We start from the raw sequence: 57,671 nt of genomic DNA, 5'->3' as shown, positions 1-57,671 counted from the left end.
GTAAGCTGATTACTGTTTTTATTGTAGGTCGCCATCTCTCCAGGCTTCAAAAAACGTTTCTCTATACTCGTCTCTAAAGCCACTGAGCCTTCAACCAGGCTGACAAATGTGTTTCCAGAGTCAGGGAATGATTCTATGTTGAACTTTGTACCATGAACGATTACCTTCATTCCTTCTGTCTGAATAATAAAAGGTTTATCTTTGTTATGTGCGACATCAAAATAAGCTTCTCCTGTCAAATGGATCTGTCGGTATTTCCAATCATAATATGTGTCACAAGTCAAAGACGTTTTCGAATGTAACCAAACTTCTGTTCCATCCGGAAGAGTCATTCTAGATTTTCCGATAAGGTTGTTATAAACCAATTCTTCAACTTTCGGTTGACCGACTTTAATTCCTAGGTAGAATGAAATAGAAAAAATTACAACTAACGCAATGCACGCAACTGCTGCATATCGGCGAATGAAACTGATAAATGAAAGAGGTTTGGTGTTCGGTTTAGGTCTAACTCCATTATCAGTTGCCCCCATGCGTTTAGACAGCTCTTTCCAGTAGCGATTGCTGTCGGGCACATAACTCGAGGCATTATTTTGTACTTTTTGCCATACTTGCTGCAATTCATCAAAGACTTCCTTATTTCGGTTATCGTCCGTCCACCTCATAAGTTGCCTATCTTCTTCAATCGTTATTCGTTGCTGAAGCTTCAAGATTATCAAGTCCCAAGGAATTCCTTTTTTCATATAATATGCGCCATTTAACGTTCTATACTACTATGACACAAAAACTAAGGCTACCCCTTACTGAATCTAACAATAATTTTTCTTTTTCTCTCAATATCATCAATTGGGACTTTCTTTCTCACCATTGGCAGAACATGTGTTGGTCCATTTTATCTCATACAAAAGTCGGTCGTTTCCCTATCAATGAATGCACACTCATTGATAGGGAAACGACCGATTTAACCTGTTCTTAGATTTGTTTTTTATATGCAGAAAGAAGTTATGCCACGTCTGTTTGAAAGGGATACTCTAGAAAGAAACACTATAATATTCTATCTTCATTATTAATGTTCTAACGACATCAAAATTTAGTGACATGGCATCTGGGCTTGCTTTGTAAGCATTAAAAAAGATATGTATACTGTTCACCCAGAAACTCTTTAATACGCTTCAAGGCTTTTGTGATCTGTCCTTCTACTGTTTTTATGGAAATTTGCATCTCGTTGGCTATATGCTGATTCGAAAGGTTTTCCTCCCGGCTCTTTCTAAAAACCTCCTGACACCGGTCGGGAAGTGAACAAATAGCTTCTTCTATCAAGTGAGTCAGTTCTTCCATCTCTAGAGATGAAGGATCTACAGCGATCTGCCCTTGGTCATTTAGTTCATCTAGCGAAAGATTTGTTCTCCGATCGCGTAAGCAGTTTAAGCATTTATTGCGAGCGGCACGAAACAAATAAGCTTTTAGAGATATTTTCACTTCTATTTCTTGGCGATGCTCCCATACATACAAAAAAATATCCAAAGCTAACTCTTCCGACTCTTGTCTATCGTTTAAATATACATTCATAAAACGACACAAAGAAGAAAAATAAGTATCAAACAGATACTTAAAAGCATGTTCATCGCCGGATTGAATTAACTTCAAAAGCAGTATGTCGTCAGTCGTGTTCATAGTGTAGATTAATCCTTCAAATGCAAAATTAGAATATTAATTTTAGTAAAAGAATGTTTTCCGGGAATTTTGAATATGGAGTGTTGGTGGTTTTACTCTTGAATCTGTAGTTTAAGGATTTTCGGCTAGCACTTTAACGTTCATAGAGTGGACGCACTAAATTGTTTTTATAATTATCGGAAAAGGCTTATAATGTAAGGTAACAAGGATGCATCGAAAACGAACTGATTACTTCATCGTTCATTCATTCATTTATTTATTTATTTATTTATTTATTTATTCGTAGGCGGATCATAATCTCTTCTCTTCTCCTGGTTTTTTTTGAATATGATCTGCCATCTGCCATAAGATGATTATTAATATGTTGATTTACAGGTATTAAATGGTGTTGTGGATAGGTGTTGCAGATGGGTGGCAGATCAATGATCTGCCACCTAGTGGGCGTATGTTTCTTGACAATAATCAAAGCCTTCTGATAGGCAATTAAAAAGGAAAAGGAGGTATTTTTTCTCCTATCTTCCTTTTAACGTGATTTAGTCAACCCGATTTAGTACGTATGCTAAAAAAGGTCAACCTGATTGGTTCTTCTTCAATTTAGTTGAAAAAGATATGCTCCATAACCATTTTTCTCTTTAATAACTCAAGTCCTGACTTTCCATACATTATGCGCTTTATGGCTTTTAGTTTGTTGACAAATCCTTCAGTTATACCATTAGTGATATTGTATCTAATTGTATTCTTAACAGCTTTATAATCCCTTTTTATACCTATTAGAAAGGTTTTTAGCATAGGATTCCCAGTCTTCCAATACCTCTTCATCCATTTTATTAATCTGTCAGATTCGGAACCAGTAATGATTGTATAGAAAGATTTGGCTGCATCATATATCTGGGTAAACCAGTCAAATTGTAGCAAAGTATCTATCAGTTGCTGTTCAGACGAATTGATAACCTTGTTGTATATAGAGCGGTCTATTACTGATGATATTACTTTTAGTGGTACTAGTTTGGATCTTTCATCCACAGGTTTTGCCGCCTTTTCCGTTTTATTCTTGGAGGATTTACGTCCTCTATGTCCATCACTTAAATATGCATAATGAGTATAAAATGGAGTTCGTGCACCTTTAAATCCACTATTAGATATTTCTTCATAGGCACTCTTAAGCGTATTACCATAAGCAATATGCTCTTCTACATATTTGTCGTAAATGTGATATTCATTTCTTTCTTTACTATTGCGTTTGGGCAGTTCAGTAATATTATAATATTTTGTTGCTGTCTGGCGCGCTATACCTAATTTTTTTGAGATTGTAGTAGGCTTAAATCCTTTTGTTTGAAGTTCTTTTACCTCTCTAAACATGATTATTCTAAAATCCACCTTTTGCTTTTTATGAGATGGAATAAATGTAATAACTTTTTCTTCTGGGACATTCTCAATTGTAGGCTCATTCTTTCTAATAACCTCACGATAATCAGCATAGTGTGCACTAATCGTTTTCAGAAGACGGTCTGACATATTCTTGATTAGATGAAATTTATCAGCTATTTCAGTGATAGGTCGCCCAATAGCTTTTACAGCAGAGCTATAATCGGTTGATCTATCCCGACTTACCATGTTTACCTGCTTATGGTTTTCAATCCAACTTTTAAAGCTCTCTTCGGCTCTATTTCCCAATAGATCTACTGGGTATTTGCTATGCATATCAATAATAATAGTACCATAATTAACCCCCTTGCGCCATGCCCAATCATCTACTCCAACTGTTTTAATATCGTCAAATTGAGAGGGAGTTAGACGATGTATATTGCGAAGAACAGTGGAGTAACTTAAATTAATGCCTAAATGGAATAGCAAATTGCTAGCAGATATAGAAGAAGTCTTTAACCCATGTCGTGTTATAGTTAATTCAAGTCTACGTGTATTACGTCTATAGCGAAAAATCTCATTACCTGGTTGCTCTGCAAATGTTCGCTTGATACACTCTTCGGTGTTACAGAAAAATTTACGTATTTCAAAAACTAGGATGACTCCCCTCCCCAATATAGATAAATCTTTAATTGTTCTTGTGTATTTACTATGAACACGTTTGCTTTCATGGTTACAATAGGGACAAGTACCACTATTTTTAGAAGAACGAGCATATAGAAACATCATATTGTCTTTATGCTCTATATTTTCAATAATAATTTCTGAGGATAAGTATATAGAGGATATCTCGTTGATTTTACTAGTATTGGTTGTAGAATTTTGAAGGCGCAATATATTTTTTGTAACTTTGTTACGGTTAGGCTTATTTGTCATTAGTATTTCTTTGTGTTTGGCGATATAAAGATACTAAATATTTGACAAAAAGCCTAGCCTTTTTACATATAAAATACTGTATATTAATCGATTATATGTATATGAAAGTGTGTCAATTCTCCAATCAGTAAGTAATCTATCAAACCTTACTACAACTTACGCATAAGAAATCAATTCAACTAAATTGAAGAAGAACCACCTGATTTAGGGATAATAAATAATATTGGCAACTAAATACCGTCTAGAGAATATAAAACGTCAACCATTTCCAGGATAAGACATTGCCATTTTAGTTTCCTCATTTGGAAAAATATTTTCATACGTCGAAACTGACGGTTTGAGCGTATGAAACTTTTGCTTTGTCAGTACGAAACTAGAACTTCATTGGGATGAAACTTTTTTGCTCGCTGTATTAAACTTAGATCGTAATGTATTCCTATGACTTTTACTGAATTGAGTAGACAGTTTTTATTCTTTCAAACTTAAAAGGTAGACTGTTTTGTTTTTCCTTGCCTGATTTCATTTACAGTTTTAATCTTTAGGATCTGAAAAGCTAGACAGCTCCTTTTCTTTTACACTGGTTTTGTTTACACAATTAGATTTCAATCTCTAAAAGTATGGACAATCCAGAGCTGGGCTTGTTGTTGGGTAAGAATGAGAGGTATTCGATGTACCTCTCGTTCTTGCTCTACTGATGGTTTAAACCGTCACTAGAGCTTGTTGTTGGGTTTGCAAATCTATAAAAATGTCAGGGTTTTCAGTTACCTTTTTCTTATAAATTTTATTCTTCCACATTTTATATTGTGATCCGGATTGTTCATGTGTGCAATTTGGCGTTTGCATACCTATGCTCATATGCGGTCTCTTTTCATTATAAAAGCGTATAAATTTACCGATAAGTTCTTCTGCTTCTTTGTCATTCTTAAAACGGTCTATTCTATAAATTAATTCTTGCTTAATGATGCCGTTCATACGCTCAGCAATAGCATTGTCGGTCGGTTTGTAATCTTCCGTCATACTAATACTGATATTTCTGCATTTAAGCTCTTCTACATAAGCATTGCAGCAGTATTGACTACCGCGGTCTGAATGATGAATCAGTCCTTTGAGATCTTCTTTCCCCGTACCTTTAATTGCTTCTTGTAAAGCACCCAATGTATGAATGGCTTTAAGTGAATTAGACAATTTCCATCCGATTATTTTATGGGAATATGCATCGGTTATCAGGTGAAGATAAAGGCATCCCACTTGGGTGTCTATGTAAGTGATATCACTCACCCACAACTGATTGGGCGCACTGGGTACAAATCCACGTATGAGATTCTTATATTTATGATAACGATGATTAGAGTTGGTCGTATGACGAGTCCTGGGCACAGGAAGCATCAACCTTTTTCTACGTAATAAATAGAGGAAGCGATCTCGACCTGGCATGTTTTCCCGACCGAAAATTGAAACTAACATAATATAAAGTTTAAGGCCACCGATACCAGGGTCTTCAGTACGCTGTTCTTTGACAGCAGAAAGAATACGTTCTTGTTGACTACATTCCTCTATATAGTTGGTTTTTAGTTGATAATAAGCCTGTCTACAATGGCCAAACAGTCTACAAGCAGTACTAACGGACAGGCCATGCTGCTTGCAAAGTGTAGTTACTGCTTGGCCCCAGATTTTTTTCTGATGGGAATGCCTACTTCTTTTTCTGCTATATCAATCAAAACATTTAAAGCACGAGTTTCTAACTGAGAGTAAGCAAGAGCTTTCTCTAAAGCTTTAATGCGCTTTTCTAAAGCTTCTTTTGAATCAATAGAGGATAAATCATCCGGTTTTTTTTCGGTCATAAGCAAGTCGGTATGTAAATTGTCCAAATATACCGAATACTCTTCAATTGGGTAACTTTTTATCCAACGATTTAATAAAGCAGTACCGCAAAGAAAATACTTCTTTACAATGAAACTTTTTGACTCACAACTGCTGTAATAATCACGAAGAATAGATAACTTTTCACTCTCTGTGTAACGACGAATTTGTTGATCTCTCATAAAACACTATTTTTTAGTTACTAATAGTGTCTACCTATATCAGTTTAAGTCACTATAAGACACACTAATGAAATATAATCTATACCGAATGATTTCATTGATAATGTTTACACTTTACTTTGCATACTAATGATATTTTGAAATACAGACAATGGAAATAGAGAACGAAGAGAAAATACTAATTTTGTGCTAAAATCCGAAGTATATCTCATTCTCTTGCTACAGCTGTTTGCAGCTTTATAAATTGTTTCAGCATCTAATCTTGGAGAATATCCCTTTTTGTAATTTTTCATCAAATAACTATGCCATTTTTTGAACTTAGTCTGGTATTCAATCGAATAATTTTCAATTGGCAATTCAAATACGGAATTATAGATATTTGTTCTGACCATTCCAGGTTCAACGATTTTTACTTTTATATTGAATGGCTTTAGTTCGTAATAAAGACTCTCACTGAATCCCTCTATTGCCCATTTAGATGTATGATAGATAGATTGGAATGGAAATGTAACACGTCCGGCAATGGAAGAAATATTCACTATCGTTCCTGATTTATTTCCTCTGAAATGCTCTAATACTAATTTAGTGGTATATAAAACCCCTTTGATATTTGTGTCAATAATATCTTCGATAGTTTCATTCGATGTTAATTCAAGTGGGTTAGTTGTATATATCCCAGCATTGTTTACAATAACATCAATTTTTGAGAAATCAGTTATAACCTGTGTTATGCAGAGTTTAATGGACTTTAGGTCTTTTACATCTAGAAAATAGGCTTTTATGTTTTTATTGCCAGCAAACATTGATAAATTCTTTGGATTTCTCATAGTTGCTGCTACGTTCCAACCCCTATCTGCAAATAGGATAGCAGTTTCTTTACCTATTCCGCTTGATGCACCCGTTATTAAGACTGTTTTCATATTTTTCGTTGTTTTCCGGCAAATATAGGCAAGGCGGAGCATTTAACTCCCTAACAAATGTTAGTTAATAGGTTTTCCTTATACGACTTAATGATTCCGGTTGTATGCCAATGTATGAAGCTATATATTTTACTGGTACATTCTGAATAATATCCGGTTTGTTTTCTAGTAGTTTCTGGTATCTCTTTTGAGCACTTAATGATAGTTGCTCAATGATACGTTCTTCTTTCTCAATTAGGAAACTTTCCATCAATTTTCGTCCAAAGCTTTGCCATTCTGGACTAGTGGAATATAAACTGTCTAAATCCGACCTTGAGATATATAGTAACTCACAATCTGTAATAGCTTGCAACTCTTCTTCGGATTTTGTGCCAAGAAAGAAACTATTTAAGGAAGTTGCAAAATTATTGGGAGCATATAAATGAATAATTAATTCTTCTCCTGAATCTGCTATTTTTGAATATTTTAAATATCCAGAATTTATAAAGAATACCTTATCTGTTCGTTTTCCTATCTCAATCAACGATGTGCCTTTAGAGGTAAACTGATATTTAAAAAGGGACTTTAGTAGTTCTGTATCGGATTGTTCCGGTGACAGAAAATTGAATATTTTATCATTAAGTTTTGAATACATATACGATTTAAGAGTTACTTTTATTTTTGCAAAGATACAGAGAATAGCAGCTATATTAAATAATAACCGGTATAAATTCAAAATTTGTACCGGTTAAACTCAAACAATACATTTTTTCCAGAACGGATTAATAACATAAGCTCATTAGTGTCCCGTTAAAATCAGGACAAGTTAAACATTAATCAAATGACCCCGAAAGAGGGAATTATCGAGTCTTTTGAGATCGACGGAATTAGTCTTTTCAAACAGGCCTTTATTAGGTTTGTAAATCTGTAAAATAGTCTGGATTTTGCAAATAGAAACATTGAATCCCCTAACTCCATACTATGAAGTTAGGGGATTCAATGTTTAATTGATCTTTGTCTTTAGTTGTTTCTATCGTCGTCGATCTTTTTCCTCCTTACGAGCGGTTCTTCAAGAATAGTTTCTTGAATTCACCCGGGTACGGAGTTTCAAACTCCATCACCTGACCGGTTACCGGATGATAGAAGCAAAGCTTGAAGGCATGTAACGCCAATCGGTTGATGGGGTTGGGGTTGCCTTCGCCGCCGTATCTACCATCTCCAATGATCGGGTGTCCTAACTCTTGCATGTGTACACGAATCTGATTCTTACGTCCGGTTTCCAGATCAAGCTCAAGCAAAGAATAACCATTTGCTCGTTTGATGGTCCGGTAGTGAGTGATCGATTTCGATCCACCATCGTCCACGGGGCTAGAGCTGACATAAAGCGTACGGTCGGTTAGCCATGAGGTAACTGTACCATAGTCTTTTTCCATCTCGCCTGTGACTACGGCTACGTATCTGCGGTCGGTCACAATCTCTTGCCAGTTGTCGCGTAAGGTATGCTGTGTCTTTTCGTCTTTGGCAAACATCATGATGCCCGAAGTGTCTCTGTCTAGGCGATGTACGGTGTAGACTCTGCGATTTCTAGCAGAACGACCAACGTACTCATTCAAAATGCTATAGGCTGTACGCTCTTTTTGGCGCTCGGTGTTGACCGATAATAAGCCTTGCATCTTATTGATGACAATGATATATGCATCTTCGTAAACGATCTGCATCAATCGGTTACTGAATTCTTTCTTGCCTTTTTCTTTGCTAATCTGAACTTTCATGCCCGGTTTGAGGAGAAAGTTGAATTGTGTGGTGATCACGTTATCGACCAATACGATTCGTTTGCTTAGCAAGGCTTTTAGTTTCGTACGACTAGCATCCGGCATCTTGGCAGCCAAGAAGGCCATGAGCTCCATGGGCTCTTTAACAGCGTAGTCGGTATATTGAGCACGAGCTTTCTCAGCCGGTGTTCTTCTCATTTTCTTTGCCATAATCTTTTTTAAATTTCATTAGTTTCTGGTCTGAGCTCAAGCAAGACCACGTTTTCCACATGGTGAGTATGTGGGAACATATCCACCGGTTGTACAGCCAGAACCTTGTATTTACCATCGAGCAGTTGTAGGTCGCGAGCTTGTGTAGCCGGGTTACAGCTGACATAAACAATGCGTTTAGGCTCTGCGAATAGGATCACATCAACCACGTCTTGGTGCATACCTGCACGAGGAGGGTCGGTGATGATGACGTCGGGACGTCCATGCTCGTTGATGAAGTCCTGAGTGAGGATATCTTTCATGTCTCCTGCATAGAACAAGGTGTTCTTGATGCCGTTGATCTCAGCGTTGATCTTGGCATCTTCGATGGCTTCGGGCACATATTCGATGCCGATCACCTGACGGGCTTGACGAGAGACGAAGTTGGCGATTGTTCCGGTTCCTGTGTATAGGTCGTATACGAGTTCTTCGCCGGTTAACCCTGCAAATTCGCGTGCGATCTTATAGAGGTTATAGGCTTGATCGGAATTGGTCTGATAGAACGACTTTGGTCCGATCTTGAAACGAAGACCTTCCATCTCTTCGAAGATGTGATCATTTCCCTTGAAGACATGGACATCAAGATCGTTGATCGTATCGTTGCATTTATTATTAACGATATAGAGTAAAGAGGTGATTTCAGGGAAGGTATCGGCTATGTATTGTAGAAGTTGTTTGAACAGCTCCATCTCTTGATCTTCTACGATCTTACAAATCACGATAACCATCAGTTCGCCGGTCGATGAGGTGCGTACGATCATGTTACGCAACATACCTTCTTGTGAACGGAGGTTGATGAAGGAGTAATCGTGTTCGTAGGCGTAGTCGCGTACAGCGTTACGGATGCGATTGGAGATGTCGTCCTGAAGCCAACATTTTTCGATGGCCAACACTTTGTCGAATGCACCAGGAATATGGAAGCCAACAGCGTTCATCTGGTCGTATTTCACATCTTGACGAACTTCTTCGGTGGTCAGCCAACGTTTATTGGAAAAGGTGAACTCTAGCTTGTTGCGATAGAACTGCGTTTTCTCTGATCCTAAGATTGGAGAGATTTCCGGAAGATCGATCTTGCCAATGCGTTTTAGATTGTTCTCAACCTCTTGTTGCTTATATCTGATTTGTTCCGAATAGGGGAGGACTTGCCACTTGCATCCACCGCAAACCCCATAGTGCTGACAGAAGGGGACAGCGCGTACTGCTGAATATTCATGGAAGTGAACAGCCTCGGCTTCGGCATATTTGTTTTTCTTACGTTTAATCTGGAGATCGACTACATCACCGGGTACCACATAGGGTACAAAAACCACTAAGTCATTTACTTTTGCAATGGCCTTGCCTTCTGCAGCCACATCTGTTATTGTTACCTTCTCTAATAAAGGAAGCTCTTTCTTCTTTCTTGCCACTTTTACACCAATCTAATATTAATGCTGCAAAATTAGGTATTTTTTTTAGAATATTTTCGTGTATCTAAAAATATTCGTAATTGTAAAGTCGAAATTACATTTTAGGTCATTTTTTTTATCACAAAAGTTTTCAAGTTTCCGAAATATCTTTAGATTTGCGAATGGAAATACAAATCTAATGCAACTTTAAAATCAATATTATGAATAAAAAAAGAGTTTATACCTTTGGAAATGGCCAAGCTGAAGGCAAGGCCGATATGAAGAATTTATTGGGAGGTAAAGGAGCCAATCTTGCTGAAATGAATTTGATTGGCGTGCCCGTTCCTCCCGGATTTACGATCACGACAGACGTTTGCACCGAATATTATGAATTAGGACAAGATAAAGTGGTTTCTCTATTAGGCGATGAAGTTAAAAAAGCTGTTGCTAATGTGGAAAGCCTAATGAAATCGAAATTCGGAGATGTTGAAAATCCATTATTACTTTCTGTACGTTCGGGTGCCCGTGCTTCAATGCCGGGAATGATGGACACCATTCTAAACTTAGGTTTGAATGACGAAGTGGTTGAGGGGTTGACCCGTAAAACCGGTAATGCACGTTTTGCATGGGACTCTTATCGTCGTTTCGTACAGATGTATGGCGATGTGGTACTTGGCATGAAACCGGTCAACAAGGAAGATATTGATCCGTTCGAGGCGATTATCGAGGAAGTAAAACACGCTAAAGGTGTGAAGCTGGATAATGAGCTTGAGGTGGCTGACTTGAAAGATCTAGTGAAGAAATTTAAATTGGCTGTCAAAGAGCAAACCGGACATGATTTCCCAACGTCTGCAGAAGAACAACTTTGGGGAGCGGTTTGTGCGGTATTCAACTCTTGGATGAACGATCGTGCAATCCTTTATCGTAAGATGGAGGGAATTCCTGATGAATGGGGTACAGCGGTTACTGTGCAAGCGATGGTCTTTGGTAACATGGGCGACCATTCGGCTACAGGAGTTTGTTTCTCGCGTGATGCCGGAACAGGTGAAGATTTGTTCAATGGGGAGTATCTGATTAATGCTCAGGGTGAAGATGTGGTAGCTGGTATCCGTACACCGCAACAGATCACCAAGATCGGTTCTCAACGTTGGGCTGAATTGGCCGGAGTAAGTGAAGAGGAACGTGCAGGTAAATACCCTTCAATGGAAGAAGCAATGCCTGAGATTTATAAAGAACTCGATGCTTTGCAAACCAAACTTGAAAACCATTATAAAGATATGCAAGATATGGAATTTACCGTTCAAGAAGGTAAACTTTGGTTCTTGCAGACGCGTAACGGTAAACGTACCGGTGCGGCGATGGTTAAGATTGCTGTCGACTTGTTACATCAAGGTATGATTGACGAGAAAACGGCTGTGATGCGCGTTGAACCCAATAAATTGGATGAACTTCTTCATCCGGTATTCGATAAAGAAGCCTTAAAACAGGCTAAAGTGTTAACTCGTGGATTACCGGCTTCTCCCGGAGCAGCAACGGGTCAGATTGTTTTCTTTGCTGATGATGCTGCGGAATGGGCAGCTGCGAAGAAGGATGTGATTATGGTCCGTGTGGAGACTTCGCCGGAAGACTTAGCCGGTATGGCAGTGGCGCAAGGTATCTTGACTGCACGTGGCGGGATGACTTCTCATGCTGCGGTTGTGGCTCGTGGTATGGGTAAATGTTGTGTTTCCGGTGCCGGTGCATTGAATATCGACTATAAGAATCGTACGGTAGAAATTGATGGTATTACTTTGAAAGAAGGGGATTATATCTCATTGAATGGTAGTACAGGAGAAGTTTATCATGGTATGGTGGAAACAAGAGCTGCTGAGTTATCGGGCGATTTTTCCGAACTGATGAGCTTGGCGGATAAATATACGCGTTTGACGGTTCGTACAAATGCAGATACGCCTCATGATGCTGAGGTGGCTCGTAACTTTGGGGCAGTCGGCATCGGACTTTGTCGTACGGAGCATATGTTCTTTGAAGGTGAAAAGATTAAGGCAATGCGTGAGATGATCTTGGCTGAGAATGCTGAAGGTCGCCGGAAGGCATTGGCGAAGATTTTACCTTATCAACAAGAGGACTTTAAAGGTATTTTCAAGGCAATGGAAGGTTGTCCGGTAACGGTTCGTTTGCTTGATCCTCCTTTGCATGAGTTTGTTCCTCACGATTTGAAGGGTCAACAAGAGATGGCCGACACCATGGGCGTTAGCTTGCAATATATCCAACAACGTGTAGAATCATTGTGTGAGCATAATCCGATGCTGGGTCACCGTGGTTGTCGTCTTGGAAACACTTATCCGGAAATCACTCAGATGCAGACTAGAGCAATCTTAGGTGCAGCTTTAGAGTTGAAGAGAGAGGGTGTAGAGACTCATCCGGAAATCATGGTGCCGTTGACTGGTATCGTTCATGAGTTTAAAGAGCAAGAAAATATCATTCGTGCTGAAGCTAAAGTGTTGTTTGCCGAATTTAATGATAGCATCGACTATAAGGTCGGTACAATGATCGAAATACCTCGTGCGGCTTTAACTGCCGACCGGATCGCCTCTTCGGCTGAGTTCTTCTCTTTTGGAACGAACGACTTGACGCAGATGACTTTCGGTTATTCACGTGATGATATTGCTTCATTCCTTCCGGTTTATCTAGAGAAGAAGATCTTAAAGGTCGATCCATTCCAAGTGCTCGATCAAAAAGGCGTTGGACAGTTGGTGCGTATGGCTACTGAAAAGGGTCGCGCTAGTCGTCCGGACTTGAAATGTGGTATTTGTGGCGAACATGGTGGTGAACCATCTTCTGTGAAGTTCTGTCATCAGGTTGGTTTGAACTACGTGAGCTGTTCTCCGTTCCGTGTACCTATTGCACGTTTAGCAGCAGCGCAAGCAGCGATTGAAGAGATGAAATAAGCTGATTGTTAAGTTGGATACAAAATAAGCTGTTTCAATAATCAATTTGAGACAGCTTATTTTGTATCTCCTCTTTTTTATATTAGGATGCAAAGTCTTATTTATAGGATTATAAACGATTTAGAATTTAATTTATGAAGATAGATCATTTAGCGATATGGTGCGACGACTTGGAGGTCGTGCGTGCATTTTATATGAAATATTTTGATTGCACATCCAATGAGATGTATTTTAATCCGATAAAACAATTCAAATCTTACTTTTTGTCTTTTCCTGATGGAGGAAGTCAAATTGAGTTGATGAGTCGTCCTATTATCACAGAGGAACCTTCTTCACGAGGATTTATAAAAGGAATTGCTCATTTCGATATTGAAATCGGTACTGAGAGGGATGTGGATGCATTAGTAGACCTTTTGCGAAAGGATGGTTATACTATAGCTTCTGATACAAGGCGTACCGGTGACGGGTGTTACGAGGCCGCTATTATTGATCCGGAAGGTAACTACGTGGAATTATCTGCAATCAAGGAATAAATATAGCTATTGGAATATTAATCAATGAAATATTCTGATGGTGTTTTTCCGGTGTATTGCTTGAAATTTCGAAGTGCAGTAGCTCTCGAACGAAACCCAACGGCATAGAACGTATCCTGATAATTTGTTGATTCCTTGTTTTGTATACGTCTTATGAAGTCTTCGATGCGCAACGTGTTAATATAAGCGCTGAAGCTAGCATATCCCAATTCGTGCAGGGCATTTGACAGGGTGGTACGATTGGTACACAATGCGCTGGCCAAAGTATTTAGTGAAAGATCGGGATCTCGATAGTCGTTAGTACAGTTCATGTGCGAGATGATCTTTTCGCATAGAGGATGTTGCTTTGTAATCGGTTGTTCTATAACAACCGTTTTGTCAATTGAGTGAGGAACCACTTCGGTCATGGCTACCGGATGTTTTCTTATAAGCCTTTCGAAGAGTTCCATATAGGCAATGTAAAGACTGCATCCTACGCTGATGTAATAATATAAGGTTCTGACTATTAGTGAATCGGATATGAGCAAAGTTATATAGGCCATGATGTTTACTGTGAGGCATAGGGTATATTTTAAAATCCATGTCTTATTGGTGTTGTTATAGCGTCGCGTATAAGGAATAGTAAATACGAATAGTACCGGGGCAAAAATCAACATCGCAAGCAAAAGACGAAACCAAACATGGAACATTGTAAATTGAGGGAGCATGTCGAGTAATGAATGGTATGGTGGAAATTTTACGCCTAGTTGCAGACAGAGCCCATAAATTGCGGCTAGTAGTATACAAGGGCTATAGAGTTTAAGGATTCGTCTGAAATTGAGATAGTTTGGCGAGATGACCTCAATGGGATACATGATGTAAGAAATTACCATGAATAGAGCGAGGACTAACATGGGAACCGAGATCACCAAATTGGGTTCTTCGTCGTGGCATAAAGCTATAAACCGTGGAATATAATTGAATACTGAAAATAAGACAATGCAAGCAAGGATCACACGTGAGCGCTCTCCACTCTTTCTACGGGCAAAGATTAATAGAGAGGTGAGTAGGCAGGTTATTGCACCTGCAAATATTGTGGCTAAATATAGGCTTTTCATAATGGGTACAAATGTAAGACTAATTTAGATATGGTATTCAGATTATAATAATAAATCACGATCTTTTGTCATTATGATAAATCGATGCTGTTATTATGGAACATGGCTTTATTAAAGGTTAGCCGCTTCTTTCTTTGCTCGCTTTGAGTTTCTGGTTTTGTCTTAATCTAGAGGTGAATGAGTCTTTTTAGAAATAAACTCTATTGTAAATAAATTTATTTTTTTGTTTCTAAGTAGAAAAAAGCATATATCTTTGTCTCGGTTTTTTTAAGAAATAGTCGTGTCAAAAACGACTTTAGTGTTAATTTAAAATAGGATTAAAAATGAAAAAGATTGGATTAGTATTTGTGATGGTCATGTTTTCTTTTGTGGCTAAAGCTCAAGTGTATGTTGCAGGAAGTACTTCATTATGGAGTAATGATGATGAAAACACAACGACATTCTCAATTGCTCCTGAAGTTGGATATAATTTAAATGAAAAATGGGCTGTCGGTGCTTCTTTTGGTTTTGTACACTCTTCTTTTGATGATTCTGACGTTTCTACTAACGCTGTCGTGTTCAATCCGTATGCTCGATATTCTTTCTATGAAAACAAAATTGTTCGTTTGTTCGTCGACGGTGGTCTTGGAATTTCTTCTGTAAAAGTGAAGGGTCACGATTCTGAAGCTGGTTTTGAGTTTGGACTTAAACCGGGCATTGCGATAAAACTAAGTAAGCATTTTAGTGTTTTAGCTAAATGTGGATTTGTTGGCTATAGAGATGATTACGCTTTAGGAGATAATGGCTACGGCTTTGCTTTAACTAGTGAAGACTTATCGTTTGGTGTTCATTACGAATTTTAACGCCGATTTCAGCTTTTTATAATAAGACTTTAAGTCTTAAGACTTAAGTGTATTTTAGGCCATCGCCCCTTTCGAATAGATTTGATCGAAAGGGGCGATGATTTTTTTATAGTCGTATTTGAGTTGTCTTGATGGATGAAATTATTTCGATAGTTCTACTTTGTTTTCCTTTTCTTTTTTCTGTTTTGCTTCGCGACGCTGCTTGTTTCTGATTTTCCAATTGTTCCAGAAGAATAGGTCGCTCCATTTATTGAAATCTTTTTTATAAATGATTCCTATACCCTGAGTCGTTAAATTGGTTTTAGTATAATATCGATCGTTGGTTTCGTTATAAGCTTTTAGACGAAAATCGCCTGAGCGGGTCATTAACCATTCAGCTTGGAAGTCTCCAACAAAGTTTGTATTAGCCAATGGATTGTCTCGATAACCAAAGTTACCGTTAATCAGGAGTCTATTATTGAGCAATTGTCCCGATAAGATGCCTTGTACTTCCACATCAGTCCATCCTTTTTCGCCTGTGCTTAGATTGGTACCGAAGTTCCAGGTGTTGCTATTCAATATCTGCGATAAAGCATTGTTTAGTTGTCCCGATAGCGTTGAAGAGATCACGGAAGGCATTAAGTTCGAGTTCTGAGTTTTATTGATCGAGTTATCGGTATAGAACTTACCTATACCGAGTAAATATAGAATCTGCATATTTATCTGCTCGTCGGTACTGATGTAGTTGCGTACGAGAGTTTGAATCTCATCTCGTTCGTTGGGAAGTTCAATACCTAGCTTAATGGAGGGGTGAGGCAATAGCCCTGTAAGATCCATGATACAATTTACCCGAACGTTTGGTTGCTGGATGAAAGTCGACGCTTCAGGAATGAGGTCATTGAGTGAAGCGGAGTTGACTGTATGAGAAGCTTTAATGTTTAATATGGCTTCAAGTGGAGCGCCATTGAACATGATACTACTTCCTTCCCGTATCTGAAAATCTTTTCGAATGACTTCTTGTAAGCTGAATTTGTAAACTCCTTGTGTGATCTGATAGTTTCCAAACATTTTGACGTCACCTTTATTATAAAACTCGGTACGGATATTGCCGTAACCTCTAGCGGTAATGTTATCTCCGGCTATAGGATCCATAAGGATTTTCATTGTGGCATCCGGAGTAGCATCGACTAAGATATTGAGGCGGATGTCGCTTGTAAACTCGTCCTCTTCTTTGGATTGTGCTTTTTCTCTAAACTTATCGTAGTAGAAAGGAGTGGAAAGGGTATCTTGCAGAATACGTTTCGGCGTTTTATCTACAAATTTGATAAATTGGCTGTTGGTTGCAGAAGCAACGCTGCTGTTGATATAAGTGAAGGTGCTATTACGGTTGGTGGTCATAGCGATGTTTACATCGAGCCCTTGTATGGCATTCCCACTTAATACGGCGTTGCCTGTACCATACATGGTTCCGTAGAAAGGCAAATCGGTCGATTCTTTCGTATTCATCACTAGCATGTTTTTGGTTTGCACTTCAAAGAAGTATTTCATGTCCTTGAAATGTTTGAAATGCAAATAACCATTTAAGGTTCCTTCATGCTTTTCTGCATCCTCTATCTTGGCATTATTGAAGGTAAGTCCGGTAGGAGCAAGATGTATCGTATCTTTAATAGCAAAACGCGTGTTAAGAATGTCGAATCGCATAGAAGCATCTGTCTTAACTTGGCCGTCAAGGTTTAAGGCATTAAATTTGCCGTACAGACGCACTTTGCCGGTACCTCGTCCCTCAATATCTTTGGCAATTGAACTCATGTATTCTTCTAAAAACTTAATATTTAGACCACCTGCAGTGATATGTAAGTCGAGTCCACTTTCCGGTTTTAATGGGAAGATGTAACCCACCACATCCGACTGGTAGATTTCGCCATCTTCTATATGGCCATTAAGAAGAATGCCTCGTTTCTCGTTATCCCACATCCCATAAATATTTAAGTCTCCGAATCGTCCGTTGTTGAGAGCAAAGTCTGTTACATGCAACTTGGTTTCCATGATTGGAGTTTTAAGCATTCCACTAGCGTAGGCTGTCCCTGTTGCATCACCTGAAAAATGTATGTCATCCGATATTTTTACGATGTCGAAGACGTATTTTACGTTAATCCTTTTTAAATCGACCTTCACTGTGTCTTGGTCGCTTTTCGATATGCGTCCATTTATGCGAATGTAACGGTCGTGATTATTAAATAAAAAATTGTCAATGGAGATATTACCCGATTCAAGAGTGACTCTGGATGGATTTAAGTTCCAAACACTGTCATTTAGAATAATAGTTGTTGGATGGATGTCGACCACTGTTTTTAGAATTGGCTTTTCATCTGCTGTTTTTAGAAATTGAACTATAGCATCGAGTTTGCCACTATAGGTTACAGATGAGTTATTGCCCCAATTTACGATGGTACTTATCTTGTCTTCTTTGGCTTTGATATCTAAAGCATAATTGATGGCATCTTCTTTTTGAAGGGTGGTGAATCGAATCTTAGAATGTAAACAATCGGACGAATTGTCGAGTGTGAACATGCCTGATTCGACAAAATCATCTTTATATTGCAACTGCGGGAAGTATCCTTCGATCCGTAATTGGCCGGTTTTTTCATAAAAATAACCTTCTAGCGCGGAGGGACTATAGAATGTTACGGGGATTTTAAACACAGTATTTAGTAAATCTGTATTTAAGACCTTTATTTTGAAGGTAAAGGCGTTGTTGGTCTCTACCGCTTTTTTCTTTGATGGTGAGATCAATGATGGTAAATAACGTTGAGCGACCTTCATAATACTTGCCGGTAAGGTATGATAGCGGAAATTGCCATTTAAGTCGGCCGTCATAAAATCGGAATTAACTTTTAAGTGATTTCCTTCGGCATCTTTATATGTTTTGAGGACAAAGTTATCCATAAAGTAATTCTTCTCGGAGGATTGGAATTTCAGACTATCAATATTGATTTCACCAACTAAATTGTCAGGTTTGTCGCCTCGAAAGTCAGCTTTTAAGCTTAGAGAGACTTCGGCATCTTTATAATCTGGAGTTAGCTTTAATTGGTAGGGGCGAATGTTCGATAGTTGTGCCGTTAACTTGACAATTGGTGTTCGGGCTGCAAGATCAATAGAGCCGTTAATGGCTAGTTGTCCGTTTGGATCGTTCATGTTTAATTTTCCTTCGAATCCTTTTGGCGAATATTTCCCGTCGACGGTGATGTTTTCGTAAGTGTAGTGGTTGTAGTCGATAGCACTTAATTGTCCCTTCACTTCACTTGCTATTGTTGCAGCATCACTGTAAGTACCATTGAGGTCAAAGTTAAAAGAAGCCATGCCAAGCTTATTGTTTCCGGTCAATAGACCTAGATTTAAACGTTCACTTTTGATTGCTCCCGAATAGCCTAATATCTTTTTTTCTTTTTGCGTTGTTAGTTTCAAATCTGTTCTGATGGTACCAACGTCAGTGCGCAATATTCCGTAAGTAACCAAGTCGGTGAAATATCCCGAAACTTCTCCTTTAAATGAAATGTCACCTAGATGTTCTAAGATGGGAGGAATGCCGTTATAATCATGACTTAAATTACGCACCAAGAATCCTGTACCTCGCTTACTGATGTTCAATTCGGATAGCTTGCCGAAGATATAGGTTTCTTCGGGATGTGTTAGGTTTTGACCGCTTCCTTCAGCGGATAGGCTAAAGGTGCGATCTTCGGTCGATAAAGCGAATCGAGGACAACTCAACTGGTTTATGGTTCCTCTGGCTTGTAGATCCAACCAAATTGGTTCTTTGAAGTTCTTTAATGCCGGAACAAAAGAAGAAATGTCTTTTAATGTCACATATGAGGTGGGTAATATGCGCATCGAGAAAGCGACTTTGTCGGCTATATGTTCAAAAGCATCCGGTGCAGAGTACATTAAACTGATGTTACCCATCTGAATCGAACTTTCAGGGAAATCGATCGTGAAATGTTCTATTTGTGCTTTTTTACGGTTGGCTATGAGTTTTAATTTGAGCTTTTTTAAACTAAAGCCGGATTGCTCGTCAAAACTGAGGCGTTTAATGCCCATATTCAGAGAATCGGGCGTTAGAGCTTTAAGCGAGAGGTTGGCTATAATATTGTGGACTTCGAGGTGGTTCGGGTTGAAGGTGCCCGGAGTTTCCTCTTCTGATAACACGTCGTAGGAAACTTTACCTCGTCTGATCAATATTGAATTAATGCGTAGATTGATATTCGACTCCGTCTTGATCGTGTCTTTTGGAGCGAAAGCATCTATAACAAATTTAAAATTCGAAGCGGATTGTGGAGTTTGCTTATTTAATTGTGCCGTGAATCCAAAGAGCTGCACGCTGTTGATAGAAATTTTACCTTCTAATATTGATTTTAATTCGAACTTAGCCGATAAACGGGTCACCTTTAAGAGCTGCTTTCCACTTTGATCATCGATTAACATGTCGTCAACAATGATGCGGTTGAGTAAACCTAGATTAACTTTACCAATGCGAACGTTGGTATGGAGCATCTGGGATAGCTCTTTTGATATGACAACTGTCATTTTTTGCTGAACATAGGGGATGTTTAGCAAGATGATAGTTCCGATATACCCTCCAAGTATGATGTAAACTATCCAGCGTAAGGTGTTTTTTATTGTTTTAATAGGGGATGTTGTTATTTTGAGAACAAAAATATAAAATACTTCGTTATGAATCCTACTTTTATGATTACTTTTGTATCGTTTTATAGTTTATAAGAATTATGAGTATAATAATATTAGGTATAGAGTCTTCTTGTGATGATACTTCGGCAGCAGTCATCAAAGATGGATATTTGCTGTCGAATGTGGTTTCTAGCCAGGCTGTACATGAGGCCTATGGCGGAGTGGTGCCTGAATTAGCATCGCGTGCACATCAACAAAATATTGTTCCGACAGTGCATGAGGCGCTTAAGAGAGCAGGGGTATCTAAAGAAGAATTGAATGCTATTGCTTTTACTCGTGGTCCTGGATTAATGGGGTCTTTATTGGTTGGTGTTTCTTTTGCTAAGGGTTTGGCACGTTCGCTTAATATACCAATGATTGATGTTAATCACTTGACAGGGCATGTTTTAGCTCATTTTATTAAATCGGAAGATGAGGAAAATGTTCAACCTAATTATCCCTTCCTGTGTTTGCTCGTTTCCGGAGGAAATTCTCAGATCATTTTGGTCAAGGGGTATAATGATATGGAAATCCTTGGACAGACGATTGATGATGCTGCTGGCGAAGCGATTGATAAATGTTCTAAAGTGATGGGACTTGGTTATCCAGGTGGACCGATTATTGATAAATTGGCTCGTCAAGGAAATCCTAAGGCGTTCTCATTTAGTAAACCTCATATTCAAGGGCTGGATTATAGCTTCAGTGGATTGAAAACTTCGTTTTTGTATTCCCTCCGCGATTGGTTGAAAGAGGACCCTGACTTTATAGAAAAAAATAAAAATGATCTTGCTGCTTCGTTGGAAGCAACGGTTGTAGACATTTTAATGGATAAGTTAAGAAAGGCGGCTAAACAATATCATATTAATGAGGTTGCTGTAGCTGGTGGTGTGTCGGCCAATAATGGCTTACGTAATGCTTTTCGTGAACATGCCGAAAAGTACGGTTGGAAAATTTTTATTCCGAAGTTTAGTTATACAACGGATAATGCGGCAATGATTGCAATTACGGGTTATTTTAAGTATCTTGATCAAGATTTTTGTTCGATAGATTTGCCCGCTTACTCGCGTGTAACCCTAAAATAGGGTGTAACTCATCTTTTTTATCGATGAAAACGATGCTTTTATGTGATTAAAGCATGTGCTCGTTTGTTTTTTTATTCTTAGACAGAAAGGTAATGATCGTATGTTTGCAGAAATAATAACCATTGGTGATGAGCTCTTAATAGGGCAGGTAACGGATACGAATTCGGCTTGGATGGGCGTAGAATTAAATAAAATCGGCATCGAAGTGATTCGTAAGGTCTCTGTTCGTGATCGCGAAGAAGAAATTTTAGAAGCGGTGACCGAAGCGATGAAAAGGGTGGATTTGGTTCTAGTTACCGGTGGATTGGGTCCAACTAAGGATGATATAACTAAACTAACGCTTTGTCGGTTCTTTAATACCGACTTGGTTTTCAGTCAGGAGGTGTACGACAATATAAAAACAGTTTTGGGCGATCGATTATCGATGAACGGCTTGAATAGAAGTCAAGCGATGGTGCCACGTGATTGTGTGGTTATAAATAACACAGTGGGTACGGCATCTGTTAGTTGGTTTGAACGTGGTAAAAAAGTTCTCGTTTCTATGCCGGGGGTGCCCCTGGAAATGATGACCGTTATGAATTTAGAGATCTTACCTCGATTGCATGCCACTTTTCGTTCGGATTATATTCTGCATCGGACGATTTGGGTAAAGAATTACCCAGAATCAGTCTTGGCGGAGAAATTGGAAACGTTTGAAGGGGCTTTGCCGGAGTGGATTAAATTGGCTTATTTGCCTAAGCTTGGAATTATTCGTCTGCGGTTGACAGGACGCGGACAGGATGAAGCAGGGATCAAGGCGGAGTTGTCTGCTCGGGTCGATCATCTTAAATTGATTTTGGGTGATGCTGTTTATGCTGAAGATGATACGCCTCTTGAGGTTATTCTAGGTGAGAAGCTTAAGGAAAAGGGGCTGACGGTTTCTACAGCCGAAAGTTGTACTGGAGGAGGCCTTGCTGCATGTATTACCTCTATTGCCGGGGCTTCTGAGTATTATAAAGGCAGCGTGGTCGCTTATTCAAATGAAATTAAATCTCAGGTCCTGGGAGTTTCGACTGATACGTTAGCCAAGTTTGGCGCAGTTAGTGAACAGACGGTAGTGGAAATGGTGAATGGAGTGAAGTGCTTGTTGGGTACCGATTGTGCTATGGCGACCTCTGGAATTGTTGGCCCTGGAGGGGGTACGGTAGATAAGCCGGTAGGCACGGTTTGGATTGCTGTTGCCTATAAAAATGAAATCCAAACTTTGAAGCAGGAAATAAACCGAGGACGTCTGATGAATATTGAGAGAGCGTGTAATAATGCCTTATTGTTGCTTATTGATAAGATTGGATAAGGAAAAATTGATGCTTTGGGGAGAATTAATTAAAAAAAACCTTGTTTTATACGGATAAAAGTGCTTACTTTGCGCTCTGTTTGGAATAAGTAAGGATAAAAACTATAAAAATAAGATAGAAATGTCGAAGATTTGTCAAATTACCGGAAAGAAAGCCATGATTGGCAACAACGTTTCACACTCAAAGAGAAGAACTAAAAGAAGCTTTGATGTAAACTTGTTTAATAAAAAGTTCTATTATGTAGAACAAGATTGTTGGATCAACCTTAGCATTAGTGCTAACGGATTGCGTGTAATCAACAAAAAAGGACTGGATGCTGCTTTAAAAGATGCTGTAGCAAAAGGTTTCTGTGAATGGAAAAGCATTAAAATAATCGGCTAAACGTAGAGGAGAAAACTTACAATGGCAAAAAAAGCAAAAGGTAACAGAGTGCAGGTGATTCTTGAATGCACAGAGCACAAGGATAGCGGAATGCCGGGAACATCTCGTTATATCACTACTAAGAATAGAAAAAATACAACTGAAAGATTGGAGTTGAAAAAATACAATCCAATTTTGAAGAGAGTAACAGTTCACAAAGAAATTAAATAATAAAGACGTATAACCCATGGCTAAGAAAGTAGTAGCAAGTTTGCACGACGGAACTAAAGAGGGTCGTGCTTATACAAAAGTTATCAAAATGGTAAAATCAGCTAAAACTGGTGCTTACACATTTGATGAACAAATGGTTCTTAATGAAAAAGTTCAAGACTTTTTTAAGAAATAATTAATTAGCCTTTGTGGCTATTATAAATATAAAAGCCTCTCATCGTGTGATGGGAGGTTTTTTTTTGCTTCTTTTTTTACTTTTACAATCCTTTATTATATCTTTGTGAAATAATATATGATGCAAATAACGTAAATATGGGATTTTTTAGTTTTTTTTCCAAAGAAAAGAAGGAGACTTTAGATAAGGGATTATCTAAAACCAAAGAGAGCGTTTTCGGAAAGATCGCTCGTGCTGTTGCCGGAAAAACAAAAATAGACGATGAAGTTTTGGATAACCTTGAAGAGGTTCTGATCACTTCTGATGTTGGTGTTGAAACGACGTTGAATATTATCAAAAGAATCGAAAAACGTGCAGCAACAGACAAGTATGTTAACACTCAGGAACTAAATCATATTTTACGTGATGAGATCGCTGCGTTGCTTACTGAAAACAACTCTGATGATGTTACTGATTTTGATGTGGATACATCAAAGTCTCCTTATGTCATTATGGTAGTCGGCGTCAATGGAGTTGGAAAAACGACAACGATCGGTAAATTGGCTTATCAATTTAAGAAAGCCGGAAAATCTGTTTATTTAGGAGCTGCAGATACGTTTAGAGCAGCTGCTGTTGAACAATTGGTGATCTGGGGAGAAAGAGTAGGGGTACCTGTCGTTAAACAGAAAATGGGCGCAGATCCAGCCTCTGTAGCTTATGATACACTAAGCTCGGCAGTCGTTAATGGAGCTGATGTTGTTATCATTGATACAGCAGGACGTTTGCATAATAAAGTGGGCTTAATGAACGAATTAACCAAGATCAAGAACGTGATGAAGAAAGTGTTACCTAATGCGCCAAGCGAGGTATTGCTTGTTCTTGATGGTTCTACTGGACAAAATGCATTTGAACAAGCTAAACAATTTACGTTAGCGACTGAAGTTACTTCTTTGGCCATTACGAAATTAGATGGTACAGCAAAGGGTGGAGTTGTCATTGGCATATCTGATCAGTTTAAAATACCGGTTAAATATATTGGTTTAGGAGAAGGTATTGAGGATTTACAAGTCTTCCGCAAGAATGAATTTGTGGATTCTTTATTTGGAGATAACGCATGAAAAGAAAAAATATAGATATTATTAGCTTAGGATGCTCTAAGAATTTGGTGGATTCTGAAAAATTAATTTTTCAGCTTGAAAAGTATGGATATAAGGTTAATCATGATCCCGAAAATCCAAAAGGAGAGATCGTTGTGGTCAATACTTGTGGGTTTATCAATGATGCCAAAGAAGAATCTATTAATACAATTTTGGAATTTGCTCAAGCTAAGGAAGAAGGCTCAATTGAGAAGCTCTTTGTAATGGGATGTTTGTCTGAAAGATACCTTAAAGAGTTGTCTTTGGAGATTCCACAGATTGATAAGATATATGGTAAGTTTAATTGGAGCCAACTCATTAATGATCTAGGGGAAGTTTATAATGATGAGTCTGTTTATAAACGGACGTTGACGACTCCAAAACATTATGCCTATTTAAAGATCTCTGAAGGATGCGACCGGAAATGTGCTTATTGTGCTATTCCTATCATGACCGGAAGCCATGTTTCTAAGCCAATGGATGAAATTCTCAATGAGGTGAAATATTTGGTTAGTCAAGGTGTGAAAGAGTTTCAGGTGATTGCTCAGGAGTTAACTTATTATGGAGTTGATTTGTATAAAAAACAAATGTTGCCTGAACTGATCGAGAGAATTTCTGATATACCTGGAGTGGAATGGATTAGACTACATTATGCTTATCCTGCTCATTTCCCAACCGATTTGTTCCGAGTGATGAGAGAACGTAATAACGTTTGTAAATACATGGATATTGCATTACAGCATATCAGTGATAGCGTTTTGCAACGTATGCGTCGAAACGTGTCTAAAGATGAAACTTATCATTTGATGGAGCAATTCCGTAAAGAGGTGCCTGGCATTCATCTTCGAACAACTTTGATGGTTGGTTATCCAGGGGAGACAGAGGAAGATTTTGAGGAGCTTAAAACATTCGTGAGAACGGTTAAATTTGATCGTATGGGAGCTTTTGCTTATTCAGAAGAAGATGGAACCTATGCGGCTGATCAACATGAAGATAATGTACCGGAAGAGGTTAAGCAGAAAAGACTAGCTGAATTGATGGACATTCAACAAGGTATCTCTGCAGAATTGAATGCGGCTAAGGTGGGTCGTCAATTTAAAGTGATTATTGATCGCCTTGAAGGTGAATATTATATTGGACGTACGGAGTTTGACTCTCCGGAGGTCGATCCGGAAGTTTTGATTAAACAGGAAGACCAGGAGCTTACTTTTGGTGAATTTTATACCGTTGAAATATTGGACTCTGACGACTTTGATCTTTATGGAAAAGTAGTTGTGTAATGAATAATAAAGAATTTACATCAGAATTATCTAATAGGTTGGGATATACAGTGAAAGACACTTCTGAACTTATATCTTCTTTGTTGTCTGGTATGGTACAAGGATTTCAAGAAGGGAATTCTGTGTCTATACAGGGGTTCGGTTCTTTTGAGGTAAAGAAAAAGTCGGAGCGTATTTCGGTTAATCCGGTAAGTAAGAAACGATTATTAATACCACCTAAACTTGTTCTGAGTTATCGTCCTAGTCCTTTGCTTAAAGACAAGTTTAAATAAAAGACTTTTGATATGAATGATAAACTGACTATTCAAGACCTTACGGATTTACTCGCCGATAAACATGGGCTGAGTAAAAAAGATGCTGAAGCATTTGTTAAAGAGTTTTTTGTTCTGATTGAGCAAGCTTTAGAAAATGATAAGTATGTTAAGATTAAAGGATTGGGTACGTTTAAGCTTATTGATGTCGAAAGTCGCGAAAGTGTTGACGTTAATACAGGGGAACGGATTGAGATAAAAGGGCATACTAAGGTCTCTTTTACTCCAGATTCTACAGTCCGTGAAGTCGTAAATAAACCTTTCTCGCATTTTGAAACGGTTGCACTGCGTGATAGCGTGGTGTTGGAAGATACTCCCATTATTGATGGTGATCTTGATAATGATGAATCGGACTTTGATAATCTGTCTTCTGAAGAATCGATATATGAATCTGCTGACGTTAGTGAGAACTCTGAAACGAAGATTGATGAGTCTCCTTCTGAAGAACAATCCCAAGGGAAAATTGAAGGAGATGATCAGGAGGAGGTTGCTACTGTTAGCCAAGAAGAGGTTATTACCACTAGTCAAGAGAAAGATCTGACTGGAGATCATGAAGAATTACTCCAAGAGGTTGAAGTGAAACCTGACTCGGCTTTAGATTTAGTTGAAGAAGAAGTTGAGATGCCTACTGAACAACAAGCAGAACAACAACCAGAAACTCAACCACAGCGTAGACTAACTGCCGAAGAGATTATTGCTCTAGAATTACAGAATGATCGGTTTGCATTGCATAGTGATAAAGGGATAGGTGGTTCAAAGAGAAAAGAGAAATCGTCTGCTTTATCCTTGGTCATTACGATTGCTATAGTATTGGTATTATGTGGTGGCGTTGTATTGTTGATTTATTACCCAGATTTACTCTCTTCTCAATCTGTAACAGAACAGCTTGACCCTCCTACGACTATTGCTAAGCAATCGCCGGTACAACTGGTTGCCCCTATTGATACGATAGTGCCTAAAGATACCTTGTCGCCCGATTCTTCTAAATTGAAAGTTGAAAAAAGCATCAAAGAGGTCGCTAAAGTTAAAGATCAGTCGTTGCCTAAATTGAAGAGTGAAACGATTGAGAATAGGAAAGAATCTCGAGTTGTTAGTGAATCGAAGCAACTTCCTAATGTCGATTCTGTAGGATATAAGGTTATCGGTACAAAGGCAACTTATGTTATAAAAGAGGGGGAAACCCTGACGAGAGTAGCTATGAAGTTCTATGGGACTAAAGCTTTGTGGCCATATCTTGTAAAATATAATAAAGATGTGATCAAAAATCCCGATCATGTTCCTTATGGAGTTAAGATCAAAATTCCGGAATTGCAGAAGAAATAATAATAAATGTAAAAAAGCTCGTTCACCCGGCTATATTGTTTTAATATAGTCGGGTGAAATGTTATGTAATATGAAAGTAACTTAATCTAAAGATTTCACATCTTTTTTTAATAAAATTTAGTTGCAATGGTTAATTTTATGATGTACTTTTGAATGCAGAAAGAGAATATGAGACGATTATTTTTCTTTATCTCTTAATTAATAGATAATTAAACAATAGAAATATTAAAGAATTATGGCTGAATCAATTGATATTCGCGAATTGAATGAGCGAATTGAAAGACAAAGTGCTTTCGTAACCAATCTTACCGTAGGTATGGATCAAGTAATTGTTGGTCAAAAACATTTGGTTGAATCATTACTTATTGGACTGTTGTCTGATGGACACGTGCTTTTGGAAGGAGTTCCTGGATTAGCTAAAACTTTAGCAATTAAAACATTGGCATCTTTAATCGATGCTAGATACAGCCGTATTCAGTTTACCCCCGATTTATTGCCTGCCGACGTTGTAGGTACGATGGTTTACAGTCAAAAAGATGAGTCGTTTAAGATTCAGAAAGGTCCGGTTTTTGCTAATTTTGTTTTGGCCGATGAAATTAACCGTGCACCCGCTAAAGTTCAGAGTGCACTTCTGGAAGCAATGCAAGAACGTCAAGTGACTATTGGCAAAGAAACGTTCCCATTGCCAGAACCTTTTTTAGTATTGGCAACTCAAAATCCTATAGAGCAAGAAGGAACTTATCCTCTGCCGGAAGCTCAGGTGGACAGATTTATGCTTAAGGTTGTGATCGACTATCCAAGATTAGAGGAGGAGAAACTGATTATTCGCCAAAATATTAATGGAGAGAAGTTCAATGTTAAGCCTATCATGAAGGCTGAAGAAATTATTGAGGCTCGTAAGGTGGTACGTCAAGTCTATTTAGACGAGAAGATCGAGCGTTATATTGTTGATATTGTTTTTGCAACTCGCTTTCCTGAAAAATACGATCTTAAAGAGCTGAAAGGAATGATTGGTTTTGGTGGATCACCTCGTGCGTCAATCAATTTAGCTTTAGCAGCACGCACTTATGCTTTCATTAAACGACGTGGATACGTTATTCCTGAAGATGTCCGCGCTGTAGCACATGATGTTTTACGTCATCGTATTGGATTAACTTATGAAGCAGAAGCGAATAATATATCCTCTGATGAAATCGTTAGTAAGATTCTTAATAAAGTAGAAGTGCCCTAATTCATAACGGATTAAATTAAGAATTTATGAGTTATTGATCATGCATGTCATTATTTAAGATGGAAACAAGTGAAATATTAAAAAAGGTTCGACAAATTGAGATTAAAACAAGAGGATTGTCGAATCATATTTTTGCCGGACAGTATCATTCGGCCTTTAAGGGAAGAGGAATGTCTTTCTCTGAGGTTCGTGAATATCAATATGGTGATGATGTTCGTGATATTGATTGGAATGTAACGGCTCGCTTTAATCGACCTTATGTTAAAGTGTTTGAGGAAGAGCGGGAGTTAACAGTTATGTTAATGGTGGATGTTTCCGGAAGTTTAGAGTTCGGTACGGTAAAGCAATTTAAAAAAGATCTAGTAACAGAAATCTCTGCTACATTAGCGTTTTCTGCGATACAGAATAATGATAAAATAGGAGTTATTTTCTTTTCGGACCGTATAGAGAAATTTATACCACCTAAGAAGGGTAAAAAACATATCTTATATATCATTCGGGAATTGATAGATTTTCAACCGGAGAGTCGACGTACGGATGTTGGGATGGCTTTGGAATATCTGACTAATGTGATGAAAAGGCGTTGTACGGCGTTTCTTTTATCAGATTTTATTGATCAGAAAAATTTCAATAATCCGCTAACCATTGCCAATCGTAAGCATGATGTTGTTGCTTTACAGGTCTATGATAGACGAGTTTGTGATCTTCCAGCGATAGGGTTGATCAAAATTAAAGATGCTGAAACAGGTCATGAACAATGGATAGATACATCGTCTAAAGCTGTTAGAAAGGCGCATCACGAGTGGTGGATTCAAAAACAGACGAAGTTGAATGAAGTGTTCGCCAAAAGCAATGTCGATTATGTATCTATTCGTACAGATGAAGATTATGTTAGAGCGTTATTGAACTTATTTGCTAAACGAAACTAATTAGAAATGACAAAAAGAAAAATCCTAATACTGTTGGTGTTTTTGTTGCCTAAATATATATTTGCCCAATCGGTTACGGTGGAATCGAAAATAGATTCATTGCAAATATTGATTGGCGAGCAAGCTAAGGTGAGTTTGCAAGTCGCTATGGATGCTAAAAGTAAGGCTGTTTTTCCGACTTATACAGATACGTTAGTAAATGGTGTCGAGATTGTCGAGATCGCTAAGCCTGATACTCAATTTCTTAATGATAAACAGCGACTACTTATCACACAAGATTATATTGTCACTTCTTTTGATTCGGCATTGTATTATTTGCCTCCAATGGAAGTGAGTGTGGATAATAAAATTTATAAATCTAAGGCATTGGCTCTTAAAGTTTATTCGGTTCCGGTAGATACCCTTCATTCCGATCGTTTCTTTGGACAAAAGACCATTATGAAAGCTCCATTCGATTGGGGCGATTGGTATGGTTTGATTGGACTTTCGTTTTTAGTTATCCCTTTGATGATTTTATTAATCTACTTTATTCTTCGTATTCGTGATAATAAGCCAATTATACGGAAAGTGAAGTTGGAGGAAAAGTTGCCACCGCATAAAATTGCATTATTGGAATTTGATCGTATAAAGAACGAAAAAATTTGGCAAAAAGGACAGTCGAAGGAATATTATACAGAACTAACAGACGTCGTTCGTAATTATTTGCAGGATCGTTTTGGTTTTAATGCCCTTGAGATGACCTCTTCGGAAATCGTAGAGAAGCTATTGACATTTCAAGATAAAAAGGCTTTAGCCGATTTAAGTGGTTTATTCCAAACTGCTGATTTGGTTAAATTTGCGAAGCATCATCCTGATATGACGGAGAATGATGTTAACTTGATTAATGCCATTGATTTTATTAATGAAACCAAAGCCCCCGAGGAAGAAAATATTAAACCTCACCCCAAAGAGATAACCATTATAGAAAAACGGTCATTAAAAACAAAGATTTTCTTGACATTCACTATTGTTTTCTTGGCTGTTGCTATAGGAGCAATTTTTATTTATATTGGGATGCAATTATATGATCTCTTAGGATAATTTATTTAGTCCTTTAACATTTTAAAGATATAAAGATGATTTTTGCCAATATTGAATATTTGTTTTTATTATTGCTTCTTATACCTTATATAATTTGGTATATAATGAAACAAAATAAGAGTGAGGCAACTCTTCAGATTTCTGATGCAAGAGTATATGCTCATACTCCTAAGAGTTATAAGAATTACTTGTTACATGTACCTTTTGTCTTGCGTATAATTACTTTAATTTTTATCATACTCGTACTTGCTAGACCTCAAACGACAGATAGATGGCAGAATAGCGAAATTGAGGGCATTGATGTCATGATGGCTATTGATGTGTCAACTAGTATGTTGGCTGAGGATTTGAAGCCTAACAGATTAGAGGCGGCTAAGGATGTTGCTGCTGAATTTATCAATGGACGACCTAATGATAATATTGGAATTACATTGTTTGCTGGGGAGTCTTTCACTCAATGCCCGTTAACGGTTGATCATGCTGTTTTGTCGGATATGATTCATAATGTTAAATGCGGATTTATAGAGGATGGTACAGCTGTTGGAATGGGTATTGCGAATGCTGTAACACGTTTAAAAGAGAGTAAAGCTAAGTCTAAAGTCATCATTTTGTTAACTGATGGTACTAATAATAAAGGTGATATTTCTCCGTTGACGGCTGCCGAAATTGCTAAAAGCTTTGGCATTAGGGTTTATACAATTGGTGTCGGAACAAACGGTGTGGCTCCTTATCCTATAAGGGTTGGGAATACTGTACAATACGTAAACGTTCCTGTTGAAATCGATGAAAAGACTTTAACGCAAATAGCAGGGACAACGGATGCTAATTACTTTAGAGCAACAAGCAACTCAAAGTTGAAGGAAGTATACGAAGAAATCGATAAGTTAGAACGTACAAAACTAAATGTAAAAGAATATAATCGTAGGGACGAGGAATACCAATGGTTTGCTTTGGTGGCATTCTTGTCTATTCTTATTGAAGTTCTTTTACGAAATTCTATCTTAAAGAAGATTCCTTGATTGTTTAATCTGTAAATGAAATTAGAAAATGTTTCGATTTGAAGAACCTGCATACCTATATTTACTATTTTTAGTTCCGATTGTCATTGCTGGGTATCTCTACTCTAACTATAAGAGACGTAGAGCCATTCGTAAATTCGGTGATCCGTCATTATTGACTGAGCTTATGCCGAACGTATCTAAGCATCGTCCGGATGTGAAATTTTTGCTCATGACTCTTGTGATTGCGTTATTTGCTGTTTTATTGGCTCGTCCTCAATTCGGATCTAAACAAGAAACAGTGAAGCGTAAAGGGGTGGAGGTTATTATTGCATTAGATATATCAAATTCGATGTTGGCTCAAGATGTACAACCTAGTCGTTTGGATAAAGCCAAGATGCTTATCTCAAAGTTGGTTGATAACTTGGATAATGATAAGATTGGTATGATTGTATTTGCTGGAGATGCTTTTACTCAGCTTCCTATTACTAGTGATTATGTCTCAGCAAAAATGTTCTTAGAATCCATTAATCCTTCTTTGATTTCTAAACAGGGAACGGCAATTGGGCAAGCTATAGACCTCGCCGTCAGAAGTTTTACTCCACAAGAGAAGGTGGGACGTTCAATTATTATTATAACTGATGGAGAAAACCATGAAGGGGGGATTGATGATGCAGTGAAAAAAGCAACAGAGAAGGGTATTCAAATCAATGTATTAGGGGTAGGATTGCCTAATGGAGCTCCGATTCCTATCGTTGGAAGTAATGATTACCGTCGTGATAACGAAGGAAATGTTGTTGTTACTCGTTTAAATGAACCTATGTGTCAAGACATTGCTAAAAAAGGCGAAGGCGTTTATGTGCGAGTGGATAACACAAATTCTGCACAAAAAGTCATAGCGGAGGAAATAGATAAAATGTCTAAGGCAGATGTTGAGTCAAAAGTTTATAGCGATTATAATGAACAATTCCAATCTGTAGCTTGGATCATTCTTTGCTTGTTATTAGTTGAAATGTTGATACTGGATCGTAAGAATCCCTTATTCAAAGGCATTCATTTATTCTCTAACAAAAAGTGATTATGAATAAGATGAAATATGTATTTGTGCTCATTGTTGGTAGTTTGTTCTTATCAAACAATGTGTTAGCGCAGAAAACAGAGCGTAATTATATCCGAAAGGGAAATCGTTTTTTTAAAGATAGCACTTTTGTCGATGCCGAAGTGAACTACCGTAAGGCTTTGGAAGTTAATCCTCAATCGACAATATCGATGTATAACCTAGGTACGACTTTGTCACAGAATCAAAAGTATAAGGAAGCAATGGAGCAGTATGTTGCTGCTAGCAAAATTGAGAAGAATAAGAATAAATTGGCTCATATTTATCATAATATGGGAGTGCTGTTTCAAGCGGGAAAGAATTATGCTCAAGCTGTTGAAGCTTATAAGTTATCTTTGAAAAACAATCCTAAGGATGATGAAACTCGATATAACCTAGCTTTGGCCCAGAAGATGTTGAAGGATCAACAACAGGACCAGAATAAAGATCAGAATAAGGATCAAAAGAAGGATCAAAAGAAAGAGAATAAAGAGGATCAGAATCAAGATAAAAACAAAGATAAACAAAAAGAAAAGGAGAAACCAAAACCTGAGCAATCTCAAAAGAAAGAGGATAAAATGTCAAAGGAGAATGCAGAACAACTTTTGAATTCTGTGATGCAAGATGAGAAAAATATTCAAGATAAGGTAAAAAAACAACAGAAGGTTATTCAGAGTGGTCGACTTGAAAAAGATTGGTAACTTTGATATCTAAATAAAACTTTCCTTAGTAATATGAAAAGATTAATTATAATATTAATTTTATTTATATCGGCAACTCCTAAGTTATTTGCTGATAAGATTGTGTTTTCAGCATCGGCACCTGATGCTGTTGTGGTTGGGGAGCAATTCCGTTTGTCATATACCGTTAACAGACAAAACGTAAAAGACTTTAGGATACCAGCAATTAAAGGTTTTGATGTTTTGATGGGACCTAGTAGATCTCAACAAAGTAATACTCAAATCATTAATGGTAATGTATCTTCTAGCAGTAGTATTACTTATACTTATATTTTAATGGCAAATTCTCCTGGTAATTTTAGTCTACCAAGTGCCACTATAATTGCTGATGGAAGTCAGTTGTCATCTAATAGTCTCAAAATAAAGGTTCTACCCCCAGATCAAAACGCGCAGGCACAGAACGGATCTTCTAGTAGAGCTACTTCTAATCGCTCATCCGGCGTTTCAAATCAAGATTTATTCATACTAGCGTCAGTTAGTAAGTCATCTGTATATGAACAAGAGGCTTTTGTCTTGACCTATAAAATATACACAAAAGAAGCTAATCTGGGGATGAATAACGTGAAACTACCTGATTTCAAAGGGTTTCATTCTCAAGAAATAGAGTTACCTACTAATGCTCGATTTATGCAAGAGCATTATAAAGGAAGAAATTACCTAACAACGATTTATAGACAGTTTGTGTTGTTTCCTCAACAGAAAGGAAAATTGTACATTGATCCGGCTCAGTTTGATATGACTGTTGGAAAGACTATTGAATCAAGTGATCCGTTTGATGCCTTCTTCAATGGTGGTAGTAATGTCATTCAAGTTAATAAAATGATTAGAACTCCTCGAATGGCTATTGATGTTAAACCGTTACCGGCAAATAAACCTGCAAATTATTCTGGTGGAGTAGGAGAGTTTGCGGTATCTTCGTCCATAAGTAGCCAAAAGATAAAAACAAATGATGCTGTTACATTAAAAATCGTGATTTCCGGGACTGGTAATTTGAAGTTGATATCAGCTCCTACTGTGGACTTCTCGAATGATTTTGAGGTTTATGATCCTAAGACAGATAATAAGACCCTTCTTACTAAGAATGGAGTTTCTGGTAATAAAGTTATAGAATATTTAGCTATTGCCAGACATGCCGGTAAATATAAAATACCAGGCATTTCTTTTAGCTATTTTGACATTCAAAGCAAATCATATAAGACGATTAAGACTGAAGATTATGAAATTGTTGTAGAGAAAGGTGCTGGTAATGCGAGCCAAGTTGTTTCTAATTTTACAAATCAAGAAGAACTTAAAGTTTTAGGCGAAGATATTCGTTTCATTAAGAAGGGAGAAATCACAGAACTTGCTTCTCGAACAGACATGTTTTATGATTCTACTTTATATTGGATGTTTTATATTATACCTATTTTAAGTTTGATCACTCTTCTGATTATATATCGTAAAAAGGCTAAGGAAAATTCGAACGTCGCTAAAATGCGTAATAAGAAAGCCAATAAGGTCGCAAGTAAACGTATGAAGCTTGCTTCGAAATTACTTGATAATCATCAGAAAGATGCTTTCTATGATGAAGTTTTGAAGGCCTTATGGGGATATATTAGTGATAAGTTGAGTATTCCAGTGTCTCAATTGTCCAAAGAGAATATTGAGGACAATCTAAGAAATAAGGGGGTTAATCAAGATTTGATTACTGAATTTATTTCGACCTTAGATAGTTGCGAATTTGCCCGATTTGCTCCGGGAGATGAAAATCAGGCTATGGATCAAGTATTTAAGTCATCTATAGAGTTAATCAGTAAAATGGAAAATTCTATTAAATAAACGTTTGTAAAAAGATAAAATGATGAAAAATATAGTTTTGATAATAAGTCTATTATTGTTTATTCATTGTTTTCCACTTGGAGCAAAAAACATGAATAGTCTTAAGGAACAAGGTGATTCGGCTTTTGTTAAAGGTAATTATGAAATGGCTATTGATAGCTATGAATCTTTACTCAAGGGAGGCGAGTCTGCAGATGTTTATTATAATTTAGGCAATAGTTATTATAAAGCAGGAAAAATAGCTAAATCTATCGTTAATTATGAAAGAGCTTATTTATTACAGCCTGGCGATGGTGACATTAAAGCTAATCTTGAAGTTGCTCGTTCTAAAACCATAGATAAAGTAGAGCCTATTCCTGATATTTTCTTTATAGGATGGTTAAAGGCAATAGGTAACTTGATTAATCTTAATTCATGGGCTATAATTGGAATCGTTGGGTTTCTGCTATTTATATTTTCATTGTGTTGCTGGATTTTCTCTAAGCGAACCTCTTTGCGGAAAATAGGCTTTAGCTTTGGATTATTATTTCTCGTTTTGACTATTTGTGCTAATTTTTATGCATCTTATCAGAAAGATAAATTGTTCAATAGAAATGCTGCTATTATAATGCAGCCTAGTATAATTGTTCGTAGTACTCCAAGCGAGGGAGGTACAACTCTTTTTATCTTGCACGAGGGGCATAAAGTTTTCATTAAAGATAATTCTATGAAGGAATGGAAAGAAGTACGATTGGAGAATGGAAATGTGGGATGGGTTCCAACATCCTCAATTGAGGTTATTTAACAAATATATCTTACTGTTTTATAAAAAAAAGATAAGCAAATAATTTGTTTTATCTTTTTTTTTTGTTATGTTTATAGCGTTATAAATAAACCGGAGTCATTAATCCATTAAATTTTATGATAATATGAGAACAATAACATTTAATGAACTGCGTAAGATCAAAGATTCCTTGCCGAGCGGTAGTATGCATAGAATTGCTGATGAATTAGGATTGCATGTCGATACCGTTCGAAATTTCTTTGGTGGGCATAATTTTAAAGAGGGGAAGAGTGCTGGTATACATCTAGAACCTGGTCCGGATGGTGGGTTGGTTATGATAGATGATACAACCGTTCTTGATCGAGCGTTGAGGATACTTGATGAGACGAGTTTTGGTATAGAACAAGAATCCAGTCTTGAACTGATTCATAATTAAAATATTTGTTTGATAAATCCCAATTACAATTTTTGTGATTGGGATTTTGTTTTCATTGTTAAACTTAAATAGGAGTAAATATGGAAGAAAAATTAGTAACATTAGCTATTCTTACTTACACGAAAGCTCAAATACTGAAGACCGTTCTTGAGAGTGAAGGCATTGAAACGTATATACATAATGTCAATCTGATACAACCTGTTGTTTCTTCTGGAGTTAGATTGCGCATTAAAGAGAGTGATCTGCCTAGGGCGCTTAAGATAACGGAAAGTTCAGCTTGGTTATCTGAGAGTATAGTAGGGGATAAGGAGCCAAAGCTTGTTGAGAAGTCGAATAAAATACTTATTCCAATTGATTTTTCCGATTATTCAATGGGTGCTTGTGAATTTGGTTTTAAATTGGCACAGAAAGTAAACTCAGAAGTTGTATTATTGCATGTCTACTTCACACCGATATATGCTTCTTCATTACCATATGGAGATATCTTTAATTACCAACTTGGAGATGATGAGTCTATTAAAAAAGTTGTACATAAAGTTCATGATGACTTAAATAATTTTTCTGACTCGATAAAGGATAAAATTGCTAAAGGTGAATTACCAAATTTGAAATTTACTTGTGTATTACGCGAGGGAATTCCTGAAGAAGAAATCTTGAGATATTCTAAGGAACAGCATCCAAGATTGATTATCATGGGAACCAGAGGTAAGAGTCAGAAAGATGTTGATTTGATTGGTAGTGTAACAGCTGAAGTTATAGACCGCAGCAAGACGACCGTTTTGGCAATTCCTGAGAATACTACACTTAAGCAATTTGCGGATGCAAAACAAGTTGCATTTATAACTAACTTCAATCAACGTGATTTAATATCATTTGAATCGTTTTTTAGCAAATGGAAAGTTTTTGATTTCTCTGTGCATTTTATTCATTTGTCTGAATCTAATGACGACGCATGGAATGAAATTAAGCTAGCAGGGATAAAAGAATATTTTCATAAGCAATATCCTAAATTGGAAATGCATTATTCGGTTGTTCCTAGTGATGATTTGTTGCAAGGACTTGATAAGTATATCAAAGAACATAATATTGATGTTATTACTTTGGCCTCCTATAAGAGAAATGTTTTTGCACGACTTTTTAATCCAAGTATTGCTAGAAAAATGTTATTTCATTCAGATACACCGTTATTAATAATCACGGATAAACAGTAAATAGGTCCAAAATATCGAAATCTAGCAAATGGAATAATACATATTATGTTTAATAGAAAAATCGGGATATTCCCCATTTTGATCATAAAATGAGTATAACAAAATATAGTAGATAGATGGATTGGTATAAGATAAAAAAAGAGAGATCGAAATTTCGATCTCTCTTTTTTTATCTAGGCATACGGTATACCTCTTATTCTTTCATAAGTTTGTCGATTTCTTCAAACTCAGGTCCCATATTCAAGTTATAATAAACTCTATAAAGTCCTTGTATCCATAAATCTTTTTGCTCAGGTTTTAAAGCTCTTGCTTTTTCATAGAAAGGCTTGGCCTCTGCATATATTTTTTTGATATTTTTTTGAGCCTCTGCATATTTAGGGTCATTGATATCTGTTGTTGACTTGTCTGCATACTCTTGTGCTTTCATAAGATATGCTAAGCCTACATTAGAATATGCTTCTGCATAATTAGGATCTTTTTCGATAGCTTTCTTGTAGAATTCAATAGCCTTATCATAATCTTTCATGTTATGATATAAGTAAGCCTTTACATATAAATAAAGCTTGTTATTTGGATCGCTATTAAGCATGTTGTCTGCAAAATCCATTGCTTTAGAAGCTTGGTTTGAGCTATTGTAATAGTCAACTAAGTTTGCAAAGAAGTAATCATTTCCTGGGAATTTAAGGATTCCTTCTTCTAATGCTTTAATCCATTTTGCGGTATCTCCTTTAGATTTATAAGCATCAGCCATTAATTGCATCGCAAATTTACCTCCTTCTTTATCTGTAAGAGCAAATGGAGCGTATTTGATGACAGCATCTTTATCTCCTATTCGGTCAGCAGCTAGAGTTGCATAGTAAGCCACTTGAGGCATTAAAGTGTCATTTTTAGCTAATTCATTATCCGCTAGCATTGGGTAATTTGCAGATTCAACGTAAACGCCAAAGAATTTTAGAGCCTCTGCGTTTTTATTCGTATTGAAATATTGAATACCACCATTGATCAAGTTAGGACGTTCCATTAGCATAGAAGAAGCATTTGCTTTTCTAAATTTGTTCTTAATCTTACCTTTTTCATTAGGAATTTGCGCCAATTCGTCACATTTCAAATAGTATTCATACATTTTAATAATGCTATTATATACCGCCAATGTGTCGTATGGTTTTCTTAAAAAAGCATTTTTCATTTGCTCTTCATTGATTCTCTTTTGGATAAATCCTGCTACATCCCAAGTTGCCGGATCATTTTGAGTTTCAGCATTTTTCATAGCTTCGCCAATTAACTGCTCAGCTTTTGCAAAATCAGGTTTTGAATCATTTGCGATGCTTTTAGCTTCTTTTACACTTTTTTCTTGTGCAAACATGAAACTAAATGTCATCAGTAAAACCATTGAAAATAATACTCTTTTCATGATTGATTGTTTAATTTAGTTATTAAATAATTTGTTTATTCATTAAAAGTTAAAAGAGCCTTGTCCGAAATCTTCAGAATCATTTGATTCCTTTTTTGATTCAGGTTGTTCTTCCTTTTCTTCGTTTATCGAGTTTTCATCGATTGATCTGTCTTTTTCTTCATCAGCAACTTCAACTTCTACAAGAGGTTCGTTGTTGATGATTGTGCCTTCGGCTTCTTCTGCTGGAACTTCATCTTCTAATGATTCACTAGTCACTCTGCAAACAGAGCCAATTTGATCATTTCTCTTTTCCAAATTAATTAACCGAACACCTTGTGTAGCGCGTCCCATAACTCGTACATCGCTCATTTTTAAGCGAATAGTGATTCCTGATTTATTAATAATCATCAAATCATTATCATCTGTAACCGATTTTATCGCAACAAGACTACCTGTTTTGTCAGTGATATTCATTGTTTTAACGCCTTTACCACCACGGTTGGTCTTACGATAATCTTCTATTTCAGAGCGTTTTCCATATCCTTGTTCAGAAACAACCATAACGGATTCTGAGTCGAGATCTTTAATGCATATCATACCGATAACCTCGTCTTGACCATCTTCGTCGAGTGTGATTCCGCGTACTCCTGTCGCATTACGGCCCATTACACGAACTGCTGATTCATGGAAACGAATTGCGCGTCCGTTGCGATTTGCAATAATTATTTCATTATTACCATTAGTCATGCGTACTTCAATAACGCTATCATCTTCACGAATAGTAATGGCGTTTACTCCATTTTGACGTGGACGAGAATATTGTTCTAGAAGTGTCTTCTTGATAACACCTTTCTTGGTACAGAATAATGCATAGTGACTATTGATAAACTCTTGATCATCAAGATTTTTAACGCGTAGGTATGCCGTTACATTATCGTCAGAGTCTATGTTAAGAAGATTCTGAATAGCACGACCTTTAGACGTTTTTGAGCCTTCTGGAATTTCATAGACTTTCAACCAATAGCACTTACCTTTTTGAGTAAAGAACATCATCGTGTTGTGCATGGTAGCTGGGTAAATATGCTCAACGAAATCAGCATCTCTCGTTTCGCTACCTTTCGATCCAACCCCACCACGATTTTGTGCACGGAACTCTGTTAAAGGAGTACGTTTGATGTATCCCATATGCGATATGGTGATAATCATCTCATCGTCAGAATAGAAATCTTCCGGATTAAACTCTTCAGATGAATAAACAATCTCAGAGCGTCTTACGTCACCATATTTAGCTTTAACTTCTTCAAGTTCGTCCTTTATTACTTTGCGGCAAACGTCATCGTCAGATAAGATGCTCTCTAAATACGCGATCTGCTTCATAAGTTCTTCATATTCAGCATGAAGTTGATCTTGCATCAATCCAGTCAACTGTCTCAATCGCATTTCAACAATGGCTCTTGCTTGTATTTCTGTCAAGTTGAAGCGTGACATCAATCCAGCAATAGCATCATTTGGCGTTTTAGCAGCACGAATAATTCGGATAACCTCATCGATATTGTCAGAAGCGATGATGAGTCCTTCTAATATATGTGCACGTTCTTTTGCCTTTCTAAGCTCAAATTGTGTTCGTCGAATAACCACTTCATGTCTATGTTCAACGAAACATTTTACTAAATCTCTTAAATTTAGAGTTTTAGGACGTCCGTGAACCAAAGCCACATTGTTAACTCCAAACGACGTTTGCAAAGCGGTCATTTTGTAGAGTTTATTCAATACGACGTTTGCGTTGGCATCGCGTTTGATATCGATAACGATACGCATACCGTCACGATCCGATTCATCGTTCACATTAGATATACCGTCTATTTTCTTTTCGTTGACAAGGTCGGCGATATATTTAATAAGCTCAGCTTTATTAACGTTATAAGGAATCTCTGTAACAACAATCTTATCGTGAGAATCTCCGGTTTCAATTTCGGCTTTAGCACGCATCACGACGCGTCCTCTTCCTGTTAAGTAGGCTTCGCGTACACCGGTAATACCATATATATATCCACCTGTTGGGAAATCCGGTGCTTTTACATATTCCATCAGTTCTTCGATGGTAATTTCCGAGTTGTCGAGATAAGCGTCACAAGCATCAATTACTTCCGATAAATTGTGAGGAGGCATATTGGTAGCCATACCGACAGCGATACCCGAAGCTCCATTTATCAAAAGATTAGGGATACGAGTTGGCATCACTTTCGGCTCAGACAAGGTGTTGTCAAAGTTCGGGTCGAAATCGACAGTATCCTTATATAAATCTTCCATCATGGCTTCGCCCAACTTATTTAAGCGAGCCTCGGTATAACGCATTGCAGCAGGACTGTCACCGTCAACCGAACCAAAGTTACCTTGACCATCAACTAGAGGGTAACGCATAGCCCATTCTTGTGCCATACGAACCATTGCAAAGTAAACAGATGAATCACCATGTGGATGGTATTTACCAAGCACCTCTCCAACTATTCTGGCGGATTTTTTATAAGGTTTATCTGATGTATTTCCAAGCTCCATCATACCATATAATATTCTACGGTGAACGGGCTTAAATCCATCTCTAACATCAGGAAGAGCACGTGAAACAATAACCGACATTGAATAGTCAATATACGATGATTTCATCTCTTCCTCAATGTTAATTTTTATAATTCTGTCTTGTTCAAGCATTTAAAATGATTATTAATTATACATTCAACGGTCTATCAAAAACCACGCTAAAGTACTACTTTTCGGTGATATACGAAAGTTTTTTGGACATAATCTTTACTCCTTCCCTATAATCACGTTTGCGTAATTTAATAACAGAATGTTGAAAGAAGGCGTTTTGACATTTTGATTTTTTCCCTATGCTACTTCCGCTTCTTTTCGCTATAATAGACGATTAATTTCAAATATTAGATTCTAATCCTGTTTGCATTTTTAATAAAAACAGTATTTATGTACAAATTGTTCCTTTTTGCGTGAAACATTTTGATTGTTATGTTAATTGGAGATATTATTAAAAGATTTTAATTCAAAAGGATAAAAAAATAAGATGGTTATGCTGCCTAAACTAGAACTGAAAAGGGGTTAAAATGGAAATAACTAAGCAATATCCTTACTTTCAATTATGATCACCCTATTTCCCGATCTGTGATAATAATCTCGCACTGCATTATTTTCCCTATTCCATTGTATAATTATAATCGCACATTGTTTTATTATAACGATACAATGGAATAATTTAAAAATGCAATGCCATTTTAAAAGATTCCAGGGTACATTTAGAGTTAGAACAAGAATCATCTGAAAAACGAGGTCAGATTAAGCTAGTTAAAAACGTTTTAGGAATCTATGAGTTAGAATATAGATGTTTTTTGTTTCAAATAGCTCTCTATAAGTACAATGAAGTGTTAAAATGAAAATTAGTTTAATGATATACCTTATATTATAAGTGTTCACAGAACAATTCTGGCATGGCATTTGTAGATATAGATATAGCATGAATAAAATTTATGCTTATATTTGTCAATGAATAGAGGCTCATTAATGAGATTTAGAAAGGAATATTTATGAATAGTCAGTTCTCACAAAAAGTATCCGATATTATTGTCTATAGCAAAGAAGAAGCGAATAGACTGAGGAACAGAGATATAAAGCCAGCTCATTTACTGTTGGGTATCCTACGCGACGGTGAAAGTAAAGCAATTGAGATATTATCAAAGTTAAATGTAGATTTGATTTTAATAAAAAAACAGATAGAAGACATTCTAAAAAGAGAGTCGGACGATTTATTATTGCCCGATGCCGATGTGCCAATGGCCAATGACACTGAGAAAGTGCTTAGAATGTGTATCCTAGAAGCACGTGGTTTGAAAAGCCCGATAGCAGATGTGCAACATGTTCTTTTAGCTATTTTGCGTGAAGATAATAATATTGCAGCGTCTGTGCTTCAGTCTAATAACGTTAGCTACGGTAAAGTCGTTGAGCAACTCTCTTTGCAACCGGATTCCGGCCCTCGGATGGGCTTTTCGGATGATGAAGACGAAGATGAAGAGCTTTCATATTCGCATGACGGTGGTCGTGAGCCGATCGATTCGCCTCAAACAAAGACCCAAAAGGCAGCGAATAGCACTCCTGTTTTAGATAATTTTGGTATTGATATGACCAAAGCGGCCGAGGAAGGGAAATTAGATCCTGTTGTTGGCCGTGAAAAGGAAATTGAACGTTTGGCTCAAATTCTGAGTCGACGTAAGAAAAACAATCCGATTTTAATTGGAGAACCAGGTGTGGGTAAATCGGCTATCGTTGAAGGGTTAGCACTCAGAATTGTTCAACGTAAAGTCTCTCGTATTTTATTCGACAAACGCGTGGTTACTTTGGACATGGCTGCTGTGGTGGCAGGTACTAAGTATCGTGGACAGTTTGAAGAACGTATTCGGTCTATTTTGAACGAATTGCAAAAGAATCCGAATGTTATTCTATTTATAGATGAGATACATACCATCATTGGAGCGGGTTCTGCGGCTGGTTCGATGGATGCGGCAAATATGCTGAAACCGGCATTAGCTCGCGGAGAATTACAGTGTATTGGAGCGACCACACTCGACGAATATCGCAAGAATATAGAGAAAGATGGTGCATTGGAACGTCGATTCCAAAAAATCATTGTAGAACCGACGACGCCGGAAGAAACTTTGCAGATCTTAACTAATATAAAAGATAAATATGAGGATCACCATAATGTGACTTATACTCCTGCCGCACTTGAAGCGTGTGTGAAGCTTACAGGACGCTATATCACTGATCGTTACTTCCCGGATAAAGCTATCGATGCTTTAGATGAAGCCGGATCGAGAGTTCATTTATTGAATATCACTGCGCCTAAAGAGTTGGAAGAACAAGAAAATAAAATAGAAGACGTTAAGCGTCTTAAGAACGAAGCGGTGAAATCTCAGAATTTTGAGTTAGCTGCAAGTTATCGCGATAGCGAGAAACTTCTGACTGCCGAACTTGAGACCATGAAGAAGCAATGGGAAGAAGGTTTAAAGGCTAATCGTCAAGTTATTGATGAAGAAGATGTGGCTAATATTGTTTCGATGATTTCAGGCATTCCTGTTCAGCGAATGGCTCAAGCTGAGGGTATTAAGCTTTCTGGGATGAAAGATCTACTGCAATCGAAGGTGATTGCTCAAGATGCTGCTATAGATAAGCTGGTTAGAGCTATTTTGCGTAGTCGTGTTGGTCTAAAAGACCCTAATAGGCCCATTGGTACTTTTATGTTCTTAGGCCCTACAGGCGTTGGTAAAACGCTGTTAGCGAAAGAATTGGCTCGATTTATGTTTGGCTCATCCGATGCTTTGATCCGTATTGATATGAGTGAATATATGGAGAAATTTACGGTCTCTCGCTTGGTTGGAGCCCCTCCGGGGTATGTCGGATATGAAGAAGGTGGCCAGCTGACTGAGAAGGTGCGCCGTAGACCTTATTCTATTGTCCTTCTTGATGAAATTGAGAAAGCTCATGCTGATGTCTTCAACTTGCTGTTGCAAGTCATGGATGAAGGCCGATTAACTGACAGTTATGGCAGAGTTGTCGACTTCAAGAACACTGTGATTATCATGACTTCAAATGTAGGTAGCCGTCAATTAAAAGAATTTGGACGTGGTGTAGGCTTCAGCAGTCATGCCGAAAGTAATGAGAAAACCTTCTCTCAAGGTATCATTCTTAAAGCATTAAACAAATCGTTTGCTCCGGAGTTTCTAAATCGTATTGATGAAATCATTACCTTCGATCAATTGTCTTTGGAAGCCATTACGAAAATTGTTGATTTGGAACTATCTTTCTTGGTAAGTCGTGTTAAATCAATTGGTTACAACTTGGAAGTTAGCAAAGAAGTGAAGTCGTTTTTGGCCACAAAAGGTTATGATGTACAGTATGGAGCCCGTCCATTGAAGCGAGCCATTCAGACTTATCTAGAAGATAAATTGTCGGAAATGATCATTTCTTCAACCTTAAAAGAAGGGGGTACGATAGAGGTTTCGATGACCGAAGATCAAAAGGATGTTCAGGTTAAGCTCAAAGAGGACTAATTTTAATTAAAAAATAATGCGTCAAAATGTCAGGCTTTAGGGTCTGGCATTTTTTTTGTCTTAATTGAGAACGTAAACATAAAATATTCATCAATATAAAATATACATTATTATGCAAAAAGGTAATATTGGGGTTACAACAGAGAATATCTTCCCTATCATTAAAAAGTTTTTGTACAGTGATCATGAAATTTTTCTTCGTGAACTCGTATCGAATGCTGTAGATGCTACTCAAAAGTTGAATACTTTGGCTTCTATTGGTGAGTTTAAAGGGGAACTTGGAGATTTGACTGTTCGTGTTACTTTAGGTGAAGATACGATCACAATCTCTGATAGAGGTATCGGATTAACTGCCGAAGAGATTGATAAATATATTAATCAGATAGCATTCTCAGGTGCAAATGACTTTTTAGAGAAGTATAAGAATGACGCAAATGCAATTATCGGACATTTTGGATTAGGCTTCTACTCTGCATTTATGGTTGCCAAAAAGGTTGATATTATCACCAAATCACATAAAGATGGCGCTAAAGCCATGAAATGGAGCTGTGATGGTAGTCCTGAGTTTACGCTTGAAGAAACAGAGAAAGCTGATCGTGGTTCGGATATTATTCTTCATATCGATGATGACTGTAAAGAATTCCTTGATGAAGCACGTATTAGTGGCTTGTTGAAGAAATATTGTAGTTTCTTACCGATAAAGGTTGCGTTTGGCAAGAAGAAAGAGTGGAAAGATGGTAAACAAGTTGAAACGGGAGAAGATAATGTCATAAATGAGGTGGCTCCATTGTGGACACGTAAGCCTAGTGAGTTGTCTGATGAGGATTACAAATCGTTCTATAGCCGCCTTTATCCAATGTCTGACGAACCTTTGTTCTGGATTCATTTAAATGTAGACTACCCTTTTAATTTGACCGGTATTCTGTATTTCCCTAAGGTGAAGAGTAACATCGAACTAAATAAGAACAAAATTCAACTTTATTGTAATCAAGTTTATGTTACAGACTCGGTTGAAGGCATTGTTCCGGACTTTTTGACCTTGTTGCATGGTGTTATTGACTCTCCCGATATTCCGTTGAATGTATCTCGTTCGTACTTGCAAAGTGATTCTAATGTTAAGAAAATCTCTACTTATATTACAAAGAAAGTATCCGACCGATTACAGTCGATCTTTAAGAACGATCGTAAACAATTCGAAGAAAAATGGAATGATCTGAAGATTTTCATTAATTACGGCATGTTGACTCAAGAAGATTTCTATGAGAAAGCACAGAAATTTGCCCTTTTCACCGATACGGATGATAAGCATTATACTTTTGAAGAATATCAAACGCTAATCAAAGATTCTCAAACAGATAAGAATGGAAATTTGATTTATCTATATGCAAACAACAAAGATGAGCAGTATAGTTATATTGAATCAGCTAAAAATAAGGGCTATAATGTGTTGTTGATGGACGGACAGCTTGATGTTGCCATGGTTAGTACTCTGGAACAGAAGTTCGAAAAATCTCATTTTACGCGTGTAGATAGCGATGTGATCGATAATCTTATTGTTAAGGAAGATCAAGTTAAGGAAATCTTAGCTGCTGATAAACAAGAAGCTTTGAGTGCTGCATTTAAGAGCCAGTTGCCTAAGATGCAGAAGATCGAGTTTAATGTAACCACTCAAGCTCTAGGCGAAATGGCTGCTCCTGTTATGATTACGCAAAGTGAATACATGCGTCGTATGAAGGATATGGCCAATATTCAGGCTGGAATGAGCTTCTATGGTGAAATGCCGGATATGATGAATTTGATTTTGAATTCTGATCATCCTTTAGTGAAGAAAGTTATTTCGGAAGAGATGGAGGCTTGTCAGGCTGAGATCGATCCTTTGGCAAAAGAAATGAGTGATTTGGATGTTCGCCGTAATGCTTTAAAAGAGAGCCATAAGGATAAAAAAGAGGAAGAAATCCCTACTGCTGAGAAAGATCAAATCAGTGAAATGGATCAGTCGTGGGACGAACTTAAGAATAAGAAAGAAGCAATTTACGCTCATTATGCTGTAGGGAATAAAGTGATTCGTCAACTGATTGATTTGGCTTTGTTGCAAAATAATATGCTTAAAGGTGAAGCCTTGAATAATTTTGTAAAACGTAGCATTGAACTTATTTAATCTTTTTCTTTAAATAAGTCAACATAAATCCGAAAGAGCATTGAAGGTCTAAATCTTCGATGCTCTTTTTTTATCAAACTTTTGTTGAAATTGTTATCAAACAAAAAGTATTATTTATCTTTGGCTCTAGTAAATAAAAAGATTGTATCATTATGCGTAATAAATTAGTATTGGTTTTATTATTTCTATTCTGCTTGTGCCCTGTGGTGTCCGCGCAAAAGGTTGGTTTGGTCTTGAGTGGCGGTGGCGCAAAGGGGCTGACTCATATCGGCATAATACGGGCTCTTGAAGAAAATAATATTCCGATTGATTATATTACTGGAACCTCTATGGGGGCCATTATTGGTTCTATGTATGCAATGGGTTATTCTCCCGATGAAATGCAGGAATTGATAAAGTCTGAAGAGTTTAAACGTTGGTATTCGGCCGAGGTAGAAGAAGAATATATTTATTATTTTAAGAAAAATCGTCCGACTCCTGATTTCTTTAATATTCGTTTTTCATTTAAAGACTCTTTAAGCTTTAAACCTCAGATCTTGCCGACTAGTGTCATTGATCCTATTCAGATGAATCTCGTATTTATTGATTTGTATGCTCGTGCTACAGCAGCTTGTAAGAGGGACTTCGATAATTTGTTTGTTCCTTTCCGTTGTGTGGCTTCTGATGTTTATAATAAGAAGCAGATAGTGATGAGAAAGGGCGATTTAGGTGATGCGGTACGTGCTTCAATGAGTTTTCCTTTTGTTTTTAAGCCGATTAACATCAATGGGGTATTAGCATATGATGGGGGGATTTACAATAATTTCCCGACAGATGTGATGCGGGAGGATTTTCACCCGGATATTGTTATCGGTAGTGTTGTGTCGAGTAATCCGACTCAACCTAAGGAAAATGATTTAATGAGTCAGATGGAGAATATGGTCATGCAGAAAACTAATTATTCGATCCCGGATTCTGCTGGGATCTTGATGACGTTTAATTACAACGATGTGAATTTGATGGATTTCCAACGTCTTGACGAGCTTCATGATATCGGATATAATAGAACGATGAGCCTGATGGACTCTATTAAAGCGCGAATTCATCGAAGAGTTAACTATGACAATATTCGCTTAAGGCGTTTGGTTTATAAAAGCGGATTCCCGGAACTTCGTTTTAAGAATATTTTTATCGACGGTGCAAATGCTCAGCAGCAAGTCTATATTAAAAAGGAGTTTCGTTCATCAAAAGATGAAACATTCTCTTATGAAGACTTAAAAAAGGGGTATTTCCGCCTATTATCCGATAATATCATTTCTGAGATTATACCACACGCTGTGTATGATGAAACGACTCAAATGTATGATTTACATCTAAAAGTAAAATTAGAGGATAATTTTGCTGTTCGTCTCGGTGGAAACTTCTCGACCAGTAATATGAATCAGGTGTATTTGGGTTTGAGTTATCAAAATTTAAATTTCCATTCGAAGGAGTTTATATTGGATGGTCAGTTAGGAAAGGTATACAATAATCTTCAATTTATGGCTAAAATCGATTATCCGACGACAATTCCGACTTCGTATCGCTTTATAGCTTCGATTAGTACATTTGATTATTTTAAACAAGATCAGTTATTCTCAAAAGATGATCGTCCAGCTTTCAATAAAAAGGATGAACGCTTTCTTAAAATGAAGGTTGCCTTACCATTTATGTCGAACAAGCGGGCTGAACTGGGTTTTGGTATTGGACAAATGCAAGATCTTTATTTTCAGAAAAATGTGATTGACTTTACAAAAGATAAGTTTGATAGAAGTCGTTACAATCTTTTAGGAGGATCTATTGGTTTTAATGGAAGTACCTTGAATGCTCGTGAATATCCTACACAGGGCTCACGTGAAGCTTTAATTGCTCAAGTCTTTTCAGGTAAAGAATATTTTCGTTCTGGTGATGGTTCTGTGGATGAGTTTGTTAGTCAACGACACGCTTGGTTGCAGTTTTCTTATGAACGAGAAACTTATCACCGATTAGCCGATAAGTGGACTTTGGGTTCGTACTTTAAAGCATTGTATGCTTCTCGTAATTTTTCTGAAAATTATACAGCGACTATGATGCAGGCTTGTGAATTCTCTCCTACTGCTCATAGTCAAATGGTTTATAATGAATCTTTCAGAGCGAATCAATATTTTGGTTTTGGAGCACGACCGATATATAAAATAAATCAATATCTGCATGCAAGAGGAGAATTTTATGGATTTTTACCTATCTCTCCAATATTGAAAAACTCGATTAATAGGGCATATTATGGAAAAAGCTTTTCTCGTTTTGAATATCTTGGAGAATTTTCGGTTGTCTGTCAATTACCCATCGGATCCATCGCAGCATACGTAAATCATTATAGCTCACCGAGAAGGAACTGGAATGTCGGGTTGCGGATCGGTTGGCAACTCTTTAATTATCGATTCATTGAATAATTTTTTGCAAAAAAAACACGGAAACGCTTGCTAGTTCGAGAAAAGTCCGTATCTTTGCACCCGTTAAAACGAAACATTGGCCGCGTAGCTCAACTGAATAGAGTAGCTGACTACGGATCAGCCGGTTACAGGTTTGAATCCTGTCGCGGTCACTTTCGGATTTAATATTGGCCGCGTAGCTCAACTGAATAGAGTAGCTGACTACGGATCAGCCGGTTACAGGTTTGAATCCTGTCGCGGTCACCTCTTCTGACTAATTAAGGTCGCGTAGCTCAACTGAATAGAGTAGCTGACTACGGATCAGCCGGTTACAGGTTTGAATCCTGTCGCGATCACAAAAAAGCATCTTCGGATGCTTTTTTTGTTTATTTACTTTTTCCCTATTTTAAAATCGTTGGATTTACCTATTTTGGTTTTCTTCCCTTTCTATGCGCCAATAATGAAACAATTAGGAGAAGCACAGTTATAGTTATCCTTCTCAGACTTCTTTCCTGGGCTAATTTCTCTCTTTTGGAAAGTATCATAGTGTATCTGTGGTTTTTGTTGAAAAAATGTTGTTGTATGCTCAAAAATGAGTAATTGTATCCCGTGGAAGAATGTATTCTGTTTTAGGACTTCTGGAATTTTGTTTGGTGCCCATTATCGTTTGTCGTACCTAATCTATAATCTCTTGCTATAAAATATTAATTTTTTCCCAGAAACTTGCTATATGGAGATGGAGGTTGTAAGATGATAGAGTGGAGCTATAAAAAATCACCTTCATTAAACGTTTTGTTTAATGAAGGTGATTTTAGTTTTCTACTTTATTTTCTCTATATTGTTTCTAGCACTTTATATTTAATTCATTTAAAACCTTTCTGATGGCTTCAAACGTGGTAATACGCGTCGGTACTAGAGGGAGTCTAAGTTTGTTTTCAATCATTCCCATAGCATTAAGCATTGATTTTACACCGGCTGGATTACCATCCACAAACAATAGATTGAATAGTTCTGTGAACTTATGGTGAATGGTAAGGGCATTTGCAAAATCTCCTTGTAGAGCTAAACGCGTCATGCGGCTAAATTCGCGTGGGAAAGCGTTTCCAATAACAGAGATCACTCCAACTGCGCCTAAAGTGATAAGTGGGAACGTGATGCCGTCGTCTCCTGAAATAACATCAAAATTAGCTGGTTTGTTTTTAATGATATCATCCATCTGAGTGATGTTGCCGGATGCTTCTTTGATGGCGATAACATTATTAAAGTCTCTTGCTATACGTAAGGTGGTTTCGGCGGTCATATTTACGCCTGTACGTCCAGGAACGTTATATAATACGATAGGAAGCTCTGTTGCTTCAGCTATGGCCTTGTAGTGTCTATAAATGCCCTCTTGAGATGGCTTATTATAATATGGAACAACAGATAATATGGCATCAACACCTGTAAAATCATCATTTTTCAGGGTCTCGACTACTGCGCGGGTATTATTTCCACCTACACCTAAAAGGATTGGAACACGACCGTTAACTCGTTCAATAACCATTTTTTTTATGGTTTTCTTTTCTTCTTCGGTTAAGGTTGGTGTTTCTGCTGTAGTGCCTAATACGCACAAGAAATCTGCATTATTCTGCAAGAGGTAATCTACCATGCGCATTAATGCATCATAGTCAATGCTTTCGTCCTCTTTGAAAGGAGTAATCAGTGCTACCCCCATTCCTTTCAATTTAGTCTTTATCATGTGTTTTAATTATAATCTATAATTCATCTAGCTACAAAAGTACGAATATTTTTCATATCTTACGATATTAGTATCAAAAATTCCTCCTCGTTTAGTATCTGAATGCCCAGTTTTTGGGCTTTTTCAAGCTTCGACGGTCCCATATTGTCACCGGCAAGTATAAAGCTTGTCTTAGCCGAAATTCCGGTTACATTTTTGCCTCCATTTTTTTCAATCAACTCTTTATATTCATCTCTGGAATGGTGTGTGAAAATACCACTGATGACGATCGATTTTCCGGCTAACTTATCGGTGTATTGACTGAGATCTTTTTCTTGTTTATGAAGTTGAAGACCAGCTGCTTTTAATCGTTCAATAAGTCTTTTGTTGGAGTCGTTTTGAAAGTAGTTGATTATGCTCCTGGCAATTTTTTCGCCGATTTCATCGATGTTTTTTAAAGTTTCAAGGTCGGCCGACATTAACTCTTCTATTGTATCGAATGCTTTAGCTATCTTTTTTGCAACGGTCTCTCCGACGAATCTGATACCTAATGCAAAAAGTACACGTTCAAAAGGGACTTGTTTGCTTTGCTCGATTCCGTTAATGATGTTTTCCGCCGATTTTTCTCCCATTCGATCCAATTCTTTGATGTCGTTTGTGGTGAGCTGGTAAAGATCGGCTGTGTTATGAATCAATCCTAATCGATAGAATAAATCGACTGTTTCCGGACCTAATCCATCAATGTTCATGGCCTTGCGACTGATGAAATGTTCTATTTTTCCTTTAATCTGTGGGGGACAACCCGTTTCATTCGGACAATAATAAGCTGCCTCTCCTTCGTATCTGACTAGTTTACATTTACATTCCGGTTCCGGACAATGAGTAATGAATCGGACTTTTTCTCCAATATCAAAGCCACGAGAATTGAAATCGACTCCGGTTATTTTAGGAATAATTTCTCCGCCCTTTTCTACGTAAACCTGGTCTCCGATATATAAATCGAGGTTTTTAATAATATCCGCGTTATGTAATGATGCTCGTTTTACGATTGTTCCTGATAGTTGTACCGGTTCTAGGTTGGCTACGGGGGTTACTGCTCCGGTGCGCCCTACTTGATAAGTCACGCTGTTTAGCCGAGTTCTGGCTTGTTCAGCTTGAAACTTATAAGCAATAGCCCATCTAGGTGATTTTGCTGTAAATCCGAGGTTTTTTTGTTGTCTTAAGTCGTTCACTTTTAGAACAATTCCGTCGGTTGCTACCGGTAGGTTTTTGCGTTCGATATCCCAATAATTTATAAAATCGAATATTTCTTGAAGAGTTCGACACTTTTTAGTTAAATCTGAGATCTTGAATCCCCATCTGCTCGCTTCTTGTAGGTTTTCAAAATGCCCGCTGCAAGGAAGGTTTTCTCCTAGTAGATAATAGAGGTATGCGTCTAATTTTCGTGAAGCAACAGTAGACGAGTTTTGTAGTTTAAGTGTTCCGGAAGCTGCATTTCGCGGATTGGCAAATAGGGATTCCTCACGAGCTTCTCTTTCGCGGTTGAGTTCTTCGAAAACATCCCATGGCATTAAAATCTCTCCTCTGATCTCGAAAGACGAGGGATAATTATCGCCGTGAAGGACTAATGGGATGGAACGTATGGTTTTAACATTATTGGTTACGTCATCTCCTTTTTCGCCATCGCCACGGGTTACTGCACGAATCAATTTCCCGTTTTCATAGGTTAGGGAGATTGATGTGCCGTCGTATTTCATTTCACAGCAAATCTCAAATTCTTCGTTCAAAGCTTTACGCGTTCGTTCGTAGAAATCGGCAACTTCGTTTTCTGAATAGGTGTTACCCAATGATAGCATCGGATATTTGTGGGTAATCTGAACAAAATCTTTATTGATATCACTGCCCACACGCATGGTTGGTGAATTCTCGTCTTGAAATTCTGGATGTGCTTGCTCTAAATCTTGTAGTTCACGCATCTTTTTATCGAAGAGTTGATCTGAAATCGTTGGTGAGTTACCAATGTAATAATTATAGTTATGTTGATGCAACTCTTGTCTGAGTTGCTCAATCTTAGCTTTTATATCCATGTTTATTCTATTGTTTTAGGCAAAAATAAGGGTTTATCTTTTTATTTTGTAATTTTGTAGCAAAATAAAAATGTATGCGTATTGATATTATTACTGTATTGCCTGAAATGATTGAGGGCTTCTTTAACTGCTCTATCATGAAACGAGCTCAAAATAAGGGACTTGCTGAAATACATATTCACAATCTTCGTGATTATTCAGAAGATAAGCATCGGCGTGTGGATGATTATCCATTTGGCGGGTTTGCCGGTATGGTGATGAAAATTGAGCCGATTGAACGATGTATTAATGCATTGAGAGCCGAACGTGATTATGATGAAGTTATTTTTACGACTCCTGATGGAGAGCAGTTTTCTCAACCAATGGCTAATAGCCTCTCTCTTGCTAAGAACTTGATTATTTTATGCGGGCATTTTAAAGGTATAGATTATCGTATTCGTGAACATCTTATTACTAAAGAAATTAGTATTGGCGATTATGTGCTTACAGGTGGCGAGCTTGCAGCGGCTGTGATGGCTGATGCGATTATACGTATTATTCCTGGTGTTATTTCTGATGAACAATCTGCTTTATCGGATTCTTTCCAAGATAACTTGTTGGCTGCTCCGGTGTATACTCGTCCTGCGGAATATAAGGGTTGGAAAGTTCCTGATGTATTGTTGTCAGGACATGAAGCTAATATAAAAGAGTGGGAACTTCAACAGTCTCTTGAGCGTACTAAGAGGCTTCGTCCTGATTTGTTAGGTGAATAAAACGAATGTATTCTCTGTAAAGAAAATAGCCTATAAATCCGAACGGATTTATAGGCTATTTTTATATAATTATTATTGAATTGATGTCACTCGTTTTTTGGATTTTCACCATCGTTTCATTTTTAGAAATTACGGTTTGAAATGCTGATAGAGGCATGAGGTGAATTTATCATAATATAAATGTTAATCCTGCGAATGGCATCGATTCGTTTATTCTTATATCTCTAGTGCTCCAATAATATCATTCACGGATTGATAATTGTGTCTATTTAGATAATCGTTGATCCCTTCTTCTACCTTGACGGTGATGGCAGGATCTATGAAATTTGCAGTTCCTATTTGTATGGCTGTAGCGCCTGCTAAAATAAATTCCACTGCATCTTTCCAGTTCATAATCCCACCTAATCCAATGACTGGTATTTTTACTGCATTGGCGGTTTGCCATACCATTCTGAGTGCAATGGGTTTTACTGCAGGGCCAGATAATCCTCCGGTTATGGTTGATAAAATTGGTTTCCTTTTTTCTGCATCAATTGCCATTCCTAAGAGGGTGTTGATTAATGAAACACTGTCTGCTCCGTTGGCTTCTGCTGCGCGTGCCATTTCGGTGATATCGGTTACGTTCGGCGATAGCTTTACTATTAAGGTCTTTTTATAAACAGAACGTACTGCACTGACAACTTCTGCTACTCCTTTGGTAGTAACTCCAAAAGCCATTCCGCCTTCTTTTACGTTTGGACACGATATATTTAATTCTATAGCCGGGATTTTCTCTAATTCATTAATAATCTCTGCCGTTTTCATGTAATCCTCAATTGCAGAACCGGATACATTGACAATTATATTCGTATCGATATCTTTGATCTTTGGATAGATATGGTCTACAAAGTAATTGACTCCTTTGTTTTGTAGTCCGACGGCATTTAGCATACCCGATGGTGTTTCTGCCATTCGTGGATATGGGTTCCCTTCGCGGTGATGAAGTGTAGTGCCTTTTACAATGATACCGCCAATTCGTGAAATATCGATAAAATCAGAAAATTCTTCTCCATAACCAAAAGTACCCGAAGCTGTCATAACCGGGTTCTTTAAATTGAGTCCTCCTATCTTTACGCTTAAATCTGCCATCTTAGTTTGTTTATATTAAAAATTGGACCATCTTTACATACACACACATGTCCTTCCGTTGTGTTCTCTACGCAACATAAGCAAGCGCCAATTCCGCAGGCCATCGTGTTTTCTAACGAAACTTCGCAAGAAATATTGTGCTGCTTAGCGTATTTTGCAACTGCCATCATCATAGGTTTCGGGCCGCATGTATAAATTTGACTTAACTCTATTTTAGATAAAATAGAATGCTGGGTGACATAGCCTTTCTCACCATGGCTTCCGTCTTCTGTTGTAGTGTATACGGTTCCGTATTTGTTAAACTCCTCTAGTTGTAGTAGGTCGTTTTTGGTGCGAGCTCCTAAAAGGAAAGTTGGTTTATATCCCTTTTTCTTTAGTTCTTCTCCAAGAAAGAGCATTGGGGCAGTTCCAACTCCGCCTCCAATTAGAAGGATCTCGTCAGTCGTTGATTTCGGAAGGCTAAAAGTATTTCCAAGTGGTAGTACGACATTGATGATGTCATCTTTTTGGGCTTCTGCTAAGCATCTTGTGCCATCACCAACAAGTTGGATTAAAAACCAAACCTCGTTTTTAAGTCTGTCGACGAAATTAATAGAGATAGGGCGGCGTAGAAAAGTGGAAGGGGATTTGTCAACTCGAAGCTCTGCGAACTGTCCGGGGAGCATTTCCGGTAAATCTGTTGGATGAGTTAGTTTTAAAAGAACGTAATTAGAATTTAATTTGGTGTTTTCTTTAACGACCAAATCTAAAATAAATTTCTTCATGTATGGATATAAACTTAAAATTCGTATTCATTTGGCAAATATACGGCAAATTACTTAACCGACCGTTTTAAATGCTCAATTTTCGCCTCTAAAAGTTTCATAAGTGTTATCATCAAAGAATATCCTTATTTCAGTTATTTTTCTTTGAGGTTTTTCTATATATCGTATCTCTGATTTAATGATCTCCTTCTCTTTTGGTTCATTTTCGTCTGAACTATCGCTAGCTGTTGTGTGGACATCAAATAAGGAGGGCTGAGGCGTATTGGGCGATGTATTAGGATATGTCGCTATCTCTGTCATTTCTCCATTACCATATAATAGCCATTCTAGGTTGATGTCATTATAGGTTTGGTGGATTTTCATAATAACCTCTAGACTTGGGTTATTCCTGCCATTTAAAACATGTGAAAGCGTTGATTGCTGCATGCCAATCGTCTCTGCAAAGACACGAGGTGTGATCCCTTCTTTGTCGATGATAAGTTTTATTCGATCTTTAATCTCCATATGATTTCTTTATTTCAGTTCACAAATGTACTAATAATAAAATACAAATGCAAACATTCGAAATGTGAACATTTGTATTTGTGAATCACTTCAGCTGTTTACAATTGTAATAGCGTATTGTAATCGATTCGATTAATGCTAAGTTTTTATATAAACTAAAGCTTTATATAAAAAATATAACAAACTGATTATTAATGTTTAAATATTCTTTAATAAACGTTTTTCCCGCAAACATACTCATAGTATTTACAATTGTTAATTATTGTTTTGATCTAAAATTGATTCAAACAGCATAAACATCTGATTACTAATAATATAGTGGCCTATATTTTCATTATACATACGTACAGTACACAAATGTATTGTAGCTGTGATTTGCATTTATAATGGCGCATATACAAATGTAAATTCATAATATGAAAGTAAAAAGTGAATAAGAATATTAGAATTATACATTTAGAAAGACGCCTAGTTTACATTTGTAAACTATATATAGTTGTTTTAGCAAGTTTTTTTAAGGGTTTTATAGGAGAATTTTGAGGATTTTATGGTTTGGGTATTCTAGTTAGATTTGGGTCATAAAAAAAGGATATATATGTTTGTGTAGACATATATATCCTTTTCTCCTCTAGAGTAGATTAGATCTTAAATTAATGCAGTATGGTAAACGCTA

The 57,671-nt window shown here is 37.3% G+C and carries 45 protein-coding genes and 3 tRNA genes (2 of these 48 running past the window's edge); 29 read left to right on the top strand and 19 right to left on the bottom strand.

Annotation, left to right across the window (positions count from 1 at the left end):
• From AC4PG5_RS04330 to rlmD, 9 genes are all read right to left on the bottom strand, one after another.
• Positions 1–740, bottom strand: partial view of a FecR family protein gene (locus AC4PG5_RS04330; RefSeq protein ID WP_492030219.1) — the 5' portion only. 268 nt of this gene lie to the left of the window's left edge; the window shows 740 of its 1,008 coding nt (coding positions 1–740); the start codon lies at positions 738–740; the stop codon falls past the left edge of the window.
• Between the two features lie 382 nt (positions 741–1,122).
• On the bottom strand, positions 1,123–1,671 hold the full coding sequence (locus tag AC4PG5_RS04325) for an RNA polymerase sigma-70 factor (RefSeq protein ID WP_492030218.1): 549 nt from the start codon (positions 1,669–1,671) through the stop codon (positions 1,123–1,125).
• A gap of 594 nt (positions 1,672–2,265) precedes the next feature.
• Positions 2,266–3,972 carry an ISL3 family transposase gene (locus AC4PG5_RS04320; protein WP_492028660.1) on the bottom strand — a complete coding sequence of 569 codons (1,707 nt, stop codon included), beginning with the start codon at positions 3,970–3,972 and terminating at the stop codon, positions 2,266–2,268.
• A gap of 699 nt (positions 3,973–4,671) precedes the next feature.
• Positions 4,672–5,577: an IS3 family transposase gene (locus AC4PG5_RS04315; RefSeq protein WP_492030658.1), complete on the bottom strand. Its 906-nt coding sequence runs from the start codon at positions 5,575–5,577 to the stop codon at positions 4,672–4,674.
• Between the two features lie 47 nt (positions 5,578–5,624).
• A complete protein-coding gene (locus AC4PG5_RS04310; RefSeq protein WP_492029086.1) occupies positions 5,625–6,014 on the bottom strand; it encodes a transposase in 390 nt (129 codons plus the stop codon).
• Positions 6,015–6,121: 107 nt separating this feature from the next.
• On the bottom strand, positions 6,122–6,934 hold the full coding sequence (locus tag AC4PG5_RS04305) for an SDR family oxidoreductase (RefSeq protein ID WP_492030217.1): 813 nt from the start codon (positions 6,932–6,934) through the stop codon (positions 6,122–6,124).
• A 64-nt stretch (positions 6,935–6,998) separates the two neighbouring features.
• Positions 6,999–7,568 (bottom strand): Crp/Fnr family transcriptional regulator, encoded by a 570-nt coding sequence (locus AC4PG5_RS04300; protein WP_492030216.1) that lies wholly within the window; start codon positions 7,566–7,568, stop codon positions 6,999–7,001.
• Positions 7,569–7,968: 400 nt separating this feature from the next.
• On the bottom strand, positions 7,969–8,895 hold the full coding sequence (locus AC4PG5_RS04295) for an RluA family pseudouridine synthase (protein WP_492030215.1): 927 nt from the start codon (positions 8,893–8,895) through the stop codon (positions 7,969–7,971).
• 8 nt (positions 8,896–8,903) lie between these two features.
• Positions 8,904–10,340 carry a 23S rRNA (uracil(1939)-C(5))-methyltransferase RlmD gene (gene rlmD, locus AC4PG5_RS04290; protein WP_492030214.1) on the bottom strand — a complete coding sequence of 479 codons (1,437 nt, stop codon included), beginning with the start codon at positions 10,338–10,340 and terminating at the stop codon, positions 8,904–8,906.
• A 200-nt stretch (positions 10,341–10,540) separates the two neighbouring features.
• On the opposite strand from rlmD, the gene ppdK reads away from it, so the two are divergent.
• Both ppdK and AC4PG5_RS04280 read left to right on the top strand, forming a co-directional pair.
• Complete coding sequence (gene ppdK, locus AC4PG5_RS04285; RefSeq protein WP_492030213.1) at positions 10,541–13,267, top strand: pyruvate, phosphate dikinase; 2,727 nt, start codon at positions 10,541–10,543, stop codon at positions 13,265–13,267.
• A 134-nt stretch (positions 13,268–13,401) separates the two neighbouring features.
• Entirely contained in the window at positions 13,402–13,800 is a 399-nt protein-coding gene (locus tag AC4PG5_RS04280) for a VOC family protein (RefSeq protein WP_492030212.1), read from the top strand.
• 17 nt (positions 13,801–13,817) lie between these two features.
• On the opposite strand, the gene AC4PG5_RS04275 is transcribed toward AC4PG5_RS04280, so the two are convergent.
• Positions 13,818–14,897: a helix-turn-helix domain-containing protein gene (locus AC4PG5_RS04275; protein ID WP_492030211.1), complete on the bottom strand. Its 1,080-nt coding sequence runs from the start codon at positions 14,895–14,897 to the stop codon at positions 13,818–13,820.
• A 323-nt stretch (positions 14,898–15,220) separates the two neighbouring features.
• Here AC4PG5_RS04275 and AC4PG5_RS04270 point away from each other — a divergent pair, with 323 nt between their 5' ends.
• Positions 15,221–15,739, top strand: a complete 519-nt coding sequence (locus tag AC4PG5_RS04270; RefSeq protein WP_492030210.1) for an outer membrane beta-barrel protein — start codon at positions 15,221–15,223, stop codon at positions 15,737–15,739.
• A gap of 141 nt (positions 15,740–15,880) precedes the next feature.
• On the opposite strand, the gene AC4PG5_RS04265 is transcribed toward AC4PG5_RS04270, so the two are convergent.
• Positions 15,881–20,299, bottom strand: a complete 4,419-nt coding sequence (locus tag AC4PG5_RS04265; RefSeq protein ID WP_492030209.1) for a translocation/assembly module TamB domain-containing protein — start codon at positions 20,297–20,299, stop codon at positions 15,881–15,883.
• A gap of 200 nt (positions 20,300–20,499) precedes the next feature.
• Here AC4PG5_RS04265 and tsaD point away from each other — a divergent pair, with 200 nt between their 5' ends.
• The 19 genes from tsaD (at position 20,500) to AC4PG5_RS04170 (ending at position 37,953) form a co-directional block, all read left to right on the top strand.
• Complete coding sequence (tsaD, locus tag AC4PG5_RS04260) at positions 20,500–21,522, top strand: tRNA (adenosine(37)-N6)-threonylcarbamoyltransferase complex transferase subunit TsaD (protein WP_492030208.1); 1,023 nt, start codon at positions 20,500–20,502, stop codon at positions 21,520–21,522.
• A 100-nt stretch (positions 21,523–21,622) separates the two neighbouring features.
• Positions 21,623–22,855 carry a CinA family nicotinamide mononucleotide deamidase-related protein gene (locus tag AC4PG5_RS04255; protein ID WP_492030207.1) on the top strand — a complete coding sequence of 411 codons (1,233 nt, stop codon included), beginning with the start codon at positions 21,623–21,625 and terminating at the stop codon, positions 22,853–22,855.
• 121 nt (positions 22,856–22,976) lie between these two features.
• On the top strand, positions 22,977–23,237 hold the full coding sequence (gene rpmB, locus AC4PG5_RS04250) for a 50S ribosomal protein L28 (RefSeq protein ID WP_492030206.1): 261 nt from the start codon (positions 22,977–22,979) through the stop codon (positions 23,235–23,237).
• Positions 23,238–23,258: 21 nt separating this feature from the next.
• Positions 23,259–23,447 carry a 50S ribosomal protein L33 gene (gene rpmG, locus AC4PG5_RS04245; RefSeq protein WP_002560155.1) on the top strand — a complete coding sequence of 63 codons (189 nt, stop codon included), beginning with the start codon at positions 23,259–23,261 and terminating at the stop codon, positions 23,445–23,447.
• A 16-nt stretch (positions 23,448–23,463) separates the two neighbouring features.
• Positions 23,464–23,622 carry a DUF4295 domain-containing protein gene (locus AC4PG5_RS04240; RefSeq protein WP_492030205.1) on the top strand — a complete coding sequence of 53 codons (159 nt, stop codon included), beginning with the start codon at positions 23,464–23,466 and terminating at the stop codon, positions 23,620–23,622.
• 137 nt (positions 23,623–23,759) lie between these two features.
• Positions 23,760–24,719 carry a signal recognition particle-docking protein FtsY gene (gene ftsY, locus AC4PG5_RS04235; RefSeq protein WP_492030204.1) on the top strand — a complete coding sequence of 320 codons (960 nt, stop codon included), beginning with the start codon at positions 23,760–23,762 and terminating at the stop codon, positions 24,717–24,719.
• On the top strand, positions 24,716–26,017 hold the full coding sequence (rimO, locus tag AC4PG5_RS04230; RefSeq protein ID WP_492030203.1) for a 30S ribosomal protein S12 methylthiotransferase RimO: 1,302 nt from the start codon (positions 24,716–24,718) through the stop codon (positions 26,015–26,017). The genes ftsY and rimO overlap by 4 nt, the downstream gene beginning before the upstream one ends.
• Positions 26,017–26,289, top strand: a complete 273-nt coding sequence (locus tag AC4PG5_RS04225; protein WP_492030202.1) for an HU family DNA-binding protein — start codon at positions 26,017–26,019, stop codon at positions 26,287–26,289. The genes rimO and AC4PG5_RS04225 overlap by 1 nt, the downstream gene beginning before the upstream one ends.
• A gap of 12 nt (positions 26,290–26,301) precedes the next feature.
• Positions 26,302–27,651: an HU family DNA-binding protein gene (locus tag AC4PG5_RS04220; RefSeq protein ID WP_492030201.1), complete on the top strand. Its 1,350-nt coding sequence runs from the start codon at positions 26,302–26,304 to the stop codon at positions 27,649–27,651.
• Positions 27,652–27,886: 235 nt separating this feature from the next.
• Positions 27,887–28,882, top strand: coding sequence for an AAA family ATPase (locus tag AC4PG5_RS04215; RefSeq protein ID WP_492030200.1), 996 nt, complete (start codon positions 27,887–27,889; stop codon positions 28,880–28,882).
• A 59-nt stretch (positions 28,883–28,941) separates the two neighbouring features.
• Positions 28,942–29,811: a DUF58 domain-containing protein gene (locus tag AC4PG5_RS04210; protein ID WP_492030199.1), complete on the top strand. Its 870-nt coding sequence runs from the start codon at positions 28,942–28,944 to the stop codon at positions 29,809–29,811.
• A 6-nt stretch (positions 29,812–29,817) separates the two neighbouring features.
• On the top strand, positions 29,818–30,891 hold the full coding sequence (locus AC4PG5_RS04205; RefSeq protein WP_492030198.1) for a hypothetical protein: 1,074 nt from the start codon (positions 29,818–29,820) through the stop codon (positions 30,889–30,891).
• Between the two features lie 35 nt (positions 30,892–30,926).
• Complete coding sequence (locus tag AC4PG5_RS04200; RefSeq protein WP_492030197.1) at positions 30,927–31,910, top strand: vWA domain-containing protein; 984 nt, start codon at positions 30,927–30,929, stop codon at positions 31,908–31,910.
• Positions 31,911–31,938: 28 nt separating this feature from the next.
• Positions 31,939–32,967, top strand: coding sequence for a vWA domain-containing protein (locus AC4PG5_RS04195; RefSeq protein ID WP_492030196.1), 1,029 nt, complete (start codon positions 31,939–31,941; stop codon positions 32,965–32,967).
• A gap of 11 nt (positions 32,968–32,978) precedes the next feature.
• On the top strand, positions 32,979–33,686 hold the full coding sequence (locus AC4PG5_RS04190) for a tetratricopeptide repeat protein (protein ID WP_492030679.1): 708 nt from the start codon (positions 32,979–32,981) through the stop codon (positions 33,684–33,686).
• A gap of 33 nt (positions 33,687–33,719) precedes the next feature.
• Positions 33,720–35,543 carry a BatD family protein gene (locus AC4PG5_RS04185; RefSeq protein WP_492030195.1) on the top strand — a complete coding sequence of 608 codons (1,824 nt, stop codon included), beginning with the start codon at positions 33,720–33,722 and terminating at the stop codon, positions 35,541–35,543.
• Positions 35,544–35,565: 22 nt separating this feature from the next.
• Complete coding sequence (locus tag AC4PG5_RS04180; protein ID WP_492030678.1) at positions 35,566–36,327, top strand: tetratricopeptide repeat protein; 762 nt, start codon at positions 35,566–35,568, stop codon at positions 36,325–36,327.
• Positions 36,328–36,451: 124 nt separating this feature from the next.
• A complete protein-coding gene (locus tag AC4PG5_RS04175) occupies positions 36,452–36,742 on the top strand; it encodes a DNA-binding protein (RefSeq protein ID WP_492030194.1) in 291 nt (96 codons plus the stop codon).
• Between the two features lie 80 nt (positions 36,743–36,822).
• Positions 36,823–37,953 (top strand): universal stress protein, encoded by a 1,131-nt coding sequence (locus AC4PG5_RS04170; protein ID WP_492030193.1) that lies wholly within the window; start codon positions 36,823–36,825, stop codon positions 37,951–37,953.
• Between the two features lie 193 nt (positions 37,954–38,146).
• Here the strand turns inward: AC4PG5_RS04170 and AC4PG5_RS04165 are convergent, their stop codons facing one another.
• The gene (locus tag AC4PG5_RS04165; RefSeq protein WP_492030192.1) at positions 38,147–39,364 is read right to left on the bottom strand and encodes a tetratricopeptide repeat protein; all 1,218 of its coding nucleotides are present in this window, start codon (positions 39,362–39,364) and stop codon (positions 38,147–38,149) included.
• A 42-nt stretch (positions 39,365–39,406) separates the two neighbouring features.
• Entirely contained in the window at positions 39,407–42,055 is a 2,649-nt protein-coding gene (gene gyrA, locus AC4PG5_RS04160; RefSeq protein WP_492030191.1) for a DNA gyrase subunit A, read from the bottom strand.
• Between the two features lie 884 nt (positions 42,056–42,939).
• Here gyrA and AC4PG5_RS04155 point away from each other — a divergent pair.
• From AC4PG5_RS04155 to AC4PG5_RS04130, 6 genes are all read left to right on the top strand, one after another.
• On the top strand, positions 42,940–45,459 hold the full coding sequence (locus AC4PG5_RS04155; protein ID WP_492030190.1) for an ATP-dependent Clp protease ATP-binding subunit: 2,520 nt from the start codon (positions 42,940–42,942) through the stop codon (positions 45,457–45,459).
• Positions 45,460–45,571: 112 nt separating this feature from the next.
• Positions 45,572–47,617 (top strand): molecular chaperone HtpG, encoded by a 2,046-nt coding sequence (gene htpG, locus AC4PG5_RS04150; protein ID WP_492030189.1) that lies wholly within the window; start codon positions 45,572–45,574, stop codon positions 47,615–47,617.
• A gap of 152 nt (positions 47,618–47,769) precedes the next feature.
• Positions 47,770–50,067: a patatin-like phospholipase family protein gene (locus tag AC4PG5_RS04145; RefSeq protein ID WP_492030188.1), complete on the top strand. Its 2,298-nt coding sequence runs from the start codon at positions 47,770–47,772 to the stop codon at positions 50,065–50,067.
• A gap of 78 nt (positions 50,068–50,145) precedes the next feature.
• Positions 50,146–50,219: transfer RNA gene (locus AC4PG5_RS04140), tRNA-Arg, on the top strand.
• Between the two features lie 17 nt (positions 50,220–50,236).
• Positions 50,237–50,310: transfer RNA gene (locus AC4PG5_RS04135), tRNA-Arg, on the top strand.
• Positions 50,311–50,328: 18 nt separating this feature from the next.
• A tRNA-Arg gene (locus AC4PG5_RS04130) sits at positions 50,329–50,402 on the top strand.
• Positions 50,403–50,890: 488 nt separating this feature from the next.
• Here the strand turns inward: AC4PG5_RS04130 and dapA are convergent.
• On the bottom strand, positions 50,891–51,784 hold the full coding sequence (dapA, locus tag AC4PG5_RS04125) for a 4-hydroxy-tetrahydrodipicolinate synthase (RefSeq protein ID WP_492030187.1): 894 nt from the start codon (positions 51,782–51,784) through the stop codon (positions 50,891–50,893).
• Positions 51,785–51,843: 59 nt separating this feature from the next.
• Entirely contained in the window at positions 51,844–53,850 is a 2,007-nt protein-coding gene (gene ligA, locus AC4PG5_RS04120) for an NAD-dependent DNA ligase LigA (protein WP_492030186.1), read from the bottom strand.
• Positions 53,851–53,924: 74 nt separating this feature from the next.
• On the opposite strand from ligA, the gene trmD reads away from it, so the two are divergent.
• Positions 53,925–54,602 carry a tRNA (guanosine(37)-N1)-methyltransferase TrmD gene (trmD, locus tag AC4PG5_RS04115; RefSeq protein WP_492030185.1) on the top strand — a complete coding sequence of 226 codons (678 nt, stop codon included), beginning with the start codon at positions 53,925–53,927 and terminating at the stop codon, positions 54,600–54,602.
• 216 nt (positions 54,603–54,818) lie between these two features.
• Here the strand turns inward: trmD and AC4PG5_RS04110 are convergent, their stop codons facing one another.
• The 4 genes from AC4PG5_RS04110 to holA form a co-directional block, all read right to left on the bottom strand.
• Complete coding sequence (locus AC4PG5_RS04110; protein WP_492030184.1) at positions 54,819–55,730, bottom strand: dihydroorotate dehydrogenase; 912 nt, start codon at positions 55,728–55,730, stop codon at positions 54,819–54,821.
• Positions 55,718–56,494 (bottom strand): dihydroorotate dehydrogenase electron transfer subunit, encoded by a 777-nt coding sequence (locus tag AC4PG5_RS04105; protein WP_492030183.1) that lies wholly within the window; start codon positions 56,492–56,494, stop codon positions 55,718–55,720. Before AC4PG5_RS04105 ends, AC4PG5_RS04110 begins: the two co-directional genes overlap by 13 nt.
• A 75-nt stretch (positions 56,495–56,569) precedes the next feature.
• Positions 56,570–56,998 carry a helix-turn-helix domain-containing protein gene (locus AC4PG5_RS04100; protein WP_492030182.1) on the bottom strand — a complete coding sequence of 143 codons (429 nt, stop codon included), beginning with the start codon at positions 56,996–56,998 and terminating at the stop codon, positions 56,570–56,572.
• Between the two features lie 650 nt (positions 56,999–57,648).
• Positions 57,649–57,671, bottom strand: partial view of a DNA polymerase III subunit delta gene (holA, locus tag AC4PG5_RS04095; protein WP_492030181.1) — the 3' portion only. The gene runs 1,000 nt beyond the window's last position; only the last 23 of its 1,023 coding nucleotides appear in the window; the start codon falls outside the window, past its right edge; the stop codon is at positions 57,649–57,651.

The sequence above is a fragment of the Bacteroides sp. QWL-09 genome (genome assembly GCF_058683585.1).
Note: the sequence above shows the minus strand (reverse complement) of the source record. Positions and strands in the feature narration are given on the sequence as shown.

Bases quoted from the DNA above. Each gene is read 5' to 3' on its own strand.
- htpG (WP_492030189.1), top strand. From the start codon at position 45,572: ATGCAAAAAGGTAATATTGGGGTTACAACAGAGAATATCTTCCCTATC.
- AC4PG5_RS04320 (WP_492028660.1), bottom strand. From the start codon at position 3,972: ATGACAAATAAGCCTAACCGTAACAAAGTTACAAAAAATATATTGCGC.
- AC4PG5_RS04280 (WP_492030212.1), top strand. From the start codon at position 13,402: ATGAAGATAGATCATTTAGCGATATGGTGCGACGACTTGGAGGTCGTG.
- ftsY (WP_492030204.1), top strand. From the start codon at position 23,760: ATGGGATTTTTTAGTTTTTTTTCCAAAGAAAAGAAGGAGACTTTAGAT.
- AC4PG5_RS04215 (WP_492030200.1), top strand. From the start codon at position 27,887: ATGGCTGAATCAATTGATATTCGCGAATTGAATGAGCGAATTGAAAGA.
- AC4PG5_RS04180 (WP_492030678.1), top strand. From the start codon at position 35,566: ATGAAAAATATAGTTTTGATAATAAGTCTATTATTGTTTATTCATTGT.
- rimO (WP_492030203.1), top strand. From the start codon at position 24,716: ATGAAAAGAAAAAATATAGATATTATTAGCTTAGGATGCTCTAAGAAT.
- AC4PG5_RS04310 (WP_492029086.1), bottom strand. From the start codon at position 6,014: ATGAGAGATCAACAAATTCGTCGTTACACAGAGAGTGAAAAGTTATCT.
- ppdK (WP_492030213.1), top strand. From the start codon at position 10,541: ATGAATAAAAAAAGAGTTTATACCTTTGGAAATGGCCAAGCTGAAGGC.
- AC4PG5_RS04100 (WP_492030182.1), bottom strand. From the start codon at position 56,998: ATGGAGATTAAAGATCGAATAAAACTTATCATCGACAAAGAAGGGATC.
- tsaD (WP_492030208.1), top strand. From the start codon at position 20,500: ATGAGTATAATAATATTAGGTATAGAGTCTTCTTGTGATGATACTTCG.
- AC4PG5_RS04155 (WP_492030190.1), top strand. From the start codon at position 42,940: ATGAATAGTCAGTTCTCACAAAAAGTATCCGATATTATTGTCTATAGC.
- AC4PG5_RS04275 (WP_492030211.1), bottom strand. From the start codon at position 14,897: ATGAAAAGCCTATATTTAGCCACAATATTTGCAGGTGCAATAACCTGC.
- AC4PG5_RS04305 (WP_492030217.1), bottom strand. From the start codon at position 6,934: ATGAAAACAGTCTTAATAACGGGTGCATCAAGCGGAATAGGTAAAGAA.
- AC4PG5_RS04225 (WP_492030202.1), top strand. From the start codon at position 26,017: ATGAATAATAAAGAATTTACATCAGAATTATCTAATAGGTTGGGATAT.
- rpmB (WP_492030206.1), top strand. From the start codon at position 22,977: ATGTCGAAGATTTGTCAAATTACCGGAAAGAAAGCCATGATTGGCAAC.
- AC4PG5_RS04300 (WP_492030216.1), bottom strand. From the start codon at position 7,568: ATGTATTCAAAACTTAATGATAAAATATTCAATTTTCTGTCACCGGAA.
- AC4PG5_RS04295 (WP_492030215.1), bottom strand. From the start codon at position 8,895: ATGGCAAAGAAAATGAGAAGAACACCGGCTGAGAAAGCTCGTGCTCAA.
- ligA (WP_492030186.1), bottom strand. From the start codon at position 53,850: ATGGATATAAAAGCTAAGATTGAGCAACTCAGACAAGAGTTGCATCAA.
- AC4PG5_RS04175 (WP_492030194.1), top strand. From the start codon at position 36,452: ATGAGAACAATAACATTTAATGAACTGCGTAAGATCAAAGATTCCTTG.
- AC4PG5_RS04265 (WP_492030209.1), bottom strand. From the start codon at position 20,299: ATGACAGTTGTCATATCAAAAGAGCTATCCCAGATGCTCCATACCAAC.
- rpmG (WP_002560155.1), top strand. From the start codon at position 23,259: ATGGCAAAAAAAGCAAAAGGTAACAGAGTGCAGGTGATTCTTGAATGC.
- AC4PG5_RS04190 (WP_492030679.1), top strand. From the start codon at position 32,979: ATGAAATATGTATTTGTGCTCATTGTTGGTAGTTTGTTCTTATCAAAC.
- AC4PG5_RS04165 (WP_492030192.1), bottom strand. From the start codon at position 39,364: ATGAAAAGAGTATTATTTTCAATGGTTTTACTGATGACATTTAGTTTC.
- AC4PG5_RS04270 (WP_492030210.1), top strand. From the start codon at position 15,221: ATGAAAAAGATTGGATTAGTATTTGTGATGGTCATGTTTTCTTTTGTG.
- AC4PG5_RS04200 (WP_492030197.1), top strand. From the start codon at position 30,927: ATGATTTTTGCCAATATTGAATATTTGTTTTTATTATTGCTTCTTATA.
- AC4PG5_RS04255 (WP_492030207.1), top strand. From the start codon at position 21,623: ATGTTTGCAGAAATAATAACCATTGGTGATGAGCTCTTAATAGGGCAG.
- gyrA (WP_492030191.1), bottom strand. From the start codon at position 42,055: ATGCTTGAACAAGACAGAATTATAAAAATTAACATTGAGGAAGAGATG.
- AC4PG5_RS04325 (WP_492030218.1), bottom strand. From the start codon at position 1,671: ATGAACACGACTGACGACATACTGCTTTTGAAGTTAATTCAATCCGGC.
- AC4PG5_RS04110 (WP_492030184.1), bottom strand. From the start codon at position 55,730: ATGGCAGATTTAAGCGTAAAGATAGGAGGACTCAATTTAAAGAACCCG.
- AC4PG5_RS04145 (WP_492030188.1), top strand. From the start codon at position 47,770: ATGCGTAATAAATTAGTATTGGTTTTATTATTTCTATTCTGCTTGTGC.
- AC4PG5_RS04210 (WP_492030199.1), top strand. From the start codon at position 28,942: ATGGAAACAAGTGAAATATTAAAAAAGGTTCGACAAATTGAGATTAAA.
- dapA (WP_492030187.1), bottom strand. From the start codon at position 51,784: ATGATAAAGACTAAATTGAAAGGAATGGGGGTAGCACTGATTACTCCT.
- AC4PG5_RS04170 (WP_492030193.1), top strand. From the start codon at position 36,823: ATGGAAGAAAAATTAGTAACATTAGCTATTCTTACTTACACGAAAGCT.
- AC4PG5_RS04195 (WP_492030196.1), top strand. From the start codon at position 31,939: ATGTTTCGATTTGAAGAACCTGCATACCTATATTTACTATTTTTAGTT.
- AC4PG5_RS04205 (WP_492030198.1), top strand. From the start codon at position 29,818: ATGACAAAAAGAAAAATCCTAATACTGTTGGTGTTTTTGTTGCCTAAA.
- AC4PG5_RS04220 (WP_492030201.1), top strand. From the start codon at position 26,302: ATGAATGATAAACTGACTATTCAAGACCTTACGGATTTACTCGCCGAT.
- AC4PG5_RS04185 (WP_492030195.1), top strand. From the start codon at position 33,720: ATGAAAAGATTAATTATAATATTAATTTTATTTATATCGGCAACTCCT.
- AC4PG5_RS04240 (WP_492030205.1), top strand. From the start codon at position 23,464: ATGGCTAAGAAAGTAGTAGCAAGTTTGCACGACGGAACTAAAGAGGGT.
- trmD (WP_492030185.1), top strand. From the start codon at position 53,925: ATGCGTATTGATATTATTACTGTATTGCCTGAAATGATTGAGGGCTTC.
- AC4PG5_RS04105 (WP_492030183.1), bottom strand. From the start codon at position 56,494: ATGAAGAAATTTATTTTAGATTTGGTCGTTAAAGAAAACACCAAATTA.